72 protein-coding genes and 1 other annotated feature (1 of these 73 cut by a window edge) are annotated in these 55078 nt (G+C 47.7%); of the genes, 3 read left to right on the plus strand and 69 right to left on the minus strand.

What is annotated here, in order from left to right:
• Positions 1–343: 343 nt before the first annotated feature.
• Both ACFSUF_RS22475 and ACFSUF_RS22480 read right to left on the minus strand, forming a co-directional pair.
• Positions 344–565 carry a hypothetical protein gene (locus ACFSUF_RS22475; RefSeq protein WP_377606825.1) on the minus strand — a complete coding sequence of 74 codons (222 nt, stop codon included), beginning with the start codon at positions 563–565 and terminating at the stop codon, positions 344–346.
• 115 nt (positions 566–680) lie between these two features.
• Positions 681–1292 carry a stage II sporulation protein M gene (locus tag ACFSUF_RS22480; RefSeq protein WP_377606827.1) on the minus strand — a complete coding sequence of 204 codons (612 nt, stop codon included), beginning with the start codon at positions 1290–1292 and terminating at the stop codon, positions 681–683.
• 85 nt (positions 1293–1377) lie between these two features.
• Here ACFSUF_RS22480 and pdaB point away from each other — a divergent pair, with 85 nt between their 5' ends.
• Positions 1378–2145, plus strand: coding sequence for a polysaccharide deacetylase family sporulation protein PdaB (gene pdaB, locus ACFSUF_RS22485; protein WP_377606829.1), 768 nt, complete (start codon positions 1378–1380; stop codon positions 2143–2145).
• Positions 2146–2169: 24 nt separating this feature from the next.
• Here pdaB and ACFSUF_RS22490 read toward each other — a convergent pair whose 3' ends face one another.
• Entirely contained in the window at positions 2170–2760 is a 591-nt protein-coding gene (locus tag ACFSUF_RS22490; protein WP_377606831.1) for a KinB-signaling pathway activation protein, read from the minus strand.
• 135 nt (positions 2761–2895) lie between these two features.
• Here ACFSUF_RS22490 and gerD point away from each other — a divergent pair, with 135 nt between their 5' ends.
• The gene (gene gerD / locus ACFSUF_RS22495) at positions 2896–3597 is read left to right on the plus strand and encodes a spore germination lipoprotein GerD (protein ID WP_377606833.1); all 702 of its coding nucleotides are present in this window, start codon (positions 2896–2898) and stop codon (positions 3595–3597) included.
• 60 nt (positions 3598–3657) lie between these two features.
• Here gerD and ACFSUF_RS22500 read toward each other — a convergent pair whose 3' ends face one another.
• From ACFSUF_RS22500 to ACFSUF_RS22815, 64 genes are all read right to left on the minus strand, one after another.
• On the minus strand, positions 3658–4737 hold the full coding sequence (locus ACFSUF_RS22500; RefSeq protein WP_377606835.1) for an Mrp/NBP35 family ATP-binding protein: 1080 nt from the start codon (positions 4735–4737) through the stop codon (positions 3658–3660).
• Positions 4738–4789: 52 nt separating this feature from the next.
• Positions 4790–5545, minus strand: a complete 756-nt coding sequence (gene cwlD / locus ACFSUF_RS22505; RefSeq protein ID WP_377606837.1) for an N-acetylmuramoyl-L-alanine amidase CwlD — start codon at positions 5543–5545, stop codon at positions 4790–4792.
• Between the two features lie 78 nt (positions 5546–5623).
• On the minus strand, positions 5624–6805 hold the full coding sequence (gene sat / locus ACFSUF_RS22510; RefSeq protein WP_377606839.1) for a sulfate adenylyltransferase: 1182 nt from the start codon (positions 6803–6805) through the stop codon (positions 5624–5626).
• A gap of 44 nt (positions 6806–6849) precedes the next feature.
• Complete coding sequence (locus tag ACFSUF_RS22515; protein WP_377606841.1) at positions 6850–7542, minus strand: phosphoadenylyl-sulfate reductase; 693 nt, start codon at positions 7540–7542, stop codon at positions 6850–6852.
• Between the two features lie 220 nt (positions 7543–7762).
• Entirely contained in the window at positions 7763–8155 is a 393-nt protein-coding gene (rpsI, locus tag ACFSUF_RS22520) for a 30S ribosomal protein S9 (RefSeq protein ID WP_377606843.1), read from the minus strand.
• Positions 8156–8174: 19 nt separating this feature from the next.
• On the minus strand, positions 8175–8612 hold the full coding sequence (gene rplM, locus ACFSUF_RS22525) for a 50S ribosomal protein L13 (protein WP_377606845.1): 438 nt from the start codon (positions 8610–8612) through the stop codon (positions 8175–8177).
• A gap of 212 nt (positions 8613–8824) precedes the next feature.
• Complete coding sequence (gene truA, locus ACFSUF_RS22530; RefSeq protein ID WP_377606847.1) at positions 8825–9601, minus strand: tRNA pseudouridine(38-40) synthase TruA; 777 nt, start codon at positions 9599–9601, stop codon at positions 8825–8827.
• Positions 9602–9686: 85 nt separating this feature from the next.
• Positions 9687–10052, minus strand: a complete 366-nt coding sequence (gene rplQ / locus ACFSUF_RS22535) for a 50S ribosomal protein L17 (RefSeq protein ID WP_377606849.1) — start codon at positions 10050–10052, stop codon at positions 9687–9689.
• A gap of 55 nt (positions 10053–10107) precedes the next feature.
• Positions 10108–11052 (minus strand): DNA-directed RNA polymerase subunit alpha, encoded by a 945-nt coding sequence (locus ACFSUF_RS22540; RefSeq protein WP_377606851.1) that lies wholly within the window; start codon positions 11050–11052, stop codon positions 10108–10110.
• A 125-nt stretch (positions 11053–11177) separates the two neighbouring features.
• On the minus strand, positions 11178–11576 hold the full coding sequence (rpsK, locus tag ACFSUF_RS22545) for a 30S ribosomal protein S11 (protein ID WP_377606853.1): 399 nt from the start codon (positions 11574–11576) through the stop codon (positions 11178–11180).
• A gap of 19 nt (positions 11577–11595) precedes the next feature.
• On the minus strand, positions 11596–11964 hold the full coding sequence (rpsM, locus tag ACFSUF_RS22550) for a 30S ribosomal protein S13 (protein ID WP_377606855.1): 369 nt from the start codon (positions 11962–11964) through the stop codon (positions 11596–11598).
• Between the two features lie 18 nt (positions 11965–11982).
• Positions 11983–12096, minus strand: coding sequence for a 50S ribosomal protein L36 (rpmJ, locus tag ACFSUF_RS22555; RefSeq protein ID WP_003333770.1), 114 nt, complete (start codon positions 12094–12096; stop codon positions 11983–11985).
• Positions 12097–12191: 95 nt separating this feature from the next.
• The gene (gene infA, locus ACFSUF_RS22560; RefSeq protein ID WP_377606857.1) at positions 12192–12407 is read right to left on the minus strand and encodes a translation initiation factor IF-1; all 216 of its coding nucleotides are present in this window, start codon (positions 12405–12407) and stop codon (positions 12192–12194) included.
• A gap of 19 nt (positions 12408–12426) precedes the next feature.
• Complete coding sequence (locus ACFSUF_RS22565; RefSeq protein WP_377606859.1) at positions 12427–12720, minus strand: hypothetical protein; 294 nt, start codon at positions 12718–12720, stop codon at positions 12427–12429.
• A 10-nt stretch (positions 12721–12730) separates the two neighbouring features.
• Positions 12731–13483 carry a type I methionyl aminopeptidase gene (gene map, locus ACFSUF_RS22570; RefSeq protein WP_377606861.1) on the minus strand — a complete coding sequence of 251 codons (753 nt, stop codon included), beginning with the start codon at positions 13481–13483 and terminating at the stop codon, positions 12731–12733.
• Positions 13483–14133: an adenylate kinase gene (locus tag ACFSUF_RS22575; RefSeq protein WP_377606863.1), complete on the minus strand. Its 651-nt coding sequence runs from the start codon at positions 14131–14133 to the stop codon at positions 13483–13485. Before ACFSUF_RS22575 ends, map begins: the two co-directional genes overlap by 1 nt.
• A gap of 167 nt (positions 14134–14300) precedes the next feature.
• Positions 14301–15599 carry a preprotein translocase subunit SecY gene (secY, locus tag ACFSUF_RS22580; protein WP_377606865.1) on the minus strand — a complete coding sequence of 433 codons (1299 nt, stop codon included), beginning with the start codon at positions 15597–15599 and terminating at the stop codon, positions 14301–14303.
• Positions 15599–16039, minus strand: a complete 441-nt coding sequence (gene rplO / locus ACFSUF_RS22585; RefSeq protein ID WP_377606867.1) for a 50S ribosomal protein L15 — start codon at positions 16037–16039, stop codon at positions 15599–15601. The genes secY and rplO overlap by 1 nt, the downstream gene beginning before the upstream one ends.
• 40 nt (positions 16040–16079) lie before the next feature.
• On the minus strand, positions 16080–16268 hold the full coding sequence (gene rpmD / locus ACFSUF_RS22590; RefSeq protein ID WP_377606869.1) for a 50S ribosomal protein L30: 189 nt from the start codon (positions 16266–16268) through the stop codon (positions 16080–16082).
• Between the two features lie 11 nt (positions 16269–16279).
• Complete coding sequence (rpsE, locus tag ACFSUF_RS22595; RefSeq protein WP_377606871.1) at positions 16280–16777, minus strand: 30S ribosomal protein S5; 498 nt, start codon at positions 16775–16777, stop codon at positions 16280–16282.
• A gap of 24 nt (positions 16778–16801) precedes the next feature.
• Positions 16802–17167, minus strand: a complete 366-nt coding sequence (gene rplR / locus ACFSUF_RS22600; RefSeq protein WP_377606873.1) for a 50S ribosomal protein L18 — start codon at positions 17165–17167, stop codon at positions 16802–16804.
• A 70-nt stretch (positions 17168–17237) separates the two neighbouring features.
• Positions 17238–17780: a 50S ribosomal protein L6 gene (rplF, locus tag ACFSUF_RS22605; RefSeq protein WP_377606875.1), complete on the minus strand. Its 543-nt coding sequence runs from the start codon at positions 17778–17780 to the stop codon at positions 17238–17240.
• Positions 17781–17809: 29 nt separating this feature from the next.
• A complete protein-coding gene (gene rpsH / locus ACFSUF_RS22610) occupies positions 17810–18208 on the minus strand; it encodes a 30S ribosomal protein S8 (RefSeq protein WP_377606876.1) in 399 nt (132 codons plus the stop codon).
• 32 nt (positions 18209–18240) lie between these two features.
• Positions 18241–18426, minus strand: coding sequence for a type Z 30S ribosomal protein S14 (locus ACFSUF_RS22615; RefSeq protein ID WP_377606878.1), 186 nt, complete (start codon positions 18424–18426; stop codon positions 18241–18243).
• A gap of 71 nt (positions 18427–18497) precedes the next feature.
• Entirely contained in the window at positions 18498–19040 is a 543-nt protein-coding gene (rplE, locus tag ACFSUF_RS22620) for a 50S ribosomal protein L5 (RefSeq protein ID WP_377606880.1), read from the minus strand.
• 29 nt (positions 19041–19069) lie between these two features.
• Positions 19070–19423, minus strand: a complete 354-nt coding sequence (rplX, locus tag ACFSUF_RS22625) for a 50S ribosomal protein L24 (RefSeq protein ID WP_377606882.1) — start codon at positions 19421–19423, stop codon at positions 19070–19072.
• Between the two features lie 65 nt (positions 19424–19488).
• A complete protein-coding gene (gene rplN, locus ACFSUF_RS22630; RefSeq protein ID WP_377606884.1) occupies positions 19489–19857 on the minus strand; it encodes a 50S ribosomal protein L14 in 369 nt (122 codons plus the stop codon).
• 35 nt (positions 19858–19892) lie between these two features.
• Complete coding sequence (gene rpsQ, locus ACFSUF_RS22635; protein ID WP_377606886.1) at positions 19893–20159, minus strand: 30S ribosomal protein S17; 267 nt, start codon at positions 20157–20159, stop codon at positions 19893–19895.
• A gap of 32 nt (positions 20160–20191) precedes the next feature.
• Positions 20192–20389, minus strand: a complete 198-nt coding sequence (gene rpmC / locus ACFSUF_RS22640; protein ID WP_377606888.1) for a 50S ribosomal protein L29 — start codon at positions 20387–20389, stop codon at positions 20192–20194.
• Complete coding sequence (gene rplP, locus ACFSUF_RS22645) at positions 20379–20813, minus strand: 50S ribosomal protein L16 (RefSeq protein ID WP_377606890.1); 435 nt, start codon at positions 20811–20813, stop codon at positions 20379–20381. The genes rpmC and rplP overlap by 11 nt, the downstream gene beginning before the upstream one ends.
• 2 nt (positions 20814–20815) lie before the next feature.
• Positions 20816–21484, minus strand: coding sequence for a 30S ribosomal protein S3 (gene rpsC, locus ACFSUF_RS22650; protein ID WP_377606892.1), 669 nt, complete (start codon positions 21482–21484; stop codon positions 20816–20818).
• 13 nt (positions 21485–21497) lie between these two features.
• Entirely contained in the window at positions 21498–21830 is a 333-nt protein-coding gene (rplV, locus tag ACFSUF_RS22655; protein ID WP_377606894.1) for a 50S ribosomal protein L22, read from the minus strand.
• A 38-nt stretch (positions 21831–21868) separates the two neighbouring features.
• The gene (gene rpsS / locus ACFSUF_RS22660) at positions 21869–22147 is read right to left on the minus strand and encodes a 30S ribosomal protein S19 (protein ID WP_377606896.1); all 279 of its coding nucleotides are present in this window, start codon (positions 22145–22147) and stop codon (positions 21869–21871) included.
• 54 nt (positions 22148–22201) lie between these two features.
• The gene (gene rplB, locus ACFSUF_RS22665) at positions 22202–23032 is read right to left on the minus strand and encodes a 50S ribosomal protein L2 (protein ID WP_377606898.1); all 831 of its coding nucleotides are present in this window, start codon (positions 23030–23032) and stop codon (positions 22202–22204) included.
• Between the two features lie 31 nt (positions 23033–23063).
• Positions 23064–23354, minus strand: coding sequence for a 50S ribosomal protein L23 (gene rplW / locus ACFSUF_RS22670; protein WP_377606900.1), 291 nt, complete (start codon positions 23352–23354; stop codon positions 23064–23066).
• A complete protein-coding gene (gene rplD, locus ACFSUF_RS22675) occupies positions 23354–23977 on the minus strand; it encodes a 50S ribosomal protein L4 (RefSeq protein ID WP_377606902.1) in 624 nt (207 codons plus the stop codon). Before rplD ends, rplW begins: the two co-directional genes overlap by 1 nt.
• Positions 23978–23998: 21 nt before the next feature.
• The gene (gene rplC, locus ACFSUF_RS22680) at positions 23999–24625 is read right to left on the minus strand and encodes a 50S ribosomal protein L3 (RefSeq protein ID WP_377606904.1); all 627 of its coding nucleotides are present in this window, start codon (positions 24623–24625) and stop codon (positions 23999–24001) included.
• A gap of 67 nt (positions 24626–24692) precedes the next feature.
• Positions 24693–25001, minus strand: coding sequence for a 30S ribosomal protein S10 (gene rpsJ / locus ACFSUF_RS22685; protein ID WP_017692074.1), 309 nt, complete (start codon positions 24999–25001; stop codon positions 24693–24695).
• A gap of 300 nt (positions 25002–25301) precedes the next feature.
• Entirely contained in the window at positions 25302–26492 is a 1191-nt protein-coding gene (gene tuf / locus ACFSUF_RS22690; RefSeq protein WP_377606907.1) for an elongation factor Tu, read from the minus strand.
• 129 nt (positions 26493–26621) lie between these two features.
• Positions 26622–28697 carry an elongation factor G gene (gene fusA / locus ACFSUF_RS22695; protein ID WP_377606909.1) on the minus strand — a complete coding sequence of 692 codons (2076 nt, stop codon included), beginning with the start codon at positions 28695–28697 and terminating at the stop codon, positions 26622–26624.
• 83 nt (positions 28698–28780) lie between these two features.
• Positions 28781–29251, minus strand: a complete 471-nt coding sequence (gene rpsG, locus ACFSUF_RS22700) for a 30S ribosomal protein S7 (protein WP_377606911.1) — start codon at positions 29249–29251, stop codon at positions 28781–28783.
• Positions 29252–29315: 64 nt separating this feature from the next.
• On the minus strand, positions 29316–29738 hold the full coding sequence (gene rpsL, locus ACFSUF_RS22705) for a 30S ribosomal protein S12 (RefSeq protein WP_377606913.1): 423 nt from the start codon (positions 29736–29738) through the stop codon (positions 29316–29318).
• A gap of 162 nt (positions 29739–29900) precedes the next feature.
• The gene (locus ACFSUF_RS22710; protein ID WP_377606915.1) at positions 29901–30152 is read right to left on the minus strand and encodes a ribosomal L7Ae/L30e/S12e/Gadd45 family protein; all 252 of its coding nucleotides are present in this window, start codon (positions 30150–30152) and stop codon (positions 29901–29903) included.
• A 184-nt stretch (positions 30153–30336) separates the two neighbouring features.
• A complete protein-coding gene (gene rpoC, locus ACFSUF_RS22715) occupies positions 30337–33957 on the minus strand; it encodes a DNA-directed RNA polymerase subunit beta' (protein WP_377606917.1) in 3621 nt (1206 codons plus the stop codon).
• A 128-nt stretch (positions 33958–34085) separates the two neighbouring features.
• Positions 34086–37649 carry a DNA-directed RNA polymerase subunit beta gene (rpoB, locus tag ACFSUF_RS22720; RefSeq protein ID WP_377606919.1) on the minus strand — a complete coding sequence of 1188 codons (3564 nt, stop codon included), beginning with the start codon at positions 37647–37649 and terminating at the stop codon, positions 34086–34088.
• Between the two features lie 402 nt (positions 37650–38051).
• On the minus strand, positions 38052–38651 hold the full coding sequence (locus ACFSUF_RS22725) for a class I SAM-dependent methyltransferase (RefSeq protein ID WP_377606921.1): 600 nt from the start codon (positions 38649–38651) through the stop codon (positions 38052–38054).
• A gap of 112 nt (positions 38652–38763) precedes the next feature.
• Entirely contained in the window at positions 38764–39129 is a 366-nt protein-coding gene (gene rplL / locus ACFSUF_RS22730) for a 50S ribosomal protein L7/L12 (RefSeq protein ID WP_377606923.1), read from the minus strand.
• 61 nt (positions 39130–39190) lie between these two features.
• Positions 39191–39688 (minus strand): 50S ribosomal protein L10, encoded by a 498-nt coding sequence (gene rplJ, locus ACFSUF_RS22735; RefSeq protein WP_377606972.1) that lies wholly within the window; start codon positions 39686–39688, stop codon positions 39191–39193.
• A gap of 55 nt (positions 39689–39743) precedes the next feature.
• Positions 39744–39892, minus strand: a sequence feature (ribosomal protein L10 leader region).
• A 103-nt stretch (positions 39893–39995) separates the two neighbouring features.
• Positions 39996–40688, minus strand: coding sequence for a 50S ribosomal protein L1 (gene rplA / locus ACFSUF_RS22740; protein ID WP_377606925.1), 693 nt, complete (start codon positions 40686–40688; stop codon positions 39996–39998).
• An 80-nt stretch (positions 40689–40768) separates the two neighbouring features.
• Entirely contained in the window at positions 40769–41194 is a 426-nt protein-coding gene (gene rplK / locus ACFSUF_RS22745; RefSeq protein ID WP_377606927.1) for a 50S ribosomal protein L11, read from the minus strand.
• A gap of 96 nt (positions 41195–41290) precedes the next feature.
• Entirely contained in the window at positions 41291–41824 is a 534-nt protein-coding gene (gene nusG, locus ACFSUF_RS22750; protein WP_377606929.1) for a transcription termination/antitermination protein NusG, read from the minus strand.
• Positions 41825–41848: 24 nt separating this feature from the next.
• Positions 41849–42061, minus strand: coding sequence for a preprotein translocase subunit SecE (gene secE / locus ACFSUF_RS22755; protein WP_377606931.1), 213 nt, complete (start codon positions 42059–42061; stop codon positions 41849–41851).
• Between the two features lie 20 nt (positions 42062–42081).
• Complete coding sequence (gene rpmG / locus ACFSUF_RS22760; protein ID WP_377606933.1) at positions 42082–42231, minus strand: 50S ribosomal protein L33; 150 nt, start codon at positions 42229–42231, stop codon at positions 42082–42084.
• 191 nt (positions 42232–42422) lie between these two features.
• Positions 42423–43511, minus strand: a complete 1089-nt coding sequence (locus ACFSUF_RS22765) for a hypothetical protein (protein ID WP_377606935.1) — start codon at positions 43509–43511, stop codon at positions 42423–42425.
• 163 nt (positions 43512–43674) lie between these two features.
• Positions 43675–44319: an RNA polymerase sporulation sigma factor SigH gene (sigH, locus tag ACFSUF_RS22770; protein WP_377606937.1), complete on the minus strand. Its 645-nt coding sequence runs from the start codon at positions 44317–44319 to the stop codon at positions 43675–43677.
• 140 nt (positions 44320–44459) lie between these two features.
• A complete protein-coding gene (locus tag ACFSUF_RS22775) occupies positions 44460–44987 on the minus strand; it encodes an NYN domain-containing protein (protein WP_377606939.1) in 528 nt (175 codons plus the stop codon).
• 4 nt (positions 44988–44991) lie between these two features.
• On the minus strand, positions 44992–45735 hold the full coding sequence (gene rlmB, locus ACFSUF_RS22780) for a 23S rRNA (guanosine(2251)-2'-O)-methyltransferase RlmB (protein WP_377606940.1): 744 nt from the start codon (positions 45733–45735) through the stop codon (positions 44992–44994).
• A 22-nt stretch (positions 45736–45757) separates the two neighbouring features.
• Complete coding sequence (locus ACFSUF_RS22785; protein WP_377606942.1) at positions 45758–46171, minus strand: Mini-ribonuclease 3; 414 nt, start codon at positions 46169–46171, stop codon at positions 45758–45760.
• Positions 46168–47583: a cysteine--tRNA ligase gene (cysS, locus tag ACFSUF_RS22790; RefSeq protein WP_377606944.1), complete on the minus strand. Its 1416-nt coding sequence runs from the start codon at positions 47581–47583 to the stop codon at positions 46168–46170. Before cysS ends, ACFSUF_RS22785 begins: the two co-directional genes overlap by 4 nt.
• Before the next feature lie 6 nt (positions 47584–47589).
• Entirely contained in the window at positions 47590–48285 is a 696-nt protein-coding gene (gene cysE, locus ACFSUF_RS22795) for a serine O-acetyltransferase (protein ID WP_377606946.1), read from the minus strand.
• Between the two features lie 402 nt (positions 48286–48687).
• Entirely contained in the window at positions 48688–50151 is a 1464-nt protein-coding gene (gltX, locus tag ACFSUF_RS22800; RefSeq protein ID WP_377606948.1) for a glutamate--tRNA ligase, read from the minus strand.
• A gap of 43 nt (positions 50152–50194) precedes the next feature.
• Positions 50195–50671: a 2-C-methyl-D-erythritol 2,4-cyclodiphosphate synthase gene (gene ispF, locus ACFSUF_RS22805; RefSeq protein WP_377606950.1), complete on the minus strand. Its 477-nt coding sequence runs from the start codon at positions 50669–50671 to the stop codon at positions 50195–50197.
• On the minus strand, positions 50668–51363 hold the full coding sequence (ispD, locus tag ACFSUF_RS22810; RefSeq protein WP_377606952.1) for a 2-C-methyl-D-erythritol 4-phosphate cytidylyltransferase: 696 nt from the start codon (positions 51361–51363) through the stop codon (positions 50668–50670). Before ispD ends, ispF begins: the two co-directional genes overlap by 4 nt.
• 61 nt (positions 51364–51424) lie before the next feature.
• Positions 51425–52516, minus strand: a complete 1092-nt coding sequence (locus tag ACFSUF_RS22815) for a PIN/TRAM domain-containing protein (RefSeq protein ID WP_377606954.1) — start codon at positions 52514–52516, stop codon at positions 51425–51427.
• 185 nt (positions 52517–52701) lie between these two features.
• Between ACFSUF_RS22815 and ACFSUF_RS22820 the strand changes: the two genes are divergently transcribed.
• Positions 52702–53097 carry a DUF1573 domain-containing protein gene (locus ACFSUF_RS22820; RefSeq protein WP_377606956.1) on the plus strand — a complete coding sequence of 132 codons (396 nt, stop codon included), beginning with the start codon at positions 52702–52704 and terminating at the stop codon, positions 53095–53097.
• Between the two features lie 119 nt (positions 53098–53216).
• Here the strand turns inward: ACFSUF_RS22820 and pssA are convergent, their stop codons facing one another.
• Entirely contained in the window at positions 53217–53948 is a 732-nt protein-coding gene (gene pssA, locus ACFSUF_RS22825; protein ID WP_377606958.1) for a CDP-diacylglycerol--serine O-phosphatidyltransferase, read from the minus strand.
• Positions 53949–54086: 138 nt separating this feature from the next.
• Positions 54087–55078, minus strand: partial view of a DNA integrity scanning diadenylate cyclase DisA gene (gene disA / locus ACFSUF_RS22830; protein ID WP_377606960.1) — the 3' portion only. Its footprint extends 94 nt past the window's final position; 992 of the gene's 1086 nt are visible here — the last part of the coding sequence; its start codon lies beyond the right edge, outside the window; the stop codon is at positions 54087–54089.

Raw genomic sequence — 55078 nt, forward strand, 5'->3', positions numbered from 1 at the left:
CACGCCGCCAGCGTTCGTCCTGAGCCAGGATCAAACTCTCCATAAAAGTTCGTTTGACTTGCTCAATCTTAATGCTGACTTATTTATTAAAGTCACTGTCATGTGACTGCTTATTCGCTCGATGTTCAGTTTTCAAAGATCAAACCATCTTACTCTTTCGTCATCCGCTCGTTTTCAGCGGCGACTTGAATAATATATCACAGGTGCCTAGTAGTTTGCAAGCTTTTTTTGAAAAATAATTTTTCATTTATAAATACTTGCTGTCTATTTTGGCCTTCGCCCTTTTTGGGGGCGAAGAGTAATTTATCATAAAAAGCCGAATCGTGTCAATAACCAGTTTCTCTCAACGGTAATTCCGTTTATTCCGTGCATATCTCGACAGTTCCTTAGGAGAAGCAAACCGGGCATACATCCGAAAAATCACTTTATACCTGTTCTCAATAGCCAGACGAATTTCACCGTCGATCCTCGTATCATTTAAATCGAGCAGCATTTCATCTAATTCTTTACGCAATACATAATCCAATTCCTTGCACTCTTTGTCATTGAACAGTATTCCAAGCATGACGGCAAAAGCCTCCCTGATATCATTAAATGCTGCGTATCGGGCTGAAGAAAACAACCGTTTTACTGTTATGCACAACATTTGGAAAATTTATGATGTCAGGTTATAAATTTTTTTAGCGTCCCAGCAGCCAGAACGTAATCGTACTTTCGATGAACGCAGCTATTAACAGGAGAAGTGTAAACCATTTTGCCAGAGCTAACACATCTCTCATATATTCTCTCAAAATTCGGCTTCCTCCCGCTTCCGCACGTATGAAGTTGAATGTTCTCGCCCACATCATCGCCCCCAGCCGGATACCGAAACTGCCCGCGACTATGATCACAGGGAGTTCAATGATTCCGTGCGGAAGAATTCCTTTGAAAACCAGCGCAATCACATCGGCTCCCTGGTCAGCTGCATGCTGTATTACATACCCGAGTATTACCCCGTTTATAAATAGAAACAGAACCGGAATCACGCCGAACAACAAGCCCAAGTACATCATCAATATCGACTTAATAGTGTTATTTAGAAAGATGACGGCAAACAGCACGAATCTTGCATATGGTCCGCTCTCGATTTGTCTTGCTAATTCCCCTATTCCTTGCATTTGATCTTCTCCATAGCTGCTAAATATACCGGAAAATCCGCCAAGTGCTGCCCCGGCTAAAAACAAGAGGGTTCCGAATGCGATATATACTGAATTTTCTTTGCATAAGTCCCAGCTTTTTTGCAGGCTTGTCATAAAAATCACCTCTTTGTATGAATATCTGATTAGTACGAGCATACATTGTACTAGTTTCCATTTTGAACGGAAGGAGGAGGACCTAATGAATTTCTTTTATGTACTTAATGGCCGCCGGATCAAGCGTTACTTCTTTATGTTTATTGCGGCACTGTTCTCCATCGGCGTAGTTTACACGGAGAGGGATAACATTACGGTGTTCTCCCAAAGTGAGCCGGCAGCAGTGTACAGCATCCCAACGAATAAAAAAGTAATTGCGTTGACATTTGACATCAGTTGGGGAGAAAAAAGAGCGGAACCGATCATCGACTTGCTGAAGGAAAAAGGGGTCAACGCTACCTTCTTCTTATCTTCGGTATGGAGCAAGGAGCATCCGGAGACAGTCAAAAAAATTGTCGATGCCGGTTTTGAAATTGGCAGTCACGGGCACAAGCATGATTTTTACAGCAAGTTCAGCGATGAAGAAATTAAGAAACAGATACAGACGGCACATACTATCTTAACCGAAACTACGGGAAAAGCCCCAACATTGATCCGGATGCCAAACGGTGATTTCGACAAAAGAGTGCTTCGTATTGCCAAAGAGCTCAACTATACGGTGATTCAATGGGATACGGACTCGCTTGACTGGCAAAACGGGGGAACCAGCAATATTGTGAACCGGGTAACGGCCAAGGCCCATCCGGGAGATATCGTACTCATGCACGCCAGCGACTCCAGCAAGCAAACGCTGGAAGCACTCCCGGCCATTATTGACCATCTTCGTGCCAAAGGATACGAGCTTGTTACCGTATCGAGTCTACTGAGCCAGACTGAAGTTGGACAAAGCCAGGTACAGGATAAAGTGAAATAAATATAAAAAAGAGCTAAAGAAAACTTAGCTCTTTTTGTCTTTTAATATGGAGTGCAGCTTAAGAATCTGCCATGCATTACAGCAAAATACCGGTACCGTAATGAACAAGGTAGTCGCGTAATTATTCTGTTGAAGACCGGGAATGGATACCAGCACCGTCCCTGCAGCCATCCATAACAGCGTCGGAACGAATGCTGCGCTATTGGTCATTCGGACTTTCCACAGTGCCACTAGAACGGCTCCTGCTCCTAATACGACCGGCAGAACAAAGAATGACACCAGCGGGGCATTGTCCTCTGCGTAGATATACCGCAAATAACCTAACTCGAAGAGGGTAATAATAATGATTCCCAGCTGAACCAGATTCCAGTAAGACCGAAACATCCCTTTGCCAATATAGTTTAGCGTGAGATAAGCGAAAAAACCCATCTGACTGATCGCGCTAAACATTAATCCGCCGAGCAGCATGGTTAGAACATTAAATCCAACTTCGCTTACTTCCAAAAAACCGAACTCCTGGTCGGTAAGCTGCAGAAATAAGCCTGTCGCTACACCGCTGACCGCTCCAACAGCTAACGTTGTCCAAAATAAATAAAACCACTTCTTTAAATTCAAGGAACGACCCACCTCCACATAATAGAACATTGTACCAACGATCTTCCTAAAATGCCATCGGTTTCATAAACATAATCCTTCCTTCCCCACATCATACTATAAGTACATCACCTAACCGAAGGGAGCCTCCCACTCATGCGGAAACTGTTCACTGTAGCCCTTTCCGGCCTGTTACTCCTAGCTGCAGGCTGCAGCTCAGGGGGGTCGCAGCAAAGCGGAGAAAGCCAGATCAGTTATAAAGAAGTGAAGGACATGGTTGTCGATATCCTGAAAACCGAAGACGGCAAAAAAGCCATTGAGGAAGCTCAATCCGGCTCAACCGGGTCCGGGATGCATATGCAAATGCTGACCGGTACCGATAACGCACAAATTCAACTGGCGGTTAAAGATGTCCTAACCTCTCCCCAGTATGAATTGAAAATCGAAGAATTGATGAAAGACCCTAAATTTGCCGGTGATTTCGCCAAAACTGTAATGAAAGGCAATAAACAGCTTCATAAAGAACTTATTAAGGATCCGCAATACCAAAAGTCGCTTATTGATGTAATGAAAGATCCGGAAGTCGAGAAAATGATGCTGGACTTAATGAAAGGTACACAGTATAGAAAGCAGGCAGCAGCCATTATGCAGGAAACGATGCAAAGCCCGCTATTCAAAATGCAGGTTATGGAAATGTTGGACAAGGTCGTATCCGAACAGCTTAAACCTGAAGCCGAGAAGAAGAAGAAGCAAGGCGGCGGCGGTGGCGGCGGTGGAGACGGCGGTGGCGGTGGCGGCGGCGGTGGCGGCGGTGGAGACGGCGGTGGCGGTGGCGGCGGCGGTGGCGGCGGCAGCTAATTGATTTACCCAAATATAAAAGGACCGGTCTATTGACCGGTCCTTTTATTAATATTCAACCTATTGCTCCCTGCTTAGAACCCGTTTGGCCAGTTCATCATACAGAAGCCCGGTTTTCGTATCCGATTTGTATACTGAAGGCGCAAAGTCCGGCTCAGAAATATGATTATCTGGTGCACCCAGGGGAATTTGCGCAAGAAGTTCCGTATGGAGCGATTCTGCAAGCTTGCCCCCGCCTCCGCGTCCGAACACGTAATCTTTAGTTCCGCAGGCAGAGCATTCATAGTAAGACATATTTTCTACTACACCCAAAATTTCATGTTCCGTCCTAATTGCCATGGCTCCGGCGCGTGCAGCAACAAAAGCGGCTGTTGCGTGAGGGGTGGTAACAATAATTTCTTTACTATGAGGGATCATGGAGTGAACATCAAGCGCGATATCGCCCGTTCCTGGGGGTAAATCAAGCAGGACATATTCCACATCTCCCCATTCAACCTCAGCGAAGAAATTTCGAAGCATTTTACCCAGCATAGGACCCCGCCAAATAATCGGCGCATTATCTTCAACGAAAAAGCCCATGGATATAACTTTAACACCGAAACGTTCAACCGGCACTATGCGTTCCCCTTCCAATGATGGGCGCGTTTCGATTCCCATCATATCGGGCACACTAAAACCGTAAATATCCGCATCAATAATTCCGACTTTCTTCCCTTGCCGTGCTAATGCCACTGCCAGGTTCACGGTAACGGTGGATTTACCGACACCGCCTTTACCGCTCGCAACAGCTATAAATTTCACTCCGGAATCAGGGTCGAGAATTGAATTGTTAGGTTTTCCTTGGGCTTTAACTGCTGCTGCATCCTCCAGCTGTTTGGAGATTTCGGCACGTTCGTAATCTGAAACGGGCCTGAATCGGATATGTACTTCGTTGGTTCCCAACGCTTTTAGAGCAGACTCAATGTCTTTCTTCAGCTCCGCTTTCCGCGGTTCCGAGTCTAATGTCAGCAATACGGTTAATGACACTTTGTCCTCTTTAACTAAAATATCGCGGATCAAATTCAGCTCAATCATATTTCTACGGTACACAGGGTCTTCTATATGTTTCAGGGATTCCCAAATTTGTTCTTTTACGATCATGTCGCACCTCTAGTCTGGTTTTCTTATACCTGTATACAGTATAACATAAAAACTAGAGGGCCACTTTTTCGCCGGAGTAATACCTTAGGATGCCGGTATATATAGAGGCTGCCACCTTTTTCTGGTATTTCTCGTCTGCTAGAAGCTGCGCCTCCTCCGGATTGGATAGAAACCCAACCTCAACCAGTGCTGAAGGGATATCCATCGCTTTCATGAGGTACACTGCATTGGGCATCTGCTTCACTAGGCGGTTTGTGTTCTCCAGATTTCTCTTAAGCTCGTCTTGAATTAAAGCCGCCAACAGCTGGTTATCCTGGTGTTTGGGGTAATAAAAGCTTTGTGCCCCTGACCATTTCGGTGAGGGAATCGCATTCATATGGATGCTTATCAATAGGTCCGATCGGTTATTACGGATAAATTCTACCCGTTTCAAAAGATCCTCTGATTTACGTTTGGAGTAACCTTTGGTTTCTTGTGAAGCAAGATCTTTGTCTTCCTCTCTTGTCATCACTACGACAGCACCTGCTTGCTGAAGAAAATCTCTAAGCTGTAAGGCTATAGCGAGGTTGATCTCTTTCTCAATGACACCCTGTTTGCTCACCGCCCCGCCGTCCGGCCCCCCATGCCCCGCGTCTAATGCAATCACCTTTCCTGAAAGCGGCAGTGTCCAGTATGTCCATGTTTTGGTGGAAGGTATGTTATAGCTTAAAACGAGCAGGACTGCAAAAGCCAGTACAGCAAAAACGGCCATTTTCGACAGGCTTTTCCGATTCAACAAAATAACGACGCTTCGACGTTTCCGGTGCATGAAAAAATCCACCCCATCCCCAATGATCTTTATCATCATATGGAACGAGGTGGACAATTATGACAGGCTATAACTTACTTAGCTTATGGCGGTGGTAGACAGTTGTTCGTTCATGCCTTCAATCAGCACCTGTGCCACTTCCGCACGCGTAAATTCCGCTGGAGGACATTGACCGTCTCGCAATAGCGCCCTGACTTTTGTTCCAGACAGGTGAAGATGATCCGAAGAGTCATGCGGGCAAGTTTTACTCGATGCCATATTGCCGCATTTAGTACAGAAGAAGCTATGCTCAAAGAAGAGCGGTGTAATGCCCAGCTCTTCAGCCGTGAAATTACTGAAGATCTCCTGTGCTTCGTACGTACCGTAATAATCGCCAACACCCGCATGATCGCGCCCTACGATGAAATGCGTGCAACCGTAATTTTTGCGTACCATCGCATGGAATATGGCCTCCCTCGGTCCGGCATAACGCATTGCCGCAGGGAACACACCGAGAAATACACGGTCTTGCGGATAGTAATTTTCAAGCAACACTAAATAACTGCGCATCCTTACGTCTGCGGAAATGTCATCCGACTTTGTTTCCCCAACGAGCGGGTTAAGGAATAAGCCGTCTACGATTTCCATTGCGCTTTTTTGAATATATTCATGTGCACGATGCACCGGGTTACGGGTTTGGAAACCTACAACGGTCCGCCACCCTTTTTCCGCGAATATTTCCCTAGTACGTTTAGGATCGAAGTAAAATTCCTCGAATTTGGCAGGTTTCGGACGGTTCAGAACAATAATGCTACCTCCGATATAATTGGAAGGCCTCGCTAAGAGCTTCTGTACGCCAGGATGAGCGTTATCATCTGTCTTGTACACTTTTAAAGCTTCATAGGACTGATCGACGTTATAGATGCTTTCTACGTTTAGAATGGCATAGGCGATCCCATCCTCTTCTCCTTGCAGCACCACTTGGTCTCCGTCACCAATATCAGAGGCTTTCGCTTCATCAACAGCAAGTGTGATTGGGATACTCCACACCGTCCCGTCAGCTAGACGCATGTTATCTACAACGGACCGGTAATCCGCTTCGTTCAAAAATCCGGTCAGTGGAGAGAATGCCCCCACACCGATAAGATCAAGATCAGATATAGTCCATTTGTTCACTTCGATAGTTTTCAGTGATGGAGCCAGCGCGAGCAGGCGCTCACGTTCGGATCCTTCCGCAATACGGTTTACGAGGGTGCCCCCGTGAGGTTTCATGGCAGTCATTGTGTTTCCCCTTCCGTTATCGGTTCGGATTTAAACTATTTGGATTACTTGTGAAGACCGCATTCAGTCTTATCATTACCTGACCAACGGCCTGCGCGAGGATCTTCGCCCGGCATTACTTGGCGTGTACAATAATGGCAGCCGATACTAGGGTAGTTATTGTCATGCAGCGCATTGTAGATCACATTGTTTTCGCGGATGTATTGCCACACATCTTCTGATGTCCAGCTAGCAATCGGGTTGAATTTTACCAAACCGAATTTATAGTCATATTCGACTTTCTTTGCGTTCGCCCTTGTTGGGGCCTGATCGCGGCGGATACCTGTAATCCATGCATCATATTTCCCCAAAATTCTCGTTAAAGGCTCTACCTTACGGATATTACAGCACTCGTTAGGACTTGATTTCCAAAGTTCATCCCCATGCTTGGCAGCTTGCTCTTCAGGAGTGAGTAAAGGAGCTACCCGCACAAAATCAAGGCCATAGTGCGCAGCTAGCTTATCCCGGGCTTCGTATGTCTCTGTGAAGTGAAAATCTGTATCAAGATAGAAAATATCGGTTTTCGGACTGATTTTCTGAAGCATATCTACCAGAACAACATCTTCCGCACCGAAGCTGCAGGCAAACGTAATGTTCGGGAATTGCTCAACAGCCCAACGAATAATCGCTTCAGGCGATTCATTCTCAAAACGCTCAGCTGCTTCTTGGACCAATGCTTCTTTCTCTAACAGGTTCATTAATCATTCAACCTCCGTATAATTCCTAGTAAGCTTATAAGATTTAATTTAATTATAATTTATCAATGGGTAAAGTCAATGCATCCAGCACAAAATTAATCTACGTTGTAATGTTATTCGCCCAACGCCCGAGAGGTGCAGCTTACCCGCTGACTGCAGGCTCTTATGTACAAAAAAAGAACCCTTTCCACATGTGATAGAAAGGGTTCTTTGCTGTGTATTAACGTTTGGAGAACTGAGGAGCGCGACGAGCAGCTTTCAAGCCGTACTTCTTACGCTCTTTCATACGAGGGTCACGAGTCAGGAATCCGGCTTTCTTCAGGGAAGGACGGAATTCAGGATCCGCTTTAAGCAATGCACGGGAGATACCGTGACGGATTGCGCCGGCTTGACCAGACATTCCGCCGCCGTGTGCAGTTACCAGAACATCGTATTTACCAACTGTTTCAGTAAGAGCCAATGGCTGCTTAACGATCAGTTTCAGTGTTTCCAGACCGAAATATTCATTCAAATCACGTTTGTTGACCAAGATGCGTCCTTCACCCGGAACTAAGCGTACGCGCGCTACCGAATGTTTACGACGACCTGTGCCATAGTATTGTACTTGTGCCACGAGACAGACCTCCTTTTAATTAGCCGCGAAGTTCGTACACTTCAGGGTTTTGGGCTTGGTGCGGATGTTCAGGACCAGCATATACTTTCAGCTTCAGCTTCATTTTGTCGCCTAGACGGTTCTTAGGAAGCATGCCGTGAATAGCGGATTCCAGAACGCGCTCAGGTTTCGATTTCAGCAGTTCGCCAGCGGAAGTAACTTTCAGACCGCCTGGGTACATGGAGTGACGGTAGTACTTCTTGTCCGTCAGTTTCTTACCTGTAAGCTCGATCTTCTCAGCATTGATGATCACTACGAAATCGCCAGTGTCAACGTGAGGGGTAAATTGTGGTTTGTGTTTGCCGCGAATGATACTTGCCGCTTCACTAGCTAGACGTCCAAGCGTCTTGCCGGCAGCGTCGATAACGTACCATTTGCGCTCAACTTCGTTTGGCTTCGCCATAAATGTTGTACGCATGTTTGAATCCTCCTCAAAATAGTTGTTTCGTCCGATTTATTTCATTAGATTTAATGGTCTTGGTTGGGTATTGCCTAAGATAATCTTGTTACGGTTTGGCCTATTCTTGGTCGGGGCTGTGGGATAGCCATCAAGAAACGCCAAGATATATCTTACTATATATCCAAGGAAGAAGCAAGCGTTTATACCTAATCTTTTCTCCAGTTCCAAGGCTAAGAGAGATCTTCATAGAACACTTCCCAGAGCATCAGTCCTTGAGCAACTGCGGTAGGGCCCGCAAGGGCCCGATCCTTCCCTACCAGGATCCGCTGCATATCTTCACTCCGCCATTTCCCTTGTCCAATTCGGAGCATCGTCCCTACAATAATCCGCACCATATTGTGCAGAAATCCGTTACCGGTAATGTAAAGCTTCAATACTCCTAACTGATCGCTCAAATAAGAGGTTTGATCCACCTCATGAACCAGTCTTGCTTCATAGATGGTGCGCACATGCGATTCTTTCGTCGATTTCTTGGAAGCAAACGAAGTAAAGTCATGCTCTCCGATTAAATAAGTCAGCGACTTCTGCATTTCTTCCACATTCAATTTCGTCGGGTGATGAAATTGGAGATGCTGGTGAAACACATCCGGATAGCGGTTCGCATTAATCGTATAGCAATATGTCTTCTTCTTAGCCGAACGCCTGGAGTGAAACTCCAAGGAAACTTCCTGAGCTTTCAAAACGACGATATCACCGGGCAACCTATTATTGAGCGCAAGGCACCACCTTTGTATAGGGATTGCTGACTCAGTGTAAAAGTTAAACACTTGACCGCGGGCATGTACGCCCGCATCCGTCCGCCCGGAGGCGGTAATTTTCACCTTTTCACCGGTTAACTTAAATATAGCTTCCTCCAGTTTATCCTGAACGGTATTCCCGTCAGGCTGTGTCTGAAAGCCATAGTAGGCTGTTCCGTCGTAACTAACCACCATACAAAGGTTTCTCATTGCGGCCCCTTACCCATTATTTTTCAACAAAAAAAGGGCTTCATCAGAATCCGAAGATTCTGTCCACCCTTTCCCCTAGAATTACTTAAGCACGGTCTACGAGTTCCAGATAAACCATAGGAGCTGCATCCCCGCGGCGAGGTCCTAGCTTAAGGATACGAGTGTATCCGCCTGGACGCTCAGAGTATCGAGGAGCTAGTTCAGAGAACAGCTTCTGGATTGCATCCTGCTCACCGTTTACTTGCTCACGACGGACGTATGCTGCCACTTGACGGCGAGCATGCAGATCCCCGCGTTTTGCAAGAGTGATCAGTTTTTCAGCGATAGGACGAAGTTCTTTCGCCTTAGCCTCAGTTGTTTGGATGCGTTCATGTATAAATAAGTCAGTAACCAAGTCACGGAAAAGAGCTTTACGTGCGCTTGCGTCACGACCCAACTTTTGGTATGCCATGTTGTGTTTCCCCTCCTTCGTAAAGTACTGCAGTATCTACTGTAGCTTGAGTCGATTAGTCTTCCATCCTCAGGCCCAGTCCCAGTTCCTCCAGCTTCTCCTGAACTTCTTCCAAAGACTTGCGGCCCAGGTTGCGGACTTTCATCATGTCTTCTTCCGTTTTCGTGATCAGCTCTTGTACGGTATTGATGCCTGCGCGCTTGAGGCAGTTGTAAGAACGAACGCTTAAGTCCAGTTCCTCAATTGTCATTTCAAGCACTTTTTCTTTCTTGTCCTCTTCCTTTTCGACCATAATCTCAGCATCTTTCGCCTCATCGGTAAGACCGACAAACAGCAGGAGATGCTCCGTGAGAATTTTGGCTCCGAGACTTACAGCTTCTTCAGGACGGATGCTGCCATCTGTCCACACTTCGAGGGTTAGTTTGTCGTAGTTGGTAACTTGACCGACACGAGTGTTCTCGATGCTGTAATTTACGCGGGTGATCGGCGTGTAGATCGAATCCACCGGAATGACTCCGATCAACTGCTCTTCCTTCTTATTCTTGTCAGCTTGGACATAGCCCCGCCCACGGTTTGCGAAGATGCGCATGTGCAATCTTGCATCCGAAGACAGAGTTGCAATATGAAGGTCCGGGTTAAGGATCTCGACATCGCTGTCCGCGCGAATATCGCCGGCTACAACGTTGCCTTCGCCGTCTGCGTCGATTTCGAGCACCTTATCCTCGTCGGAATGAATTTTCAACGATAGCCCTTTGAGGTTTAGAATAATCTCCGTAACATCTTCCATGACGCCCGGAATCGTGGAGAACTCATGAAGCACTCCATCGATCTGCACCGAGGTTACAGCAGCGCCAGGCAAGGAAGAAAGAAGGATACGGCGAAGTGAGTTCCCCAGAGTCGTGCCATATCCGCGCTCCAATGGTTCAATCACAAACCGGCCGTACGTTCCGTCTTCGTTTACTGCTACGGTTTCTATTTTCGGCTTTTCGATTTCTATCATTTCAATAACCCTCCTTCAAAACGTCGACCTTTTTGCAAAACAAATCGGCTAAATCATGTAGTATGCCTATCTCTTTCATCCATTATTCACAAGTTAAAGATATTTATACCACAAGCGTCTAGCAACTAGACACGACGACGTTTTGGCGGGCGGCATCCGTTGTGAGGAATTGGGGTTACGTCTTTGATCAGGTTTACTTCAAGACCAGCTGCTTGAAGAGAACGGATCGCTGCTTCACGACCAGCACCTGGACCTTTTACCATAACCTCTACAGTTTTCAGGCCATGCTCCATTGCTGCTTTAGCTGCTGTTTCTGCTGCCATTTGCGCAGCAAACGGAGTGCTTTTACGGGAACCTTTGAAGCCCATGTTTCCTGCAGAAGCCCAAGAAATTGCGTTACCATGCGGATCAGTGATCGTTACGATCGTGTTGTTGAAAGTAGAACGGATATGTGCTACTCCGGACTCGATATTTTTACGGTCACGACGTTTCGTACGTACTGCTTTGGATTTCGGTTTAGCCATTGTTAGTTATCCCCCCTTCTTATTTCTTCTTGTTTGCTACTGTACGACGAGGGCCTTTACGGGTACGAGCGTTTGTTTTCGTACGTTGACCGCGAACAGGCAGGCTGCGGCGGTGACGAAGGCCACGGTAAGAACCGATTTCGATCAGACGTTTGATGTTAAGGGAAATTTCACGACGAAGGTCGCCTTCCACCTTAACATTCTTGTCGATTTCATCACGCAGTTTGCTCACTTCATCTTCAGTCAGATCGCGAACGCGAGTGTTTCTGTCGATTTCAGTGTTAGCAAGAATGTTCTGGGAAGTCGTTTTACCGATCCCGAAAATGTAAGTAAGCGCAATTTCAACGCGCTTATCACGAGGTAAGTCAACACCAGCTATACGTGCCATCTATATTTGCACCTCCTCTTAACCTTGTTTTTGTTTGTGTTTCGGATTTTCACAGATAACCATTACGTTCCCTTTGCGGCGAATGACTTTGCATTTTTCGCAAATCGGTTTAACTGACGGTCTAACTTTCATTTGAATAACCTCCCAAGAGATTTGCAAAGCAAATCTGACTTCGTAAGCGAGACTGAGCTTTGCTTTAAGCTTCTTCGTAAGCCTTATGAGTTAGCTTACTTGCGGTATGTGATACGTCCTCTAGTCAAATCATACGGCGACAACTGAATTACTACTTTATCACCGGTAAGGATGCGGATAAAATGCATTCTCAGCTTCCCGGATACATGGGCAAGGATTTGATGGCCGTTCTCCAGCTCTACCTTGAACATTGCGTTCGGCAAAGGCTCAAGAACAATACCTTCCACTTCAATTACATCTTCTTTAGCCAATTACAGTTCTCCTCTCGTTTCAAGCATTTGAATCCATCTGTTCTATGAATTTAGCGACGGCAAAACGGAGTTTTCCGTTTGTCACCCGATCGCTTTCACGCAAACTATCAACAACCTCGGAGCTAATCCAGTCCTGCAGCTCAAGATGAAGAAGATTCTTCTTCTTAGGCTGATCGAACTTTCGTTTATCTCCGTCAGCAATGGCAACAAAACGTCCGTCTTCAATTCCGATAATCACGGCGTACTTGCCGGATTCCCGTCCTTTACGAATCTTTACGATCTGTCCAAGCTTAGGAGTGTTCGCTTCGGTCACGATCTATCACCTACGCTTTGGTTTTCGTCAAGATTTCATAACCGTCGGCTGTAATAGCGATCGTATGCTCGAAGTGCGCACACAAGGATCCGTCGACCGTTACTACGGTCCAGTTATCCTGCAGCGTCTTCACATAACGTTCGCCTACATTGACCATAGGCTCAATAGCTAAAACCATTCCTGGCTTCAACCGGGGGCCTCGGTCCGGCATGCCGTAATTCGGAATTTGAGGTTCTTCATGCAAGTCTGCACCAATTCCGTGTCCGACATACTCTCTTACGACGGAAAAGCCTTCTTCTTCAATCACCCGCTGGATCGCATGCGAGATTGTATACAAGCGAACATCAGGCTTTGCAATTTCCAGTCCGGCATATAGAGAACGTTCGGTAACCTCAAGAAGTTTCTTAGCTGTGTCCGAAATGTTCCCGACCGGATAGGTCCAGGCAGAATCGCCATGATAGCCCTGATACTGTGCACCAATATCAATGCTGATGATATCGCCGTCTAGTAGTTCGCGCTGGCCTGGTATGCCATGCACCAATTCATCGTTTACGGATGCGCAAATGCTGCCCGAGAAATCATTGTACCCTTTGAAAGATGGAACTGCGCCCTGACTGCGAATGTACCGTTCAGCGATCTGATCTAATTCTAGAGTCGTAATCCCTGGCTTTATCGATTCACGCATTAGGCGGTGTGTGTCAGCGACAATTCGCCCGGCTTCTCTCATCAAGCTCAACTCATAGTCGGACTTACAAATAATCATTACGCTTGCCCTCTTAAAACGGAGTTGATTTCAGAAGTTACCGCATCAATTTCCTGCTCACCGTTCACTTCACGAAGCAGATGCTTCCTATCGTAGTAGTCAAGCAACGGAGCTGTCTTGTTTATATACTCATCAAGTCTGGTACCAACCTTCTCTTCTGTATCATCGGATCGTTGGTAGAGTTCCCCAGAGCATTTGTCGCAAACATGTTCCCGATGCGGAGGGTTGAAGATTACATGGTAAGTGGCGCCGCATGATTTACAGATGCGTCTGCCCGTCAAACGGGCGAGAAGTAGATCACGGTCAACCTTCAGGTTGATGACATGATCAAGTTTGCGCTCCATGCCGTTTAGGATGTCGTCAAGAGCAGCGGCCTGATCCAAAGTTCTTGGAAAACCGTCAAGTAGGAAGCCTGCGGCGCAATCCGCCTCTTGAAGTCTTTCTTTTACGATTCCTATCGTAATGTCATCCGGGACCAGAAGCCCTTGATCGACGTATTCCTTTGCCTTCAATCCCATTGGCGTTCCCTGCTTCATTGCTGCACGGAAAGCATCTCCGGTAGAGATGTGGGGAATGTTGAACCCGGACACGATTCGTTCGGCTTGTGTTCCCTTACCTGCACCGGGAGGTCCCATGAAAATGATGTTCATCTACGTTTCCTCCCACAAGTTACCTACGCAGCTCACGCTGCGTAAGACAACTTATCTTGTAAGGACTGCTTCGTTTCAAATCGAAATGAATATGGTAAAGAGTGTTACTAACAGCACAATAGGTGCCGACGGATTCTCTGACTAGAAAATCCATCAGAACCTATTCGCTATTTATTAATAAAACCTTTGTAGTGACGCTTAATCAGTTGGCTTTCCACTTGCTTCATCGTTTCCAGGGCAACCCCGATTACGATAAGAATGGATGTACCGCCAATTGCTACCGTATTTGGCAAAGCTGCTACTTTACCGAAGATCGTCGGCAAGATAGAGATCAAAGCCAGGAAGAGCGCACCTGACAGTGTAATTCTTGTCATTACACGAGTCAAGTATGTGGAAGTCATCTTACCAGGACGAATCCCAGGGATGTATCCTCCGTTCTTCTTCATTTGGTCAGCCATTTGTACAGGATTGATCTGTACGAAGGTGTAGAAGAAGGTGAAACCGATAATCAACAGTACATAGAGCACCATACCAAGCGGCTGCGTATAGTATAAGTGCTTGGATATCCACTGTGAAACAGGGGACTGGCTCCAGAACTGAGCGATTGTAATCGGGAATAGTAGTAAAGACGATGCGAAGATAACCGGGATAACGCCGGCCGCATTAACTTTCAGCGGGATGTGAGTGGACTGGCCACCATACATCTTACGTCCGACAACGCGTTTCGCATATTGAACCGGAATCTTACGAACCCCCTGCTGCACGAAAATAACGCCCACGATAATCGCAACAATCAGGAGAAGGATCAGAACCAGAACAACAATGTTGATAAACAATGCGTCACCGGCATCCATGATCTTTGTCTCGTATATTTGACGAATCGCAGTAGGGAAACCTGCTACGATACCGGCAAAGATGATAACGGAAATTCCGTTACCGATTCCGTTTTCGGTAATCTGCTCACCTAACCACATCAAGAATGCCGTACCGGCAGTAAGTACAATGGCAATCACCATATACGTACCGATGGAAGCATCTATAACCATATCGAGATTATACAGACGGTTAAAACCGATAGCCAATCCATAGGCTTGAATCAGACCCAAAACGATTGTACCATATCGGGTGATTTGAGCCAATTTGCGTCGGCCGACTTCCCCTTCTTTAGCCCACTGGGTAAAGCGTGGTACAACGTCCATCGATAAAAGCTGTACGATAATGGATGCAGTAATGTATGGCATAATCCCCATCGCGAAGATGGAGAATTTGGACAAGGCACCGCCGGAGAATGTATTCAGCAAGCCGAATACATTGTTGGATTGATCGAGACTCTTCAATACATCTGTATTAATGTTCGGAACCGGAATGAAAGAACCTATTCTGTAGACGATTAGAATCATCAGCGTGAATAGAATTCTTCTTCTCAGATCCTCCACTTTCCATATGTTCGATATGGTCTTAAACATTAGATCACCTCGGTTTTACCACCGGCAGCTTGGATTTTATCTACCGCAGATTGAGAGAACTTGTTTGCTTTTACTGTAAGCTGAACAGTTACTTCGCCATTACCCAAGATCTTGATTCCGCTCTTAGGGTTTTTCACGATACCGGATTCCATAAGAAGCTCCGGAGTAACTTCAGTACCTGCTGCAAAGCTGTTTAGATCTTCAATGTTCACTACGGCATATTCCTTGCGCGAAATGTTAGTGAATCCGCGCTTAGGCAAACGACGGTATAGTGGGTTTTGTCCGCCTTCGAATCCTGGACGAACGCCGCCACCGGAACGAGCGTTTTGACCTTTGTGACCGCGAGCTGCAGTTTTACCTGTACCGCTACCGATACCACGACCAATACGCTTGCGCGGTTGGCGGGAACCAGGAGCAGGTTGTAGTTCGTGTAACTTCATCGTTGCACCTCCTCTAAGTTTTGTGCTCCGCTAAAGGATATTAGCCTTCAATTTCAGTAACTTTTACAAGGTGAGTTACTTGATTAACCATACCTCTGATAGCCGGGTTGTCGTTTTGAATCACAGTTTGATTCAGCTTGCGCAGACCAAGAGTGTTCACGGTAGCGCGTTGATTTTCCGGACGGCCGATCAGACTGCGAACGAGGGTAATTTGTAATTGCTTGGCCATTGTTTCCCCTCCTAACCTAATAGCTCTTGCACTGTTTTGCCGCGAAGTTTTGCAACTTCTTCAGCTTTTTTCAGGCGGGATAAGCCTTCCAGTGTCGCGTTCACCATGTTCATGGAGTTCGAAGAGCCTAGAGATTTTGTAAGAATATCGCCTACACCTGCAAGCTCAAGAACCGCACGAACCGGTCCCCCAGCGATTACTCCTGTACCTTGGGATGCCGGTTTCAATAATACTCTACCAGCTCCGAAACGTCCAGTCACAAGATGTGGGATTGTAGTGCCTACGAGAGGAACGTGAATCAGGTTCTTCTTCGCATCTTCAATACCTTTACGGATTGCGTCTGGTACCTCGGATGCTTTACCGATACCAGCGCCTACCCAACCGTTGCCGTCGCCCACTACTACAAGTGCGCTAAAGCTGAAACGGCGTCCGCCTTTAACTACTTTAGCTACGCGGTTAATGTTAACAACTTTTTCAGTCAGTTCTAAAGTATTCGGATCTACACGCAAGTCGCTTACCTCCTTATTGATTGATTAGAATTCAAGACCTGCTTCGCGAGCAGCGTCTGCCAATGCTTGAACACGTCCATGGTACAGATATCCGCCGCGGTCGAAAACAACGCGGTCCAATCCAGCTTCTTTCGCACGTTTTGCGATCAGAGCGCCGACTTGGCGAGCTGCTTCAACGTTTCCTCCGTTGGCTACATCTTTAAGCTCTTTATCTTGAGTCGATGCAGAGACGAGTGTCACGCCTTTGATGTCATCGATGATTTGAGCGTACATGTGCTTGGAAGAACGGTAGATATTCAGTCTTGGGCGCTCAGTAGTGCCCTGGATTTTCTTACGAACACGCAGGTGTCTTTTCAGACGGGCTTTGTTCTTATCAGCTTTAGTAATCATCCTGATAGTCACTCCTTTCCGGTCAGTTGCAGCCTCCAGAGGCCTATAGTTCAATCGCTCTTAAGCGATCTTATTTCTTCTTACCAGCTTTACCTTCTTTGCGAAGGATGCGTTCGCCTTCGTACTTGATACCTTTACCTTTATACGGTTCAGGTTCGCGCACGGAGCGGATTTTCGCAGCTGTTGCGCCTACTAACTCTTTATCGATCCCTTTTACGATGATCTTTGTGTTAGAAGGAACTTCGAACTCGATTCCGGAGTCCGGAGTAATTTCCACTGGGTGGGAGTAACCTACGTTCAGAACTACTTTATCACCAGTTTTGTTAGCGCGGTATCCGACGCCGACAAGCTCAAGGGATTTGGAGAAACCTTCGGAAACTCCAGCCACCATGTTGTTGATAACACTGCGAGTAGTTCCATGCAGGGAACGGTGTAATTTATGATCAGACGGGCGTTCAACAACTACAGTGTTGTCTTCCACAGTCACTTTCATATCTTTGTGTACATCGCGGGAAAGCGTACCTTTAGGACCTTTCACCGTCAATTTAGTATCGTCAATTGTTACAGTAACGCCGCTAGGCACTGTAATTGGTTTGCGACCAATACGGGACATTCGTGCACCTCCATTCTTTAAAAATTAAATTACCAAACGTAGCAGATAACTTCTCCGCCGGCTTTGGATTGACGAGCTTCTTTGTCGGTCATAACACCTTTGGACGTGGAGATGATTGCAATCCCCAATCCGCCGAGTACGCGAGGAACTTCAGTGCTCTTCGTGTAAACGCGCAGGCCTGGCTTGCTGATTCTCTTCAATCCAGTGATGACACGCTCGTTGTTCGGGCCGTACTTCAGGAAGATACGGATAATCCCTTGTTTGTTGTCTTCGATATATTCAGCGTCACGGATGAAACCTTCACGCTTCAAGATTTCAGCGATTTCCTTCTTCGCTTTGGAAGCAGGCAGTTCAACTGTCTCGTGACGAACTACGTTAGCGTTGCGAATGCGTGTAAGCATATCTGCAATTGGATCTGACATTACCATTGTTGCGAACCTCCTTCCCGAAAATGGGTTGATTACCAGCTTGCTTTTCTTACGCCAGGAATCTGGCCTTTGTATGCTAATTCACGGAAACAAATTCTGCAAATTTTGAACTTTTGCAATACGGAGTGCGGACGGCCGCAGCGTTCACAGCGAGTGTATGCACGCACTTTGAACTTCGGCTCACGTTGTTGCTTGATTTTCATCGAAGTTTTTGCCACTTAGGTTGACACCTCCTGAGTTAGCGAAGCAAGGACCGCTTCGAAAGCAAATGCCTGCTCCACAAAATATTTTATTTCGTAAACGGCATTCCCATTTGATTCAACAACTCACGAGCTTCTTCGTCGGATTTAGCAGTCGTTACGATAACGATGTCCATACCGCGAACTTTGTCTACTTTATCGTACTCGATTTCAGGGAAGATCAATTGTTCTTTCAGGCCCAGCGTGTAGTTACCGCGACCGTCGAACGCTTTTGTGGAAACGCCGCGGAAGTCACGTACGCGAGGAAGCGCTACGTTGAACAATTTATCCAGGAAATAGTACATACGCTCGCCGCGAAGAGTTACTTTCGCACCGATCGGCATGTTTTCACGAAGTTTGAAACCAGCGATGGATTTCTTTGCTTTCGTGATAACCGGTTTTTGGCCGGCAATTAGTTGCAGTTCTTCTACAGCTGTATCTAGAACCTTAGAATTCGAAACCGCTTCGCCGATACCCATGTTGATAACGACTTTCTCGATTTTAGGAACCTGCATTACTGTAGAGTAGGAAAACTTCTGCATTAGAGCAGGAGTGATTTCATTTAGAAAACGATCTTTTAATCTTGCAGCCACGTTATGTGTGCCTCCTTTCCTTCAGACGATTAATCGATGATCTCGCCGGATTTTTTAGCGACCCGTACTTTCTTACCGTTGTCTAGCACTTTGTAGCCGATACGCGTAGGCTGTCCGCTCTTTGGATCAAGCAGCATCACGTTGGAAACGTGGATAGGAGCTTCTTGATTCAGGATTCCGCCCTGCGGGTTTTGTTGGGAAGGCTTAGCATGTTTTTTCACCATGTTAATTCCTTCAACCAGCACGCGGTTCTCACGAGGGTAAGCAGCGATGATGCGGCCTTTCTTACCTTTATCTTTACCAGTGATCACCATAACCGTGTCGTCTTTTTTGACGTGCAGCTTGTTGTTGTGATCTTCCAGTTTTCTTTTAGTCTTTGGCATTCGATACACCTCCTAAAGTTTGCGCCTTTGCAAACTCACTTCGTAAGGATTCCCTTTACTTGAGATTAGATAACCTCTGGAGCAAGAGAAACGATTTTCATAAAGTCTTTATCACGAAGTTCACGTGCAACAGGTCCGAAGATACGAGTTCCGCGCGGGCTCTTGTCGTCTTTCACGATTACAGCCGCATTCTCATCGAAGCTGATGTAGGAACCGTCTTTACGTCTAGTGTCGCGCTTTGTGCGAACGATAACCGCTTTAACAACATCACCTTTTTTGACAACGCCGCCTGGTGTTGCTTGTTTAACGGAGCAGATGATCAAGTCGCCGATGTGACCAACGCGACGGCCGGTACCACCAAGCACACGGATACACATCAATTCTTTCGCGCCAGAGTTATCAGCAACGTTCAAACGTGTAAATGGTTGGATCATTTAAGTTCCCTCCTTCCGGGTTTGTCACTTACAATTTAGATAACAACGGCTTTCTCCACTACCTCAACAAGTCTCCAGCGCTTGTCTTTGGACAATGGACGAGTTTCCATGATTTTAACTGTATCGCCGATTTTCGCTTCGTTCAGTTCATCATGAGCCTTGAATTTCTTAGTGTACTTAATACGTTTGTGGTAAAGATCGTGCATTTTGTATGTTTCAACAGCTACTGTGATGGTTTTATCCATTTTGTCGCTGACTACTTTACCTACTTGAACTTTACGCAGATTACGTTGTTCGCTCACAGAACAGCCTCCTCTCTGAATTTAGTCGTTACTTAACTAATCCCAAGTTCTCTTTCACGTATAACCGTTTTGGCGCGAGCAATTTCTTTGCGCAGGTCACGGATTTGTGTTGGGTTATCCAGTTGGCCAGTAGCCAGTTGAAAACGGAGGTTAAAGAGCTCTTCTTTAAATCCGGTAATCTTTTGTTCAATTTCTGCAGTGGTTAGGTTGCGAAATTCACTAGCCTTCATTGACTTCACCACCCAATCCTTCACGTTTCACAAACTTAGTTTTGATTGGAAGTTTGTGAGATGCAAGACGCATTGCCTCGCGTGCTACTTCTTCAGGAACGCCAGCTAGTTCAAACAGGATTTTGCCTGGTTTTACTACGGCTACCCACTTCTCAACGTTACCTTTACCGGAACCCATCCGAACTTCCAGAGGCTTCTGTGTAATAGGCTTCGAAGGGAAGATCTTAATCCATACTTTACCGCCACGCTTGATGTAACGAGTCATCGCGATACGGGCAGCTTCAATCTGTCTATTAGTAATCCACGCCGGCTCAGTAGCCTGTAGACCGTATTCACCGAAGTTGATCTCAGTGCCGCCTTTAGCGCGGCCTTTCATGTTACCACGCATTTCTTTACGGTGTTTTACACGTTTAGGTACTAACATGATTAGTTCCCTCCTTCCTCAACAACAGCCTTTTTCTTGGCAGCTGGAAGAACTTCTCCACGGTAAATCCATACTTTCACACCGATACGTCCGTATGTTGTGTGTGCTTCAGCTGTACCGTAGTCGATATCTGCACGAAGCGTATGAAGTGGAACAGTTCCTTCGCTGTAGCCTTCGCTACGAGCGATCTCAGCGCCGCCCAGACGACCGCTGACTGCAGTTTTAATACCTTTTGCGCCGGAACGCATAGTTCTTTGAATCGCTTGTTTCAGTGCACGACGGAAGGAAACGCGACGCTCCAATTGTTGTGCAATGCTTTCCGCAACCAGGATTGCATCCAGGTCAGGTGTTTTGATTTCAGCGATGTTAATGTGTACTTTCTTGCCGCCGGAAAGGTTCGTGATATGAGTACGGATCGCTTCAACTTCGGATCCACCTTTACCAATTACCATACCTGGCTTAGCTGTGTGAATTGTAACGTTCACACGGTTTGCTGCACGCTCGATGTCGATATGAGAAACAGCCGAATCTTTCAGCTTGTTCTTTAGGAACTCACGGATTTTGACGTCTTCCAGAAGAAGATCACCAAAGTCTTTGCCTGCGTACCACTTGGATTCCCAATCGCGAATGATACCTACACGCAATCCGACTGGATTTACTTTTTGACCCACACGTTTTCCCTCCTTATTTCTCGGATACCACTAATGTAATGTGGCTTGTTCTTTTGTGTATCGCACTTGCACGACCCATCGCACGAGGACGGAATCTCTTCATGATCGGACCATGATTTACATATGCTTGACTAACGACCAATTTGTTAGCGTCCAGGTTGTAGTTGTGTTCTGCATTCGCGATAGCGGAATTCAGGATCTTCTCAACAACCGGGGAAGCAGATTTAGGCGTGTGACGAAGAATTGCGATGGCTTCGCCAACTTGTTTGCCTCTGATCAAGTCAATTACGAGCTGAACCTTACGAGGAGCAATTCGAACGTAATTCGCATTTGCTTTAGCTTGCATTGTATTACCTCCTCTCAAACATTTAAGAAGTTACTTTATTATCTCTTGCCTGTTTTACGGTCATCATCATGACCTTTATACGTACGAGTAGGTGCAAACTCACCTAGTTTGTGTCCTACCATATCCTCAGTTACATAAACCGGCACATGTTTGCGGCCGTCGTAAACACCGAAAGTGTTACCGACAAACTGAGGGAAAATCGTCGAACGACGAGACCAAGTTTTGATTACCGCCTTTTTGCTGGCAGCGTTCATTTCCTCTACCTTCTTAAGCAGGTAAGCATCGATGAAAGGTCCTTTTTTAAGACTGCGTCCCATATTTTGTCCTCCCTTCAAACCACATTTCCTAGTCGCTTAGCGATCAGGTATTGATTACTTCGTACGGCGACGAACGATATATTTATCAGAAGCTTTGCCTTTTTGACGGGTTTTATAACCAAGTGTCGGTTTGCCCCATGGGGACATTGGAGACTTACGACCGATTGGAGCGCGGCCTTCACCACCACCGTGAGGGTGATCGTTAGGGTTCATTACAACACCGCGGACTTCAGGACGTTGTCCCAACCAACGGGAACGGCCGGCTTTACCGATTTTCACTAGCTCGTGATCTTCGTTACCAACGGAACCGATGGTAGCACGGCACACTTTAAGGATTTTACGAACTTCACCGGAAGAAAGACGAACTGTTACGTAGTCTTCTTCTTTACCGAGAAGCTGAGCTTCTGTACCGGCAGCGCGAACCAATTGTCCGCCTTTACCTGGCTTCAGCTCGATATTGTGGATAACTGTACCTACTGGGATGTTCTCCATAGCAAGGGCGTTACCGATTTTGATGTCAGCTGTTGGGCCGGACATTACTTCGTCTCCTACTTTCAAGCCTTTAGGAGCGATGATATATCTTTTCTCACCGTCAGCGTAGTGGATCAGAGCGATGTTGGAAGTACGGTTTGGATCGTACTCAATTGTAGCAACGCGGCCTGGAATTCCATCTTTCGTACGCTTAAAGTCGATGATACGGTATTTACGTTTGTGTCCGCCGCCTTGGTGACGAACTGTGATTTTACCCATGTTGTTGCGGCCGGCTTTTTTGCTCAGCGGTGCAAGCAACGATTTCTCAGGTACGTTTGTTGTGATCTCTTCAAAAGTGGATACGGACATTGCACGTCTTGCAGGCGATGTCGGTTTGTACTTTTTAATTGGCACGTAGTTTCCCTCCTTACTTCAGAAATTTATATTATACGGTTTCGAAGAACTCTAGTGGCTTGCTGTCTTCGCTCAGTGTTACGATCGCTTTCTTCCACTCGGAAGTGTAACCGGAATAACGGCCGTATCTTTTTGGCTTCGCAGGCATTCTTAGAGTGTTTACATCAGTAACTTTCACTTTAAAAATAGACTCGATCGCCAATTTGATTTCGGTTTTGTTCGCACGCATTTCGACTTCGAATACATATTTCCGATCATTCATCATGTCGCTTGTGCGTTCCGTGATCACTGGGCGCTTGATAATATCACGAGGATTTTTCATTACGCAAGCACCTCCTCTACCTTCTCGACTGCTTCTTTAGTAATGATCAGCTTATCGTAGACCAATACGTCCAAAACGTTGATTCCTTCAGCAGTTACAAATTTAACGCCTGGGATGTTGCGTGCAGACAATGCAACGTTGTCGTCATAGCTAGCTGCTACAACAAGCGCTTTGCGGTCTACATTCAGGTTTTTCAGAATCGCTGTGAATTCTTTAGTCTTAGGCTGATTCATCACCAGTTGATCCAACACGATGATTTCTCCGCCGATTACTTTCGAAGACAGAGCAGATTTGATGGCCAAACGGCGAACTTTCTTAGGCAGTTTGAAGCCGTAGCTGCGTGGTGTCGGCCCGAAGACGATACCGCCGCCTTTCCATTGTGGAGCGCGAATGGAGCCTTGGCGTGCACGGCCCGTACCTTTTTGTTTCCAAGGTTTACGTCCGCCTCCGCGTACTTCAGAGCGTCCTTTTACTTTATGAGTACCGCGGCGAAGGGAAGCTTGTTGAGAAACTACCGCATCGTGCAATACATAAGTGTTAGGTGTAATTCCGAATACGGAATCGGCAAGTTCGATCTCGCCCACCTCTTTACCGGTTACGTTAAAAAGTGTTACTTTCGGCATGTAGGAATCCTCCTTTCTCAATTAGTTTTTCGTTGTAGTTTTGATATTCACGTAGCTGTTTTTAGCTCCCGGAATAGAACCTTTTACAAGGATTACGTTACGCTCAGCGTCCACTTTCACAACTTCAAGGTTCTGAATTGTGATGGTTTCGGAGCCCATGTGTCCTGGCAGGCGCTTGCCTTTAGGAACGCGGTTAGCTTGGATGGAACCCATGGAACCTGGACCGCGGTGATAGCGGGAACCGTGAGACATAGGACCAGTGCTTTGTCCCCAACGCTTAATTACGCCGGCAAAACCTTTACCTTTGGAAGTGCCTGTTACGTCAACATATTCGCCAACTTCAAACAGATCAGCTTTAACCTCTTGGCCAACTTCATAATCTGCAGTGTTGATTCCGCGAACTTCGCGAACGTAGCGCTTAGGTGTTGCGCCAGCTTTCTTCGCGTGGCCCAACTCTGGCTTGATAGCATTCTTTTCTTTCTTATCAGAGAAACCTAATTGAATCGCTTCGTATCCGTCGTTCTCCAGGTCTTTCTTTTGAAGAACTACGCAAGGACCAGCTTCAATTACAGTTACCGGTACTACTAAACCTTCAGGAGTAAAAACTTGAGTCATACCCAGTTTTCTACCTAAGATACCCTTTGTCATGTTGACACCTCGTTTCTTTTCTCAATCGTAATATGGTGCAGCTTGTATTTCGATCAAAGTCAAACTATTATAGTTTAATTTCGATATCTACGCCGGATGGAAGATCCAAACGCATTAATGCATCCACAGTTTGTGGAGTCGGGTTCACAATATCGATCAGACGCTTGTGTGTGCGTTGTTCGAATTGCTCACGGGAATCCTTGTACTTGTGTACCGCACGCAGAATCGTAATGATTTGCTTTTCAGTAGGTAACGGAATCGGACCGGATACACCTGCACCGGAACGTTTAGCTGTTTCTACAATTTTCTCTGCGGATTGATCAAGAATCCTGTGATCGTATGCTTTCAAGCGAATACGAATTTTTTGCTTTGCCATATAAGTCCCTCCTTCTATCGCCCAATTTATTATCGGACATACTCCGTGAAAATTTTCCGTGCGCACCCTCATGGCAAAGGAGCCGGGTGTGTCGGTAACCTCTCACATCATCGCACAGTCACAGACCAACGTTCACTATTATATATAATCCATGGGCGGAATGCAAGGAAAAGATGAATAATTTTTATATTCCTGTTTCTTCTATTATATAGAGACAATTCTGCCCCGCCATAATGAAAAAAAGAACTCTTATCCTAATGGATAAGAGTTCTTCTGCAAAGACTTTATGAAAAGTCTTAATTACTTCTGGATGGAAGCAACCGCGCCCGCACCTACAGTACGTCCGCCTTCGCGAATAGCGAAGCGTGTTCCTTCTTCGATCGCGATTGGAGCGATCAGCTCAACTGTTACTGTGATGTTATCGCCAGGCATAACCATTTCAGTACCTTCTGGAAGCGTGATAACGCCAGTTACGTCAGTTGTACGGAAATAGAATTGTGGACGGTAACCAGTAAAGAAAGGCTTGTGACGGCCACCCTCTTCTTTAGTCAGAACGTAGATTTGAGCTGTGAAGTTTGTGTGAGGCTTAACGGAACCCGGTTTAGCCAAAACTTGTCCACGCTCGATATCTTTACGGTCTACACCACGAAGCAATGCGCCGATGTTGTCACCAGCTTGAGCGGAGTCAAGAAGTTTACGGAACATCTCAACGCCTGTAACAACGGATTTCTTAGTTTCTTCAACCAGACCGATGATTTCGATCTCGTCTTGTACTTTAACCACACCGCGCTCTACACGACCTGTAGCAACTGTACCACGGCCAGTGATGGAGAATACGTCCTCGACAGGCATAAGGAAAGGCTTCTCAGTGTCGCGCTCTGGAGTTGGGATGTAAGTATCGATTTGCTCGAACAGCTCAACGATTTTGTTAGCCCACTCGCCATCTGGGTTTTGCAGTGCTTCACGAGCAGAACCGCGAACGATTGGAGTGTCATCGCCTGGGAATTCATACTCGGAAAGAAGGTCGCGAACTTCCATTTCTACCAGTTCAAGAAGCTCTTCGTCTTCTACCATGTCGCATTTGTTCAGGAATACAACGATGTAAGGTACGCCTACTTGGCGGGACAGAAGGATGTGCTCGCGAGTTTGCGGCATTGGGCCGTCAGCTGCGGAACAAACCAGGATCGCGCCGTCCATTTGAGCTGCGCCTGTGATCATGTTTTTAACATAGTCGGCGTGGCCTGGGCAGTCAACGTGTGCATAGTGACGGTTAGGAGTTTCGTACTCAACGTGAGCTGTGGAGATTGTGATACCGCGCTCGCGCTCTTCTGGAGCTTTATCGATTTGGTCGAAAGCTACCGCTGCGCCACCGTATCTTTTGGACAATACAGTAGTGATTGCAGCTGTAAGAGTTGTTTTACCATGGTCGACGTGACCGATCGTACCGATGTTAACGTGCGGTTTGTTACGTTCAAATTTAGCTTTTGCCATTTTGAAAAAGCCTCCTTAATGAATGGGTTTAGGGTGAGTGCGGCTTCACGGCCGATTGACCGCAAAGCTTCGAACTCTTCTATGAATCGATTATACATCCTGCACTAGGCAGAGTGCAAAACCGTTTCCTTATGCGCCTTTATTCTTTGCGATGATTTCTTCCGCAATGTTACGAGGCACTTCTTCGTAGTGGGAGATCTCCATGGAGAATACACCACGGCCTTGTGTACCGGAACGAAGTGTTGTGGAATATCCAAACATTTCGGACAAAGGCACCTTAGCACGAATGATTTGCGCGCCGTGACGGGCATCCATACCTTCGATACGTCCGCGACGGGAATTCAGCATACCCATAACGTCGCCCATGTATTCTTCAGGTACAGTAACTTCAACTTTCATGATCGGCTCAAGAAGGCATGGGTTACATTTATCCTTAGCAGCTTTCAATGCCATGGAACCTGCAACCTTAAACGCCATCTCGGAGGAGTCGACATCATGGTAGGATCCGTCAACCATAGTAGCTTTGATGTCTACCAATGGGAATCCGGCAAGTACGCCGTTCTTCATGGACTCTTCGATACCAGCTTGAACTGGACCGACGAATTCCTTAGGAACTGCACCACCGACGATTTTGCTTTCGAAAACAAAGCCGCTGCCTGGCTCAAGCGGTTCAAACTCAACCCAACAATGTCCGTATTGACCACGGCCACCGGATTGACGAACGAACTTACCTTCAACTTTAGCAGGGGTACGGAATGTTTCTCTGTAAGCAACCTGAGGCTTACCTACATTGGTTTCCACTTTAAACTCGCGAAGCATACGGTCAACAATGATCTCCAGGTGAAGTTCACCCATACCGGAGATAATCGTTTGATTCGTTTCCTCGTCCGTGTGAGCGCGGAAAGTAGGATCTTCCTCGGACAGCTTGGACAAAGCAACACCCATCTTGTCTTGGTCAGCTTTAGTCTTAGGCTCGATTGCAACGGAGATAACCGGTTCAGGGAAGTTCATGGACTCCAGAATGATCGGATTTTTCTCGTCGCAAAGCGTATCACCTGTTGTTGTATCTTTCAAACCTACGGCAGACGCAATGTCACCAGCGTATACTACGCTGATTTCTTGACGGCTGTTCGCATGCATTTGAAGGATACGGCCGATTCTTTCACGTTTCCCTTTTGTAGCGTTAAGAACGTAGGAACCTGCGTTCAGTACACCGGAGTAAACGCGGAAGAAAGTCAGCTTACCAACGAAAGGATCCGTCATAATCTTGAATGCCAACGCGGAGAACGGCTGGTCATCAGCGGATTTACGAACTTCTTCCGTTCCGTCATCCAGAACGCCCTTGATGTCAGGAACGTCGATTGGAGCCGGCAGGTAATCAATTACTGCATCCAGCATAGGCTGAACGCCTTTGTTACGGTAAGAGGAACCGCAGATAACCGGGAAAATCTTAACTTCTACTACACCTTTACGGAGAGCGGCTTTGATTTCAGCAATTGTGAACTCTTCGCCTTCCAGGTATTTCATAGTTAGTTCTTCGTCCAATTCTGCAACTCTCTCAATCAGTTCAACGCGAAGTTCAGCTACTTTATCTTTGAGTTCAGCCGGAATTTCAACTTCTTCCGCATCTTTGCCCAAATCATCTTTGTAGATATAAGCTTTCTCTTCAACGATGTCAACGATGCCTTTGAATTGATCTTCAGCACCGATTGGCAGCTGAATAGCAACAGCATTAGCACCTAGTTTATCGCGCATTTGGTCAATTACTGCCAGGAAGTCCGCGCCGATGATGTCCATTTTGTTGACATATGCGATACGAGGTACTCCGTAGCGGTCCGCTTGTCTCCAAACGGTTTCGGATTGAGGTTCAACGCCTTCTTTAGCACTGAATACACCTACAGCCCCGTCCAATACACGAAGGGAACGTTCAACTTCAACTGTGAAGTCAACGTGACCCGGGGTATCAATGATGTTAATGCGGTGACCCTTCCAAGAAGCGGTGGTAGCAGCGGATGTAATCGTGATGCCGCGCTCCTGTTCTTGCTCCATCCAGTCCATGGTAGCTGCACCTTCGTGCACCTCACCAATCTTATGCGTACGACCGGTGTAGAACAAAATACGCTCCGTAGTTGTTGTCTTACCAGCATCAATGTGAGCCATGATCCCGATATTACGCGTATCTTTCAAGGAGAACTCTCTTGCCATGATTATGTCTCCTTTCAAATTTACACTTAAATTTTATAAGTATCAGACGTACAAGTGCGAACCTATACGCCTGTAATCTTATCCTACCAGCGGTAGTGAGCGAACGCTTTGTTGGCTTCAGCCATTTTGTGAGTATCTTCGCGCTTCTTCACAGACGCACCAGTGTTATTGGATGCATCGATGATTTCAGCAGCCAGACGCTCTTCCATGGTCTTCTCGCCGCGGTTGCGGGAGTAGTTAACCAACCAACGCAAACCTAGGGAAGTACGGCGCTCAGGCTTAACTTCGATAGGCACTTGATAGTTAGCTCCACCTACACGGCGAGCTTTAACCTCAAGTACTGGCATGATGTTCTTGATGGCAGTTTCAAAAACCTCCATCGGCTCTTTTCCAGTACGCTCTTGAATCAGGTTGAACGCATCATACAGAATCGTTTGAGCGACACCTCTCTTACCGTCGATCATAACGCGGTTGACTAGACGGGTAACCAGTTTGCTGTTGTAGATAGGATCCGGCAATACGTCTCTTTTAGTAACAGGACCTTTACGTGGCATAGTTATCCCCCTTTCTCATAAGAATCATTCTTTTTGGTTGAGTTCCGCTCTATGCGGAAACGAATTAGGACTTCTTAGCTTTAGGACGTTTAGTTCCGTATTTGGATCTAGCTTGCATACGGTTGTTCACGCCTGCAGTATCCAAAGCACCGCGAACGATATGGTAACGTACCCCTGGAAGGTCTTTTACACGGCCTCCACGGATCAGCACCACGCTGTGCTCCTGAAGGTTATGACCGATACCTGGAATGTAAGCAGTCACCTCTACACGGTTTGTCAAACGTACACGGGCATATTTACGAAGAGCCGAGTTCGGTTTCTTCGGAGTCATTGTACCTACACGAGTGCAAACACCGCGTTTCTGTGGAGCGCTGATTTCAGTACCCTCACGTTTCAGAGCGTTGAATCCTCTTTGCAGCGCAGGAGATTTCGACTTAACTACTTTAGCCTTTCTTCCTTTGCGTACTAGCTGGTTAATTGTTGGCATTTCGCCACCTCCTTCCTCTTAGTTAACGAATTATTCATTCGCCGTGTTTAAGCCCACAGATCCAGGCGGTTCATAAATAGGCAAATGAAAAGTTTTTGCCAGCGCAACAAAGGCGTCGAGAGAACTCTACGCTATTCACGCAGTAACAAAAACGATAATCTGCTATTCACTCACTGCTGCCGCCATAGCGGCACCTACTTCAATTCCGCAAGCCTTCCCCAATGCTTTCATGGATTCTACTTGCGTCACCTTAACCCCGTGCTTCTTGCAGAGATTAATTGCTTTTATCGTAATCCTAGGATCTGCATCTTTAGCAACAAAAACTTCAGTGGCCTTACCCAGCTCCAGCATTCTAAGCGTCTGCTTCATGCCGATGCTCATTCGGCTGTTCTGTATCACTTCATCATAAGACAATGTTGCATCCTCCAAAGTACAGATAATAACCTATTAGGCACACTTCGATATATTATCATTTCATTCTAACAGTGTCAAGAAGAATCATGGCTTATACATAATATAATTCAGTACAATACTTACCAAAATCCGTACAAGCCGGCGTTCAATCACTGGCCTGCACGGATTTATGATAAGAATTACATTATTCTACAGTAACAGTTTCTAATTCAGAATCCGTCTGCTCCTGCACATCATCTTCCTGGTCAGCCAGGCGGATGCTGCGGTAACGGTTCATACCGGTACCTGCAGGAATCAGCTTACCGATAATTACATTCTCTTTCAAGCCTAGGAGCTGATCCACTTTTCCTTTGATAGCTGCATCTGTAAGAACTCTTGTCGTTTCTTGGAACGATGCCGCGGACAAGAAGGAATCCGTCTCCAGGGACGCTTTGGTAATACCAAGAAGGACTGGTCTTGCTACCGCCGGTTCTTCACCGTTCAACAGCACTTCCTTGTTCGCTTCTTCGTACTCGTGGATATCTGTGAAGGATCCAGGCAGCAATGTCGTGTTACCCGCGTCGACAACGCGGATTTTCCGAAGCATCTGGCGCACCATAACTTCAATATGCTTGTCGTTGATCTCAACCCCTTGGTTCCGATAAACGCGCTGCACTTCTTGAAGGATATAGTTCTGAACGCCGCGGATCCCTTTGATTCGAAGCATTTCCTTCGGATCGATGGAACCGTCAGTCAGTTCATCCCCAGCGTCTACTTGCTGTCCTTCCACAACGCGGATACGAGAACCGTACGTTACGGAATAAACTTTGGATTCAGCTTCACCAACGACCTCAATCTCACGACGGTCTTTAGCTTCGCGGATTTCTTTAACTACGCCGTCAAGCTCGGAAATAATCGCTTGGCCTTTCGGATTACGCGCCTCGAACAACTCTTGGATACGCGGCAAACCTTGCGTAATATCATCACCGGCAACACCGCCGGTATGGAACGTACGCATCGTCAGCTGAGTTCCCGGCTCACCGATCGATTGGGCTGCAATAATACCTACTGCTTCACCAATCTCAACATGCTTACCAGTAGCCAGATTGCGTCCGTAACAAGTCTTGCAGACGCCATGACGCGCACGGCAGCTTAATACGGAGCGGATCGACAGTTTCTCGATGCCTGCGGCGATGATTGCATCAGCCTTGTTGGCATCAATCAATTCATTGCGGTTTACAAGAACTTCACCGGTTTCAGGATGCTTGATCGTCTCGAAGGAATAACGTCCTTCAATACGGTCATACAGATCCTCAATAACTTCTTTACCGTCTTGAATTTTGCTGACTAGGAAACCTTTATCCGTACCACAGTCTTCTTCGCGGACGATAACATCTTGAGCCACGTCTACCAGACGTCGTGTCAGGTAACCGGAATCCGCTGTACGAAGGGCTGTATCGGCAAGACCTTTACGAGCACCGTGCGTCGAGATAAAGTATTCGAGGACCGTAAGACCTTCACGGAAGTTCGATTTAATCGGCAACTCGATAATCCGTCCGGACGGGTTGGCCATCAGACCGCGCATACCGCCCAGCTGGGTGATCTGCGATTTGTTACCCCGCGCTTTGGAGTCCACCATCATCATAATGGAATTGTAGCGGTCCATGGATTTCATCAGTACGTCCGTAATTTCGTCCTTCGCCTTACTCCAAATGCCGATAACTCGGTCATAACGCTCGTCGTTCGTAATCAGACCACGGCGGTACTGATTCATAACGGCTTTGACCTTTTCTTCGGATTCGCGCAGAATTTCGTTCTTCTCCGGCGGTACGATAACGTCCGCAACCGCTACGGTAATTCCCGCTTTTGTAGAGTACGTGAAGCCTAGCTCCTTGATTTTGTCCAAAATCATCGAAGTTTGGGTTGTATGGTAACGTCTGAAGCATTCGCCGATAATCGTTCCCAGATACTCTTTACCTACGGCGCCTTTGATCGGAAGGTTCATAATGAACTCCTGAACATTCGTGCCTTTGTCGAAGATAAAGTATTTATCCGGCGTACCGTTCATCAGGTTGGTCTTCGTCGGTTCGTTGATATAAGGGAAATGCGTAGGATAAATCTCATTAAAAATGATTGTACCTACATTTGTTACGAGCAAAGCATCCTGTTGTCTATCCGTGAACGATTCCTTGTTGAGCGCACGCGCCGGGATCGCAACACGGGCATGCAAGGAAGCAACTCCGCGCTGATAAGCCGATATCGCTTCGTTTACATTGCGGAAGATCATGCCGGTACCATTGGCTTCCGGGTTATCCATCGTCAGATAGAAGGAACCCAAAACCATATCCTGAGACGGGGTAACGACAGGTTTACCGTCTTTAGGGTTAAGGATATTGCCGGATGCAAGCATCAGAATACGCGCTTCTGCTTGTGCCTCAGCTGACAAAGGAACGTGAACCGCCATCTGGTCACCGTCAAAGTCCGCATTATAAGCGGTACATACGAGCGGATGAAGCTTGATAGCACGGCCTTCAACCAGGATCGGCTCGAATGCCTGAATTCCTAGTCTGTGAAGCGTCGGGGCACGGTTCAGAAGAACCGGGTGTTCCTTGATTACTTCTTCGAGAACATCCCATACTTCAGGGCTGACACGTTCAACTTTACGCTTCGCGCTCTTGATGTTATGAGCCAATCCTTTATTCACAAGCTCTTTCATTACAAAAGGCTTAAACAGTTCTAATGCCATTTCCTTCGGCAGACCGCACTGGTACATCTTGAGGTTTGGACCTACAACGATAACGGAACGTCCGGAGTAGTCAACCCGTTTACCAAGCAAGTTCTGACGGAACCGCCCTTGCTTACCCTTCAGCATATGGCTCAAAGATTTCAGCGGACGGTTACCCGGTCCGGTAACAGGACGGCCGCGGCGGCCGTTGTCGATCAGGGCGTCAACCGCCTCTTGAAGCATACGCTTCTCATTCTGAACGATGATGTCCGGTGCGCCTAGATCAAGCAGACGCTTAAGACGGTTGTTTCTGTTGATCACGCGGCGGTACAGATCGTTCAGGTCGGAGGTCGCAAAGCGGCCGCCGTCCAGCTGTACCATCGGACGAAGTTCCGGAGGAATTACCGGAAGCACATCTAGAATCATCCAATCCGGCTCATTGCCGGAGTTGCGGAAAGCTTCAATTACTTCAAGACGCTTGATCGCACGGTTACGGCGCTGACCTTGTGCCGTACGCAGCTCTTCTTTAAGGAACTCCAGCTCTTTCTCCACATCGATATCCTGAAGCAGTTTCTTAACGGCTTCAGCGCCCATTCCCGCTTGGAAACCGTAGCCGTACTTTTCACGATAACTCCGGTATTCTTTCTCGGACAACAGCTGTTTCTTCTCCAGAGGTGTATCTCCAGGATCAGTAACTACATAAGATGCGAAGTAGATGATCTCTTCCAAGGATCTCGGGGACATATCAAGCGCTAAGCCCATGCGGCTCGGAATCCCTTTGAAATACCAAATGTGGGACACCGGTGCAGCCAATTCGATATGGCCCATGCGCTCACGGCGCACTTTCGCACGTGTAACTTCGACGCCGCAGCGGTCACAAACTACGCCTTTGTAACGTACGCGCTTATATTTACCGCAATGGCACTCCCAGTCTTTCGTCGGTCCGAAGATCTTCTCGCAGAACAGCCCTTCTTTTTCCGGCTTTAACGTTCTGTAGTTGATCGTTTCCGGCTTTTTTACTTCTCCGCGGGACCAAGAACGAATTTTGTCCGGCGATGCCAGACCGATTTTCATAAATTCGAAGTTGTTTACGTCCATCAAGGAGCAACCCTCCTCTAGATTGTGCTATTTACTTGCTCAAGCTCTATTTCAACGTAACTCACGAAAATGCAGCCTGCTGAAGCACAGGCTTAGATGACGGAGAATCCGGGTCGCCCCGGATTTCCCCTTTATTCTACGCCGGCTTCCGCACCCTCAAGGTTGAGGTTCAACTTGTCGTTGGTTGCATCGTCTTCGTCGTCCAGTTCTTTCATTTCGATCTCTTCTTCGTTCTCGGTAAGGATTTTCACGTCCATACCTAAACTTTGAAGTTCCTTAATCAATACTTTGAAGGATTCAGGAACACCCGGCTCCGGAACGTTCTCGCCTTTGACAATCGATTCGTACGTCTTCACACGGCCGACCACGTCATCCGACTTGACAGTAAGAATCTCCTGCAAAGTATAGGCCGCACCATAGGCTTCAAGTGCCCAAACCTCCATCTCCCCGAAACGCTGTCCGCCGAATTGGGCTTTACCGCCCAGCGGCTGTTGGGTAACCAGAGAGTAAGGACCAGTGGAACGGGCATGGATTTTATCGTCAACCATGTGAGCCAGCTTGATCATGTACATGACGCCGACCGTAACTTCACGTTCAAAAGCGTCCCCTGTACGTCCGTCATACAGCTTCGTTTTACCGTTACGCTGCATGCCTGCTTCTTCCATGGTGTCGAATACGTCATACTCACGTGCTCCGTCAAATACCGGAGTAGCGGTATGAATACCCAGCGCCTTAGCAGCCATCCCCAAGTGAACCTCGAGCACCTGACCGATGTTCATACGGGACGGTACGCCCAGCGGGTTAAGAACAACCTCGACCGGTGTTCCGTCCGGAAGGAACGGCATATCTTCCTCAGGAAGGATCCGTGCGATAACACCCTTGTTACCATGACGTCCCGCCATTTTGTCACCCTCGGAAATTTTCCGCTTCTGAGCGATATAGACGCGTACAAGCTGGTTTACGCCAGGCGGCAGCTCATCACCGTTTTCACGGGTAAACACCTTCACGTCTACGACGATACCGTCGGTACCATGCGGTACGCGAAGCGATGTATCACGGACTTCACGGGCTTTCTCACCGAAGATTGCGTGCAGCAAGCGCTCTTCCGCTGTGAGTTCCGTTACACCCTTAGGCGTTACTTTACCTACCAGGATATCGCCGGCAGCAATTTCAGCACCGACACGGATAATACCGCGCTCGTCAAGATTTTTCAGCGCATCTTCCCCTACGTTCGGGATATCGCGTGTAATCTCTTCCGGCCCAAGCTTCGTATCACGCGCTTCGGATTCGTATTCTTCAATGTGGATGGAAGTATATACGTCTTCCTTCACGAGCTTCTCGCTTAGCAGGATCGCATCCTCGTAGTTGTAACCTTCCCATGTCATGAAGGCAACGACTACGTTGCGGCCCAACGCAAGTTCTCCCATCTCTGTGGACGGTCCGTCCGCCAAAATATCGCCTTTCTTGATGATCTCGCCTTTATGGCAGATCGGGCGCTGGTTAATGCATGTTCCTTGGTTGGAACGCATAAATTTGTGTAACTTATATTTCACGATGTCGCCGTTTACGAGCTTGCCGTCCACCATTTCCTGGCGGCGGAGCCAAATCTCATTAGCGGACACCTTCTCGATTACCCCGTCATGCTTGGCAACGATACACACACCGGAGTCCTTTGCGGACTTGTGTTCCATACCTGTACCTACAAGCGGAGCCTTTGGAATAAGCAGAGGCACGGCTTGACGCTGCATGTTCGATCCCATCAGGGCGCGGTTGGAGTCATCGTTCTCAAGGAACGGAATGAGCGCCGTCGCAACGGATACAACCTGTTTCGGAGATACGTCCATGTAATCCACGCGTTCGCGCGGCATGGTCAAGATGTTATCGGCCTGCTTGTTGTAACGTACGATAACCATGTCTTCCGCAAAGGTACCGTCCTCATTAAGAGGAACGTTCGCTTGCGCAACAACGTAATTATCTTCTTCATCGGCAGTCAGATAGTTAATCTGCTCCGTCACTCTGCCTGTCTTCGGATCAACCCAACGGTACGGAGCTTCGATAAATCCGTATTCGTTGATGCGGGCGAATGTCGACAAAGAGTTGATCAAACCGATGTTCGGTCCCTCCGGCGTCTCAATAGGGCACATCCGGCCGTAGTGAGAGTGATGGACGTCACGAACTTCAAAGCCTGCGCGCTCACGAGTCAAACCGCCGGGTCCTAATGCGGACAGACGGCGCTTATGCGTCAATTCAGCAAGCGGGTTCGTCTGGTCCATAAACTGCGACAGCTGGGAGCTTCCGAAGAACTCTTTAATCGACGCAATCACAGGGCGTATGTTAATTAATGCTTGAGGCGTAATTACATTCGCATCCTGGATGGACATTCTCTCGCGAACTACACGTTCCATACGGGACAAACCGATACGGAACTGATTCTGAAGCAGCTCACCTACGGAACGAAGACGGCGGTTACCCAGATGGTCGATATCATCCGTGCTACCGATTCCGTGAAGCAGGTTCATAAAGTAGTTGATCGATGCAATAATATCGGAAGCCGTGATATGCTTCACGCTCTTATCGATAATTCCGTTAGAAATGACCTTAATGACACGGCCGTCTTCTTCCGGAGAGAATACATGGATCGTTTGAAGTGGAATACTATCGTCATCCTGCACACCGGCGGAGATGCGGTGCTCCTTAAAGCCCACATTCTTCTCCAGATTAGGCAGAATTTCATCCAGCAGGCGGCGGTCAATCATTTGGCCGGACTCAGCGATAATTTCGCCGGTTTCCGGATCCGCCAATGTTTCTGCCAACCGCATGTTGAACAGCCTGTTTTTAATGTGCAGTTTTTTGTTTATCTTATATCTACCAACGTTTGCGAGATCATAACGCTTCGGATCGAAGAAACGCGCAACCAGCAAGCTTCTAGCGTTATCCAGCGTTGGCGGCTCGCCCGGACGAAGACGCTCGTAAATCTCGATCAGCGCTTTCTCCGTAGAGTCGGTGTTATCCTTATCGAGGGTGTTGCGGATGTATTCATCATCCCCAAGCAGATCGATAATCTCTGCATCGGTACCGAAGCCCAAAGCTCTCAACAGCACAGTAACCGGAATCTTACGGGTACGGTCAATACGGACATAAATGATGTCCTTTGCATCCGTCTCCAGCTCCAGCCAAGCACCACGGTTAGGGATCACGGTAGCTGTATATGTTTTCTTCCCATTCTTGTCGACTTTTGTGCTAAAATAGACGCTAGGAGAGCGAACCAGCTGGCTGACGATAACCCGTTCCGCACCGTTGATAATGAACGTACCGGTCTCGGTCATCAGCGGGAAATCTCCCATGAACACTTCTTGTTCCTTAACCTCGCCGGTTTCCTTATTGATGAGACGAACTTTAACGCGCAGCGGCGCTGCATAGGTTACGTCGCGCTCTTTGGATTCATCGACCGAATACTTAGGCTCTCCCAAGCTGTAGTCAATAAACTCCAGAACCAGGTTGCCCGTGAAATCCTGAATCGGAGAAATATCCTGGAACATCTCCCGCAATCCTTCTTCTAGAAACCACTCATACGATTTCTGTTGGATTTCAATCAGGTTTGGAACTTCAAGCACTTCATCGATTCTCGCATAACTTCTCCGAGTGCGTCTTCCTAATTGAACAAGTTGACCTGCCAACTTAAACTCACCCCTCATGTCTACTTTCAACCCGATTTCAGAAACAGAAATAAGAAAACCTCTTTCGTTGCCATTCATGATGAGCGACCGCGAGATAGAGGCAAATTTCCTTATCCCAAAGATCAGAGAATCCCATCTTCCTTGAGACATAAAAGAAAGCCCTTAGCAAAAGCAACCCGATGACCAAGCGCTTTCCAAAGAGTTTCTGTTCCAAAAACCATATTCTAGTTGTTGCCTAAAGCTCCATATCTTGTAGATTTGCCTCAAAATTTAAACATTATACGTCATAACCCGATTCTTTATTCATATTTCCTGAAAAAAGGGCTTGACATTTTAGCAAACTAAAGAAAAACGGAGTCCTCCTAATACTGACATTTTATAATGATACCACAACGGAAAAATGAAGTCAATTCTGCATAACTACGCTTTTCTCGCACGGTATATACGATAGCCTTTATCCTTGGTCACTTCTTCTACTTCAGCAAAAAGAGATTCTAATTTCGTCAAAGCGGAAGGCGCCCCCTGCTTCTTCTGAATGACGACCCATAACTCGCCGCCTTGCTCCAGATGAGCCTCCGCTTCCGTGAAGATCTGGTGCACTGTTTCTTTGCCAGCCCTGATAGGCGGGTTTGTAAGGATTATATGAAACTTGCGGCCGGCCAGCTTCTCAAACAGATCGCTCTGCAAAATTTCGACATTATCGATCTTGTTGCGTATTGCGTTTTCTTTGGCTAATTCCACGGCGCGCTCATTGATATCCACCATAGTCACGCGGCCGTCCTTAGCGATCAACGCAGCAGATAGTCCGATCGGGCCATAACCGCAACCTACGTCCAGCACTTGGCTGTCTGCAGAAAACGACATACTCTCAATCAGCACCCGGCTTCCATAATCCACACCAGTTTTGGAAAATACACCGCTGTCTGTAACAAACGTAAACTTCCTGCCCGCAAGCACTTGCTCTATCGTTTGCCGCTGGTGTACGGTAGATGGTTTATTCGTATAGTAGTGTTCGGACATGAATGAGCCCCCGTAAATGTAACCAGAATTCTTGAGAATCTTAAAATAGAGTGTTCTTTGGTGAAAAAATCCCCCTGAAGTTTTGCGCTTCAAGGGGATTGATTAAGCTAAATTATTTCACTTCTACGGAAGCGCCAGCTTCTTCAAGCTTAGCTTTAACCGCTTCTGCTTCTTCTTTAGCTACTTTTTCTTTGATCGGTTTTGGTGCGTTGTCAACCAGGTCTTTCGCTTCTTTCAGACCAAGGCCTGTAAGTTCGCGAACAACTTTAATTACGTTGATTTTGGACGCTCCAGCGTTGTTAAGGATTACGTCGAATTCGGATTGCTCTTCAACTTCTGCTGCGCCTGCGCCGCCAGCCATCATAGCTACTGGAGCTGCTGCAGTTACGCCGAATTCTTCTTCAATTGCTTTAACTAGGTCGTTCAGTTCAAGGACAGTCATGCCTTTAATAGCTTCTAAGATTTGCTCTTTACTCATGGTTGAACCTCCGTTATTTTAATTAAATTTGGGTGTATACTGAAAAATAAAGTCGTACAGATTAAGCTTCTTGCTTCTCGGATACAGCTTTAACCGCAAGGGCAAAGTTGCGAACCGGTGCTTGAAGTACGCTAAGCAACATGGAAAGAAGACCTTCTCTGGATGGCAGATCCGCCAGGGCTTTGATTTGATCGTAGCCAACAACGCGACCTTCCACTACGCCGCCTTTAACTTCAAGTGCGTCGTTCTTCTTCGCGAAAGCCGTAAGGATTTTCGCTGGAGCTACAACATCGTCTTTCGAAAAAGCGATCGCTGTAGGACCTGTCAGGTGTTCATCTAACTCAGACAGATCTGTCTGTGCTGTTGCACGACGAGTCAGCGAGTTCTTAATTACTTGGAATTCGATACCAGCTTCACGAAGCTGCTTACGAAGTTCTGTAACTTGAGCAACGTTCAATCCGCGGTAATCTGCAACAACAGTACAAGAGCTTTCACGAAGCTTTGCTGCCACTTCGCCTACTTGCAATTCTTTCTGTTGAATGATCTTTGTATTTGCCAAACTGTCCACCTCCTGTAGTTCTTTAAATAATCTATCATCGCCTACTATGCGGGAGCTTTTCATGAAAAAAGCCTCCGTAGACGTCTACGAAGGCATGAAGTTCGGTTTATTTCCTGCAAGGAAAATGACCCATTTATCACAACACCTCGGTAGGAAATTAAGCCTAATGGCACCTACTGTCTACGGTTAGCATATTCAACTTTAATGTCGCAGTCAAAGCAACAACTTCAACAGATTATCACGTTCATCAGCGGAAGTCAATCCTTAAATGTTTCCATCAGAACATCCCCGCATCAGAGACAGTTTCTTATCTGTAAGATTGTACGTTCACGCGAGCTGCAGGACCCATAGTCGAAGAAACAGCAATGTTCTTCAAGTATACGCCTTTAGCGGCAGCCGGCTTCGCTCTGTTCAATGCATCGATCAGCGTACGGAAGTTCTCGTTCAGCTTCTCGGAATCGAAAGATACTTTACCGATTGGAGCGTGGATTTGACCTGCTTTATCAAGACGGTACTCGATTTTACCAGCTTTGATTTCTTGAACAGCTTTAGTAACGTCGAAAGTAACCGTACCTGCTTTAGGGTTTGGCATAAGGCCTTTACCACCGAGCACGCGGCCCAGTTTACCGACTTCAGCCATCATATCAGGTGTAGCTACGCAGACGTCGAACTCGAACCAGCCTTGTTGGATTTTGTTGATCAGATCTTGATCTCCAACAAAGTCAGCACCAGCTGCTTCCGCCTCTTTCGCTTTCTCACCTTTTGCGAAAACAAGAACGCGCTTAGTCTTACCAGTTCCGTGCGGCAGTACAACTACGCCACGAACAGCCTGGTCTTGTTTTCTAGGGTCTACGCCCAGACGAACTGCTACTTCAACGGTTTCGTCGAATTTCGCAGTTGCTGCTTTCTTAACAAGCTCGATCGCTTCAAGGGACTCGTAAGTCGCTTCGCTGTCGATCAGCTTGGCTGCTTCTGCATATTTCTTACCATGTTTCGGCATTAATATTCTCCTCCTTTGTGGTATTAGCGGATATTCCTCCCACTATGCGGTCCTACAACGGCCGCGAGACAAGACTGTAATTAGTCTTCGATTACGATACCCATGGAACGGGCAGTACCTTCTACCATCAGCATAGCCGCTTCAACGGATGCTGCGTTCAGGTCAGGCATTTTCTGTTCAGCGATTTCGCGAACTTTCGCGCGCTTTACAGTTGCCACTTTCTTCTTGTTAGGCTCGCCGGATCCTTTAGCGATACCTGCAGCTACACGAAGCAATACAGCAGCCGGTGGAGTCTTAGTTTCGAACGTAAAGGAACGATCCTCGAATACGCTGATTACAACAGGGATGATAAGACCAGCTTGATCTGCAGTACGAGCGTTAAACTCTTTACAGAAAGCCATGATGTTAACACCTGCTTGACCCAGTGCCGGACCTACCGGTGGAGCCGGATTCGCTTTACCTGCAGGAATCTGCAATTTCACCATCTTGATAACCTTTTTTGCCATGTAAAACACCTCCTTGCTAGAATGTGGTACAACGGGATGTTTCCCTCCCACTTGCCATGGCCTGCCACTTACAGACAAGCCACACAAAGAAAGCCGTTAAATCTTCTCTACTTGCGTAAAATCCAATTCAAGCGGTGTTTCCCTGCCGAACATATTCACATGAACCTTCAGCTTCATCTTATCTGCAAGAATCTCTTCCACAGATCCGACAAAGTTAGCAAAAGGACCAACCTTCACGCGAACGTTCTCCTTCAGGTCGAAGTCAATCTTCGCCTTAGGCTCTTCCATACCCATATGCTTCAGGATGGATTCGACTTCCTCAGGCAGCAATGCCGTAGGCTTGGAGCCTGCGCCAGTGGAACCTACAAAGCCGGTAACGCCCGGAGTGTTACGCACTACGTACCAGGAGTCGTCCGTCTGAATCATTTCTACGAGAACATAGCCGGGATACACTTTGCGCATCACCGTCTTCTTCTTCCCGTCCTTGTTCACGATTTCTTCTTCCATCGGAACCAGAACGCGAAAAATCTTGTCCGTCATATTCATAGATTCGACACGTTTCTCAAGGTTAGCTTTCACTTTATTCTCATACCCTGAATAGGTATGAACGACGTACCATCTTTTCTCCATAACTAGCCACCCTTGGATCTACTTTTATTCAAATACAAGACGCAGCAGTTCAGAAATACCAAGGTCGAGAACAGTAAAATAGATCGAAACGAACACAACTGTAATGACAGTCACAAGCGTATAGCTTGTCAGTTCCTTACGGTTAGGCCACTTTACCTTCTTCAACTCCGACCAGCTGTCCGTGAAAAAAGAAAACGTAGAACCAAAGCTTTGTTTCATTCTGCTCAAGAAAGCCACGATACTACACCTCCAAGGACCTACCGCGTTTCGCGATGAGCTGTTTGTTCGTTACAGAACTTGCAGTACTTCTTCAACTCGATGCGGTCGGGGTTGTTACGCTTATTCTTAGTTGTTGTGTAGTTTCTTTGTTTGCAGTTCGTACAAGCCATAGTAATGATTACCCGCATGATGTACACCTCCCCAGACAACCTTATATTATAGGCGTTTATGTTCAACCTAAAAATTCGTACGCATTTAGGGCTACCTAAAACACTTTATCACAAGGCATATTTCATGTCAAGGATATTGTATTGACGCTGCACTTCTTGTATTTACCAGCATTATTGACGATAAACCGCCGCCCTAAACGGGGTTTCGTCTATTGTTTCACGGGTTTCTCAGCCTGCCGTTCAAATACGGCCACGTCCACACCCTCTACCTGCTCATCCATTGCAGCAAGAGAATCGCCGATCGTTTCCTTAGTAACCAGATGCTTACCCTCTTTAAAACAGTCTATCATCCAACGGTTGATGTCGGCGGAATAATGAGAGACGTCTTTATAGTTGTCCATGTTAAACGTAACGTCCTTCACGCTCTGAAAATCGTAGACCTTTACATTCGGCATATTGCTGAACCGGTCTACGATATACTCCTTGGTCTTCTTCTGGTTCCCGTATCTCATCGGGTTCAGCTCGTGCCAAATCTGCTGCCGCAGTACGGAGTAAGGCGGATAGAAGAAAATAAACTCCACATCCGGATACTGTTTGACCAGCCGGTAGACGTTATCTTCAAACGTTGCCTTCACTTCCTCAAACGTATCTTCGCCGATCCTGTCTTTCAGTTCCTTTTTCACCGCTTCCGGGTAATTGTCCATTACCGACTTGGCGCCGTAAGAAGCCTGATAGTCCCAGTTGTTCAGCAGGTCCAGGTTTTTCACGCGGCGATTGCCTTCAAGCTCCCCTTTTACAATCTCCCAGCTCATTTTGGCCGTCGTCAAGTTCAGAAGATATTTATAGTCATTCAGAGGGTTCTCGTCATATAAAAAATAGGGAAACGGACCTTGATCCTCGCGGACGATATCCTTGCCTTCCCTCAGTGCAAAATAGTCCAGCCCCCAGATGACCCGCTTCACCTTCCCGGTCTTCAGCGCCACATTGCCGATCAGGTTCTGTTCCTGCGAGTACGAACCTTCGATCGATAGCTTCAGTGTTTTGCCCCCAAGCTTTTTATCAATCTCCGACGGCACAAAGGTTTGCGTCATAGAAGTACCCAGAATAATGGTGTCGTAGTCGTAGTTTTTGGCAAGCCCCGGATTCTGATAGCGCTCTTCGAACGAATACAACGGCGGATAAGCCGTCGCCTTGCGGTAAAACTGCAATGGATCGAACAAATACAGAACCGTCATCACCATGGATGCAAAAAGGACCGAGAATATGATAAACACCAGCATAAATTTACGATAGCTCATAACCACTTTCCTTTGCCGAATCTAGTCTAGTTCTCTATGAAAAATACAGTGTAAAACGAACAACTTTAACTATACCTTTAACAGCTGCGCGGATTCAACTGGTAAAAAGGGCAACAAAAAAAGCTCCAGCAGGAGCCCTTCACTTGTGAGTAAATAGAAACTATTATAATTCCCGGATTTCCAAATACCGTTCCAGCTTACGCTTTACCCGCTGAAGGGCATTATCAATTGATTTCACATGACGGTCCAAATCTACGGCAATTTCCTGATACGAACGTCCATCCAGATAAAGCATCAATACTTTCCGTTCGAGATCGCTAAGAATCTCACCCATCATATCTTCCAGGCCGCTGAACTCTTCCTGGTTAATGATGAGCTCTTCAGGATCCGTGACCCGGGAACCGCAGATCACGTCGAGCAGAGTCCTGTCGGAATCCTCGTCGTAAATCGGCTTGTCCAGTGAGACATAGGAGTTTAACGGAATATGCTTCTGGCGGGTGGCCGTCTTAATAGCCGTAATAATCTGCCTTGTGATGCACAGTTCCGCAAAAGCCTTGAACGAAGCAAGCTTGTCCCCGCGAAAATCGCGAATGGATTTATAAAGCCCGATCATGCCTTCTTGTACAATATCCTCCCGGTCTGCACCGATCAGAAAATAGGAACGGGCTTTGGCCCGAACGAAATTCCGGTACTTGTTGATCAAGTATTCCAGAGCTTCGCTGCTGCCTTCGCGGACAGATTCGACAATGTCTTCGTCGGTTTTGAGATCATATTCGTACATTCTCAGTTCTTTGAGGTCGATAACCACCAACAATCCCTCCGCCTGCAAGGCAATATCCATATAATCTCAGAAAAGAATAAGACAAGTATATATTATGTAACCTAAACCCGTCAATAAGAGAAGTTTTGCTTTTTGTCACTATTTTTCCACCATAAGGAAAGCTGGTGTCAGCTTTTGTCACGCCGCCAACGTTCAAACAGCACCTTCATATCCCTGCTTAGCGTGCCGTCCAGCGTATTGCGGCTGCCCTGGGTTTTCTGTTCCTTCAGCTGAATTCCGATCTGCCTCTTGCTTTCTTGGATATCAAGAAGCAGTTCCCTCGCCGAAAGACGCAGAGCGCCCTTACCGAATGTCACATGCTGCTCTATGAAATCGGAAGTAGCGACGTAAATTTGACGCCGCCGCTTCGACAGCTCCGACATCAACCGCTCAATGACCTCGTCCGCCGTCTCTTTCTCCCTGGTGAATTGGACGGAAATCTGTTTTTGCTTGAATTCGGAGCCCAGACCCGGAACCAGATAAGCGTCGAATATGACGATTACCTTCATCCCGGAGAACGACTGGTATTCCGACAGAATTTCAATGAGCCGGTCCCGGGCCGATTCCAGGCTAAGCTGTTTCAGCTGAACCAGTTCCGGCCACGCTCCGATCATATTATATCCGTCCACAACCAGGTACTCTTCCATCTCCCTCATAGCGTTACTTCTGGACTTGGCGCTGGCGTACGACCTCGTACATGAAGACGCCTGCGGCCACAGACGCATTCAGGGAATTGATCTGGCCGAACATCGGCAGTTTCAGCAGAAAATCACATTTTTCTTTGATCAGGCGTCCAACGCCCTTCTGCTCATTGCCGATTACGATGGCGATCGGCATGTTCAGATTGGTGCGGTACATGTCCTCCTTGGCGGACACATCCGTACCGGCGACCCAGACGCCGCGTTCTTTCAGCTCGTCAATCGTCTGCGCGATATTGGTCACGCGCGCAACGGGGACGTACTCGACTGCGCCGGCGGACGTCTTCGATACCGTTGCCGTGAGGCCGACCGAGCGGCGTTTCGGGATGATGACGCCGTGGACGCCGGTACAGTCGGCGGTTCTTAAGATGGATCCGAGGTTATGAGGATCCTCGATCTCGTCGAGGATCAGCAGGAACGGATCCTCGTTCTTTGCTTTGGCAGCCGCCAGCAGGTCATCGACCTCCGCATATTCGTAGGCGGCGACCTGGGCGATGACTCCCTGATGCTGAACGCCGTCGGCCATCTGATCCAGCTTACGCTTGTCCACGTACTGGACAATAACGCCCGCTTTCTTCGCTTCAGCTAAAATAGGCTGCGTCAGCTGCTTCTGTGCATTTTCCGCAATCCACAGCTTGTTCATACCGCGGCCGGAACGGAGCGCCTCCAGTACGGAGTGCTTCCCGGCAATATATTCTTCTTCCATGGTTTCCTCCTGATGTTGTTAACTAGACTTCCAGTGTAAGGCGCATGAGTTCCTCAAGGCGCTCGTGGCGATGCTTATAATATAAGTACCCGATAAGGCACTCGAAGGCCGTACTGCGCCGATACACGATCACATCCGTATTCTTGGGCGTGCTTCCTGACTTGGCGTTGCGCCCCCGCCTAACGATATCGGCTTCTTCTTCGGTCAGCTGAGGCATAATGTGATCCAACGCTCTTGCCTGCGCCTTCGCTGACACAAACTTCGTCGACTGCTGGTGAAGGTGGTTCGGCCGATGGTTCGGCATAGATATCATATGCTGCCTTATGAATATTTCATAAACCGCATCACCCATGTAAGCAAGGACGATGGGATTGAGCAGTTCCGGCACTTTCGCCGGAGCAAAATAAAGCCGGTCGGCACAGGAGTCTTCGGTCATTTTCTCCTCCATCGCATACCCTGCGGCGTATCCTCCAGAACAATTCCCTTTTCTGTAAGCAAATCGCGGATTTCATCGGCACGGGCCCAATTTTTGGACTGGCGGGCTTCCTTCCTCTCTTCGATAAGCTGTTCGATTTCTTCGTCAAGCAGCGCCTGGTCCTCTTCTTCCAGTATACCCAACACGGAATGAAACTCAGTGAACAAGTCAAGCATCCGGCGCAGTACTGGCTCCGCAGCAACCGGCTGCTTAAGGTACAGATTCGTTTCGGCAACAAGTTCGAATAGAGCCGTAATCGCATCCGGTGTGCTGAAGTCGTCCTGCATACGGTCGTGGAATGCGTTACGGATCTCCTCTAACCTAGACATAACCTCAGGCGCTTCCTTTACTCCGTCTGCTGCCTGGATGGCTGCAGCGTTCGCATACCGGTGCTTCAAATTGGAATAAGAGTTCCAAATCCGCTCGATGCTGTTCTCCGCTTGCTTAATGGTATCATCGCTGAAATTCAGCGGGCTCCGGTAATGGGAAGAGAGCATGAAATACCGGATGACCTGCGGCTTCATGCGGCTTCTTAAATCCGTAACATTAATCCCGTTGCCCAAAGATTTGGACATTTTCTCGTTATTGATATTAATGTAACCGTTATGCATCCAATAGCTTACGAAGTTCTGTTCGTTCAACGATTCGGATTGCGCGATTTCACATTCATGGTGAGGGAACGTCAGGTCATGCCCGCCTCCGTGAATATCGATGGAAGGGCCCAGATATTTATTGATCATTGCCGAGCACTCGATATGCCATCCGGGGCGGCCGTCTCCCCATGGAGCGGACCAGCTGATTTCGCCTGGCTTTGCATTTTTCCATAGGACAAAATCCTGCGGGTTTTCCTTCTTCTCATCGACATCAATCCGGATACCGAACTGCAGCTCCTCCAGATTCTGGTGGGACAGCTTGCCGTATTCATGAAACTTCGACGTCCGGAAATTCACATCGCCTTCGCTTACGTATGCAAAGCCTTTGTCAATCAGTCCTTGGATAAAATCAATAATTTCCTTGATGTTCTCCGTAACGCGCGGATGTACATCCGCATCCTTAATGCCAAGCCAGCGCACATCGTCGTAAAAAGCGTCAACAAACCGGTCCGCCACTTCCGGCACGGTCACTTTTAATTCCTCTGCTTTGCGGATCAGCTTATCATCCACATCGGTGAAGTTCAGCACATAGGTTACATCGTAGCCTGCAGCAAGCAAATATTTGCGCACCACATCAAACACGATAAACGGCCGTGCATTGCCGATGTGGATATAGTTATAAACCGTTGGACCGCACACGTACATTTTGACTTTGCCTTCTTCAAGCGGAACGAACACTTCTTTGGTCCGGGTCATTGTATTGTATATTTTTAAAGACATGGCCTGTTACACCTCTGCTTTCTGTTTTACATCCTGCGTGGAACCTGCGTTCCCGTTCGCCTGCTGAAGCTGCCTAAGCTCCTCCAGCTCCTGTTTCAGTTCATTAATCTCCTTCTGCATAAACCGAAACGTCTCCAGCACGGGATCAGGCACCTGGTTATGATTTAGTTTATCCTCTAACCGCTTCCCGTTAAACTTGACTACCCTGCCCGGAATTCCGACTATTGTAGAACAAGGAGGCACTTCCTTCAGGACAACTGAGTTCGCCCCGATCTTGGCATGTTCCCCTACTTTAAACGAACCCAGCACTTTGGCACCCGAAGAAATCACGACATGGTTTCCGATCGTCGGATGGCGTTTCCCCTTCTCTTTCCCCGTACCTCCCAAGGTAACTCCCTGGTACAGCACTACGTCGTTACCGATCTCGCAAGTTTCGCCTATGACGACACCCATCCCGTGATCGATAAACAGCCTCTCGCCGATTCGCGCGCCCGGGTGTATTTCAATCCCGGTAAAGAACCGGCTGATTTGGGAAATCATACGGGCAGCAGTAAACCAGCGTCTGACAAAGAACCAATGCGCAATCCGGTAAGCCCAGATCGCATGCAATCCGGAATAGGTGAATATTACTTCAAACCGGCTGCGGGCCGCCGGGTCATTATCAAACACCGCCTGTATGTCCGATCGGATTCTGCGTAACATGGCCTTAACCCCTTTTCGCGTTCCTTGAAATGCAAAAAGCCTCTGCAGCGAACATTCGCTGCAGAGGCGTTAACCGCGGTTCCACTCTGCTTGGGGCAGTCAACGTCGTTATGCCCAGTATGCAACATAAATCTCGCAAACATGTGCGGGCACGATGAAAAACCCCGTCTCCAGGTCCATAACGTGGACTTCCCGGTGCAATTCACTGCGGCAAGGTAAAATTGCCTGCTTCAACTGCACAGCTCTGAGGCGCATTTCTGCTTAAGGGGAACGAATAACTTCCACTCGGCGCTTGCTAATCCCGTGCCGGTTATCCTCTCTGGGATTCCTTACTTAGGCGTACTTTCCTCTTCATTGCTTTTCTTTCAGTATACTTGACTTCATGAAATGGAGCAATATACCTTACCGTTGATTCAAAAATTTCCTTAGCCTTGCTATCACCTTATCCTTGCCAAGCAGGTAGAGCGTCTGATTTAGGTCCCGGCCATGCACCTGTCCGGTCAAAGCGGCCCGGATCGGCATGAACAGCTGCTTGCCTTTGAAGCCCGTTTCGGTCTGGACGTTCTTCAGCAGCGCCTTAATTGCATCGGCAGAAAATTCATCGCTTTGCTCGAGCTGCTTCAGGAATGCTTCTGCCACAACAGGCACCTGTTCTTCGGCAAGAACAGTCTTCGCTTCCTCTTCATGCTCCTCTACTTCCGCGAAGAAGAGTCCGGTCATCGGTACGATATCCGAAGCGCAAGTCAACTGTTCCTGATATAAGCCGACAAGCAGTGTTACCCAACGTCTGGTTTCGGCATCGAGTTCCTCCGGAATACGGCCGGCCTTCTGAAGATGAGGAATGCACATCTCCGCCACTCTCTCGAGCTCAGCCTTCTTCATATATTGATTGTTCATCCAACTCAGCTTAGCCGTATCGAATACAGCAGGGCTCTTGGACAAACGGTTCGGGTCGAAGGAAGCAGTCAATTCCTCTTTGGAAAACATCTCGTTCTCACCTTCAGGTGACCAGCCGAGCAATGTAATAAAGTTAAACATAGCTTCAGGCAGGTAGCCCAGCTGATCATACTGCTCGATAAACTGGATGATGGACTCATCGCGTTTGCTGAGCTTCTTGCGGCTCTCATTGACGATCAGCGTCATATGGCCGAATACAGGCGGCTCCCATCCAAGCGCTTCATAAATCATCAGCTGCCGCGGCGTGTTAGAGATATGGTCGTCACCGCGAAGCACGTGGGAAATCTTCATGAGATGGTCATCGACTACAACGGCGAAGTTATAAGTCGGGATGCCGTCTTTCTTAACAATAACGAAATCGCCGCTGACGTCGGATTCGAACGAAACCGTTCCCTTGACCATATCGTCAAAAGTGTAGGTTACCCCTTCAGGCACACGGAAGCGGACGCTTGGCACTCTGCCCTCCGCTTCATACGCCTTGCGTTGCTCCTCAGACAGGTCGCGGTGGCGTCCGGAATAGCGGGGCATCTCGCCGCGGGCAGTCTGTTCTTCCCGCTCCCGCTCCAATTCCTCTTCGGTACAGTAGCAGTAATAAGCTTTGCCTTCCGCAATCAGACTGTTCGTGTATTCCCGGTAGATATCAAGACGCTCCGTCTGGCGGTAAGGTCCGTACTCACCGCCGATATCGATGCTCTCATCCCAATTGATGCCCAGCCACTTCAAATAAGTCAACTGGCTTTCTTCACCGCCGGCGATATTGCGTTTCACATCGGTATCTTCGATTCTGATGATGAATTTGCCGCCGCGGTTGCGGGCGAATAAGTAGTTGAACAGTGCTGTTCTGGCATTGCCTATATGCAGATGCCCGGTAGGGCTTGGCGCGTACCGGACGCGAATCTCTTGTGCCATCGTTATTTCCCCTCTTCAGACGCTTGATTATCCACCGATTTTATCACTGTTTGACAAGCAGGACAACTGCCTGGGCGGCAATGCCCTCTCCGCGCCCGGTGAAGCCCAGCTGCTCTGTCGTAGTCGCTTTTACGTTCACCTGGGAGATTTCAGCATCCAAGGCGCGAGCTATAATTTCCGCCATTTGCGGGATATATGGAGCCATCTTCGGCTTTTGCGCGATAATGGTAGCATCGACATTCCCCAAGCCGTAGCCGGCATCCTTAGCGAACGCCCACACTTCTTTGAGCAGCTTCAAGCTGTCGGCGTCTTTAAACGCGGCATCCGTGTCAGGAAAATGTGTGCCGATATCACCGCGGCCCAAAGCCCCCAGCACCGCATCCGTGATGGCATGCAGCAGCACATCCGCATCGGAGTGTCCCAGCAGCCCTCTCTCGTAAGGGATATCAACCCCTCCGATTATGCACTTCCGTCCCTCCGTTAACTGATGGACGTCAAACCCTTGCCCTACGCGTATCATCTGCAATCCTCTCCCCGTTTCCCCAATATAAACTCCGCCCAGTCCAAATCCTCCGGCGTCGTAAGCTTAATGTTCGTGTAGTCGCCTTCCACCACACGAACCTGCATTCCGGCACGCTCCGCCAGCATCGCGTCGTCGGTGCCCAGAAATCCTTCGCTTTCGGCGCTTTCATGCGCCTTCAGAAGCTCCAAACGGCGAAAAGCTTGCGGGGTTTGAATCGCCCACAAGCTCCGGCGGTCCGGCGTCGCAGTAATCACGCCATTATCGCCCACCACTTTGATTGTATCTTTCACTGGCACAGCAAGCACAGCAGCCCCCGTCTCCCGGGCGCCATCCAAGCAGCGGATCAAATCCTCCCGCTTCACAAAAGGCCTTACGCCGTCATGCACCATAACCCATTCGGTACTCAGACACTCCAGCCCGCGGTAAACCGAGTGCTGCCTTTCCGAGCCTCCCGCAGTTACCGATATGACTTTCCCGATTCCGTATTGTGCTACGTAACCTTTGCAGCGGTCAACATCCTGCTCCCCTACGACAAGTACGATCTCGTCCACTTCCGGAGAAGCCTCGAATACTTCCAGCGTATGTACGATTACAGGCTTCCCTTGAAGCAGCAGATACTGCTTGCTTTCCTGCGTTTTCATCCGCGAGCCTCGGCCCGCCGCTACAATGACTACGCCAAGTTTGCTCATGGCTTACCCCCGCTTTTGCCCGTCAGCGATTATTCTGATTACATCTCTTAATCATAATCGTTTACTGAGCTTTTTCCAATAGCTTGGGCTTCGCAAAAATCATTCGTCCGGCGGAAGTCTGCAGTACGCTGGTCACCAGCACCTCGATGGTGCTTCCGATGTAATCACGGCCGCCTTCCACCACAATCATCGTACCGTCATCCAAATAGGCAACCCCTTGACCGTATTCCTTTCCGTCTTTGATCACCTGCACCAGAATTTCTTCCCCAGGCAGCACGACCGGCTTCACGGCATTCGCCAAATCATTGATATTCAACACGGAAACGCCCTGCAGTTCGCAAACCTTATTCAAGTTGAAATCGTTCGTGACCACTTTCCCCTGAAGCACTTTGGCCAGTTTCACAAGCTTGCTGTCCACTTCGGAAATTTCCTCGAAATCTCCCTCATAAATCAGCACATGCACGTCAAGCTCTTTCTGGATTTTGTTCAAAATGTCCAGTCCCCGGCGTCCCCTGTTGCGCTTCAGCAAATCCGACGAATCCGCGATGTGCTGCAGCTCCTCCAGAACAAACTCAGGAATAACTAACGTGCCTTCAATAAAACCTGTTTTGCAGATATCGGCAATTCTGCCGTCGATAATAACGCTTGTATCCAAAATCTTGTGTTCTTCAAACTGCTTGCTTTCCTTGCGCCGTTCCCCGCCCGTACGAAACCCGTTCAACAGTTCCGCAAATTCATCTTTCTTGTGATAAGCGATACGGTAACCTGAAAAACCTAAAAGTCCCGTGACGAAAAGAGACAAAGCCCAGCCGTACCCTTGAAACTCGCGTATAGAAGGAAACAGCAGCACAGCTATGACTAATCCAAGGGTTAGTCCGCCTACACCAGTCATCAGATCACCTGCAGGCATACGCATCAGGGCGGATTCCCCCTTAAGGACGGCTACCGAGAGCCTTTTGGAAATCCGGGAGGTGACGGCAAACAGCAAGACACCGAGCGTCCCCATCAAAACATAGCTTTCACCCTGAACGGATGCCGTTCCCGTTACCGGTTCAAGCCAGCCAAGCGGCCGTTCAACCAAATGACTCCATTGATACCCGCCTATCATACCCAAACAAGCAAACAACAATTGAAAAATTCTTTGTAAAATCATACGAGATCGCCTCCAAAAAATAAAGAGCATTCCTCTTCCATGCCTCTGTTACAATTATGTTCCAATTTATTCAACGCTAACCCGGGTACGCCCAATTTTTTCTTTTTTGGGAATTGGTTTTGTAATCGCCTTCTGAATTCTGTATAATTGAGCTAGTAAATTTCTGACAAATAGAGGTGCAAGATATGAATTCTCCGAGCCTAAAGGAATTTCAGGATCAGGTTTCCGAACTGCTGCTGCGGCACCGGAGCCTGCTCGATGTACTGTCCAAGAACAACCAGTCGAATGCTTCCGTTCATCGCGCAGTCATTAAATCCGTAACCGAATGCGGTTGTATCGAGATTCATGCGAAGAAGCAGCGTTATCCCGAACAGCCTGATCTCCAGGAAGCCATGGAGACGCTTGAACACCATCTATCCGGACATTTGTGCGACCAGTGTTCGGAAGCCGTTACGGCGGAACTGGGCAAGAACCTGTTTTATGTGTCGGCTTTGTGCAATCTGCTGGATATCGATTTGCAGCAAGTAGTAGAGAATGAATCTAAGAAATGCTCTACGCTGGGACTATTCAATTTATCGTAAACGTGAGACGCAAACGGCTTGAAGCGCAATAAAAAAAGCATTTATTTTCGCTGACGCGGGAAATAAATGCTTTTTATTATGGGAATAAAACCTATTCAGTTAACAAAACACTCTGAAGATCACGCCTCGTGCTTCACCGTGTCGACATCTTCTCTTTGCTGTTTGCGGCGGCGCCGAAACAGCGTGTCAACGTTTTTTTTTAGCCCGTAAAGGGCATAAATCACAAGAGGTACGAAGATAAGCTTGGTCAACACGCTTGGCGAGGAATTCAATGCGAGAACCACAGCGAGGATGACCACGATCGGAATAACCCATATTGCCGCTTTCGGAATGCCTACCTTCTTAAAGTTAGGGTACTTAATGTTACTGACCATTAACAGGGAAAGCAAGATTGTGCCAATCAGAAGAATGATGTTGCTGATATGATCCTGAAACAGTGCCATCGTGCAGAGAACACCGCCGGCTGCAGGTATCGGCAGTCCGATAAAGTAACCCGGCACACCGGAGATTACATTAAACCTGGCCAGCCTCAACGCTCCGCAGATGGGAAACAAAGCAGTGACAATCCATCCCGCGGCAGGGTTCATCTCTTGAAAAGCTACAACGTATATAATAAATGCCGGTGCCACCCCGAAGGAGATGACGTCGGAAAGAGAGTCGAGCTCTTTGCCGAATTCACTCTGTACGTTGAGTGCCCGTGCTACTCTGCCGTCCACGCCGTCAAGCAGCATGGCAATCAGGACCATAACCGCCGCCAGTGCAGGATTGCCGTTAAACACAAGAATGATCGCTACAATCCCTAAAAACAGGTTACCGATAGTAAAAAGGCTGGGCAGAGACTTTGTTATCATTAGGATTCCACCTCAAGTTTTACTATGCCCTAATCTAAGCTGTTCATGTGAAAGGAGGCATAGCACAAAAGTATGACACAAAAGACCAAAACATGACCAAATTTCAATAAATTGGTCATTCTATGATTGTAGGGTATATCAGATATGTCTGTCAATGAAAGCTTGTTCCTGGATTCGCTTCAGGCCTTCCTTGATCGTACGGGCTCTGACTTCCCCAATGCCGTCCACTTCGTCCAGTTCCTCGATCGTCGCCATCAGCGTGTGTGGCAGCGTTTCAAACCGCTCTACCAGGTTGTTGATGATGACCGACGGCAGGCGCGGAATTTTGCTTAACATCCGGTAACCCCGAGGCGCAATCGGTTCTTCCAAAATATTGTTGGCGTAAGAGTAACCCAGCAGCCGGATAATCAAATGTGATTCCAGCAGCTCATCGCTCGTAAGTCTCTTTAACCCCGCCAGAATTTCTTTAATCTTCTCATCGCTCCGGTCTCTCGCATAATCCTTCAGCAGCAAAATCGCGTCCTCTTCCACATTCGCGACCAATTCGTCCAGCTGCATCGTAATCAAGCGGCCCTCATTGCCGAGTTCGTTTACATACCGTTTAATTTCAGACTTGATCCGCAGCACCATCTCTACACGCTGAATAACATTAGCAACCTCATGCAGCGTCACCAGCTCTTCAAATTCAGCCGCCGTAAGATTAGTCAGGCCTTGCGTTAAAACCGCCCGGTACTTATCAAGCGTCTGGATCGCCTGGTTCGCCTTGGTCAAAATTACTCCGATATCCTTAAGCGAATATCTCAGATTCCCCTGATACAGCGTGATAACATTCCTTCTCTGCGAAATGGAGACGACCAGTTTTCCCGTTTGTTTCGCTACCCGCTCCGCAGTACGGTGACGAATCCCAGTCTCGATCGATGAAATAGAGGAATCGGGAATAAGCTGGGTGTTGGCGAACAGGATCCGCTTGATGTCCTCGCTGAGAATAATCGCTCCGTCCATTTTTGCAAGCTCGTACAGATAGTTCGGGGAAAAATCGCAGTTGATGGAAAAACCCCCGTCTACGATGTCCTGAACTTCAGGACTGTAGCCCACAACGATTAATGCTCCGGTCTTCGCCCTAAGCACGT

The sequence above is a fragment of the Paenibacillus gansuensis genome (assembly GCF_042684925.1).
GTDB lineage: Bacteria > Bacillota > Bacilli > Paenibacillales > DY6 > Paenibacillus_N > Paenibacillus_N gansuensis.

What these genes read in the sequence shown, in the direction of transcription:
- ACFSUF_RS22475 (WP_377606825.1), bottom strand. Translation starts at nt 565, where the DNA reads ATGCTTGGAATACTGTTCAATGACAAAGAGTGCAAGGAATTGGATTAT.
- ACFSUF_RS22480 (WP_377606827.1), bottom strand. Translation starts at nt 1,292, where the DNA reads ATGACAAGCCTGCAAAAAAGCTGGGACTTATGCAAAGAAAATTCAGTA.
- pdaB (WP_377606829.1), top strand. Translation starts at nt 1,378, where the DNA reads ATGAATTTCTTTTATGTACTTAATGGCCGCCGGATCAAGCGTTACTTC.
- gerD (WP_377606833.1), top strand. Translation starts at nt 2,896, where the DNA reads ATGCGGAAACTGTTCACTGTAGCCCTTTCCGGCCTGTTACTCCTAGCT.
- ACFSUF_RS22500 (WP_377606835.1), bottom strand. Translation starts at nt 4,737, where the DNA reads ATGATCGTAAAAGAACAAATTTGGGAATCCCTGAAACATATAGAAGAC.
- cwlD (WP_377606837.1), bottom strand. Translation starts at nt 5,545, where the DNA reads ATGCACCGGAAACGTCGAAGCGTCGTTATTTTGTTGAATCGGAAAAGC.
- sat (WP_377606839.1), bottom strand. Translation starts at nt 6,805, where the DNA reads ATGACTGCCATGAAACCTCACGGGGGCACCCTCGTAAACCGTATTGCG.
- ACFSUF_RS22515 (WP_377606841.1), bottom strand. Translation starts at nt 7,542, where the DNA reads ATGAACCTGTTAGAGAAAGAAGCATTGGTCCAAGAAGCAGCTGAGCGT.
- rplM (WP_377606845.1), bottom strand. Translation starts at nt 8,612, where the DNA reads ATGCGTACAACATTTATGGCGAAGCCAAACGAAGTTGAGCGCAAATGG.
- truA (WP_377606847.1), bottom strand. Translation starts at nt 9,601, where the DNA reads ATGAGAAACCTTTGTATGGTGGTTAGTTACGACGGAACAGCCTACTAT.
- rplQ (WP_377606849.1), bottom strand. Translation starts at nt 10,052, where the DNA reads ATGGCATACCAAAAGTTGGGTCGTGACGCAAGCGCACGTAAAGCTCTT.
- ACFSUF_RS22540 (WP_377606851.1), bottom strand. Translation starts at nt 11,052, where the DNA reads ATGATAGAAATCGAAAAGCCGAAAATAGAAACCGTAGCAGTAAACGAA.
- rpsK (WP_377606853.1), bottom strand. Translation starts at nt 11,576, where the DNA reads ATGGCTAAACCGAAATCCAAAGCAGTACGTACGAAACGTCGTGACCGT.
- rpsM (WP_377606855.1), bottom strand. Translation starts at nt 11,964, where the DNA reads ATGGCACGTATAGCTGGTGTTGACTTACCTCGTGATAAGCGCGTTGAA.
- rpmJ (WP_003333770.1), bottom strand. Translation starts at nt 12,096, where the DNA reads ATGAAAGTTAGACCGTCAGTTAAACCGATTTGCGAAAAATGCAAAGTC.
- map (WP_377606861.1), bottom strand. Translation starts at nt 13,483, where the DNA reads ATGATTATTTGTAAGTCCGACTATGAGTTGAGCTTGATGAGAGAAGCC.
- ACFSUF_RS22575 (WP_377606863.1), bottom strand. Translation starts at nt 14,133, where the DNA reads ATGAACATCATTTTCATGGGACCTCCCGGTGCAGGTAAGGGAACACAA.
- secY (WP_377606865.1), bottom strand. Translation starts at nt 15,599, where the DNA reads ATGTTTAAGACCATATCGAACATATGGAAAGTGGAGGATCTGAGAAGA.
- rplO (WP_377606867.1), bottom strand. Translation starts at nt 16,039, where the DNA reads ATGAAGTTACACGAACTACAACCTGCTCCTGGTTCCCGCCAACCGCGC.
- rpmD (WP_377606869.1), bottom strand. Translation starts at nt 16,268, where the DNA reads ATGGCCAAGCAATTACAAATTACCCTCGTTCGCAGTCTGATCGGCCGT.
- rplR (WP_377606873.1), bottom strand. Translation starts at nt 17,167, where the DNA reads ATGATTACTAAAGCTGATAAGAACAAAGCCCGTCTGAAAAGACACCTG.
- rplF (WP_377606875.1), bottom strand. Translation starts at nt 17,780, where the DNA reads ATGTCCCGTATTGGTCGCAAACCAATTACAGTGCCTAGCGGCGTTACT.
- rpsH (WP_377606876.1), bottom strand. Translation starts at nt 18,208, where the DNA reads ATGGTAATGTCAGATCCAATTGCAGATATGCTTACACGCATTCGCAAC.
- rplX (WP_377606882.1), bottom strand. Translation starts at nt 19,423, where the DNA reads ATGCCAAAGACTAAAAGAAAACTGGAAGATCACAACAACAAGCTGCAC.
- rplN (WP_377606884.1), bottom strand. Translation starts at nt 19,857, where the DNA reads ATGATCCAACCATTTACACGTTTGAACGTTGCTGATAACTCTGGCGCG.
- rpmC (WP_377606888.1), bottom strand. Translation starts at nt 20,389, where the DNA reads ATGAAGGCTAGTGAATTTCGCAACCTAACCACTGCAGAAATTGAACAA.
- rplP (WP_377606890.1), bottom strand. Translation starts at nt 20,813, where the DNA reads ATGTTAGTACCTAAACGTGTAAAACACCGTAAAGAAATGCGTGGTAAC.
- rplV (WP_377606894.1), bottom strand. Translation starts at nt 21,830, where the DNA reads ATGCAAGCTAAAGCAAATGCGAATTACGTTCGAATTGCTCCTCGTAAG.
- rpsS (WP_377606896.1), bottom strand. Translation starts at nt 22,147, where the DNA reads ATGGGACGCAGTCTTAAAAAAGGACCTTTCATCGATGCTTACCTGCTT.
- rplW (WP_377606900.1), bottom strand. Translation starts at nt 23,354, where the DNA reads ATGAAAAATCCTCGTGATATTATCAAGCGCCCAGTGATCACGGAACGC.
- rplD (WP_377606902.1), bottom strand. Translation starts at nt 23,977, where the DNA reads ATGCCGAAAGTAACACTTTTTAACGTAACCGGTAAAGAGGTGGGCGAG.
- rplC (WP_377606904.1), bottom strand. Translation starts at nt 24,625, where the DNA reads ATGACAAAGGGTATCTTAGGTAGAAAACTGGGTATGACTCAAGTTTTT.
- rpsJ (WP_017692074.1), bottom strand. Translation starts at nt 25,001, where the DNA reads ATGGCAAAGCAAAAAATTCGTATTCGCTTGAAAGCATACGATCACAGG.
- tuf (WP_377606907.1), bottom strand. Translation starts at nt 26,492, where the DNA reads ATGGCAAAAGCTAAATTTGAACGTAACAAACCGCACGTTAACATCGGT.
- fusA (WP_377606909.1), bottom strand. Translation starts at nt 28,697, where the DNA reads ATGGCAAGAGAGTTCTCCTTGAAAGATACGCGTAATATCGGGATCATG.
- rpsG (WP_377606911.1), bottom strand. Translation starts at nt 29,251, where the DNA reads ATGCCACGTAAAGGTCCTGTTACTAAAAGAGACGTATTGCCGGATCCT.
- rpsL (WP_377606913.1), bottom strand. Translation starts at nt 29,738, where the DNA reads ATGCCAACAATTAACCAGCTAGTACGCAAAGGAAGAAAGGCTAAAGTA.
- rpoB (WP_377606919.1), bottom strand. Translation starts at nt 37,649, where the DNA reads ATGAGGGGTGAGTTTAAGTTGGCAGGTCAACTTGTTCAATTAGGAAGA.
- ACFSUF_RS22725 (WP_377606921.1), bottom strand. Translation starts at nt 38,651, where the DNA reads ATGTCCGAACACTACTATACGAATAAACCATCTACCGTACACCAGCGG.
- rplL (WP_377606923.1), bottom strand. Translation starts at nt 39,129, where the DNA reads ATGAGTAAAGAGCAAATCTTAGAAGCTATTAAAGGCATGACTGTCCTT.
- rplA (WP_377606925.1), bottom strand. Translation starts at nt 40,688, where the DNA reads ATGCCGAAACATGGTAAGAAATATGCAGAAGCAGCCAAGCTGATCGAC.
- rplK (WP_377606927.1), bottom strand. Translation starts at nt 41,194, where the DNA reads ATGGCAAAAAAGGTTATCAAGATGGTGAAATTGCAGATTCCTGCAGGT.
- nusG (WP_377606929.1), bottom strand. Translation starts at nt 41,824, where the DNA reads ATGGAGAAAAGATGGTACGTCGTTCATACCTATTCAGGGTATGAGAAT.
- rpmG (WP_377606933.1), bottom strand. Translation starts at nt 42,231, where the DNA reads ATGCGGGTAATCATTACTATGGCTTGTACGAACTGCAAACAAAGAAAC.
- ACFSUF_RS22765 (WP_377606935.1), bottom strand. Translation starts at nt 43,511, where the DNA reads ATGAGCTATCGTAAATTTATGCTGGTGTTTATCATATTCTCGGTCCTT.
- ACFSUF_RS22775 (WP_377606939.1), bottom strand. Translation starts at nt 44,987, where the DNA reads ATGAGGGAGATGGAAGAGTACCTGGTTGTGGACGGATATAATATGATC.
- rlmB (WP_377606940.1), bottom strand. Translation starts at nt 45,735, where the DNA reads ATGGAAGAAGAATATATTGCCGGGAAGCACTCCGTACTGGAGGCGCTC.
- ACFSUF_RS22785 (WP_377606942.1), bottom strand. Translation starts at nt 46,171, where the DNA reads ATGACCGAAGACTCCTGTGCCGACCGGCTTTATTTTGCTCCGGCGAAA.
- cysS (WP_377606944.1), bottom strand. Translation starts at nt 47,583, where the DNA reads ATGTCTTTAAAAATATACAATACAATGACCCGGACCAAAGAAGTGTTC.
- cysE (WP_377606946.1), bottom strand. Translation starts at nt 48,285, where the DNA reads ATGTTACGCAGAATCCGATCGGACATACAGGCGGTGTTTGATAATGAC.
- gltX (WP_377606948.1), bottom strand. Translation starts at nt 50,151, where the DNA reads ATGGCACAAGAGATTCGCGTCCGGTACGCGCCAAGCCCTACCGGGCAT.
- ispF (WP_377606950.1), bottom strand. Translation starts at nt 50,671, where the DNA reads ATGATACGCGTAGGGCAAGGGTTTGACGTCCATCAGTTAACGGAGGGA.
- ispD (WP_377606952.1), bottom strand. Translation starts at nt 51,363, where the DNA reads ATGAGCAAACTTGGCGTAGTCATTGTAGCGGCGGGCCGAGGCTCGCGG.
- ACFSUF_RS22815 (WP_377606954.1), bottom strand. Translation starts at nt 52,516, where the DNA reads ATGATTTTACAAAGAATTTTTCAATTGTTGTTTGCTTGTTTGGGTATG.
- ACFSUF_RS22820 (WP_377606956.1), top strand. Translation starts at nt 52,702, where the DNA reads ATGAATTCTCCGAGCCTAAAGGAATTTCAGGATCAGGTTTCCGAACTG.
- pssA (WP_377606958.1), bottom strand. Translation starts at nt 53,948, where the DNA reads ATGATAACAAAGTCTCTGCCCAGCCTTTTTACTATCGGTAACCTGTTT.